Genomic DNA, 41,627 nt, shown 5'->3' on the forward strand with positions numbered 1-41,627 from the left:
GGGTGGGGGGTGGGGGGGGGGGGGGTGGGGTGGGGGGGGGGGGGGGGGGGGGGGGGTGGGGGGGGGGGGGGGGGGGGGGGCGGGGGGGGGGGGGGGGGGGGGGGGGGGGGGGGGGGGGGGGGGGTGGGGGGGGGGGGGGGGGGGGCGCCCCCCCCCCCCCAACCCCGTTTCCGGTGGGGCCCGGTGGGAGGAATGACAGGGGTGTCGGCGGGGCGAGAGGCGTACTAGGGTGGCCGGAGCGTCGCGTGCCGGTGGCAGACCGTGTCAGGCATGGAGGCGCCGGACCGAAGGAGGCCGACGATGCACTCGTCGCACCCTTCGCTCTCGCGTGACTGAGCGCGAGACGACCAGGCTTGTGGCCTGGAGCCAAGAACTCCGCCGGGTACACGGCCAACTGCGGGAAGCGCTGAACGTGACCCGCGCCTCCCTCGCCGTCGGCACCCCCGGGGAATCGGCCACCCGTGACCTGCTGCTGTACTGCCACGGCTTCTGCGCGGCCCTCGACGGCCACCACCAGGGCGAGGACCGCACCCTGTTCCCGGCCATCGCACAGGCACACCCGGAACTGCGCCCCGTACTGCGTGCCTTGGAGCAGGACCACTCGATGATCGCCCACCTGCTCGGCGGCCTTCGCGCCGCGGTCGAGCGGGCCGCGCCTCCCGAGGAGCTGGACCAGCACCTCGAAGGCGTCGCGGCGATCATGGAGAACCACTTCCGCTACGAAGAGCGGCAACTGCTCACGGTCCTCGAAACCCTGGAACTCGAAGCCGAGCCGGGGGAGGTGCTGGGTCCGCTGTGACCTGGGCGTCCGCCAGCGGTTTCCAGCAGGGGCCGTGCGGGCCGTGCGGACTGTGCGGGCCTGGTGGGTCGTCGCCGGTGAAGACGTGCTGCGTGTCGGGGGTGATGTGCAGCCCGAAGTCGTACATACCGGGTGACCCGCGCTCTTCCCATACGGTCCAGGCCCGGGTGGCTTCGTCGGCCAGGTCTCGTTCCCCGCCACGGCGTGCGTTCACGGAGGTGCCCGCCTGCTGGAGGACGGCCCACGAGGAGCGCCCGTCGCTGAGCCAGGCCGCCGCCCGCCCGTCGGCCCCGGCGGCCCGGGTGTCGACCTGGACGTCCGGCAGCAGGACGCGCAGCGCGAACAGCACATCGGGATGGGACAGGGCCTGTACGGACCGGGGGAACGCGGCCGGTACGCCGCTGCCCCCGTCCCGTACGCGCTCGAAGGACGAGAACGGACGTTCCGTGCGACGGCTGGGCATGAAGCGGGCCGGGGCCTGCACCCAGCCGGTCGCCGACGCACCGTCCTGCGCCACGGTGAGCGCGACGCACCCCGTGTGTCCCCAGGGGGTGACGATCCGGCCGCCCGGTCGTGTGCGCTGCACCCACGTCCACGGCACGCGCTCGACGGCGTACGTGGAGATCACCCGGTCGAACGCCGCATCCTCCGGCAACTCGCCGTCGCTGTGGCCGTCACCGTCGCCGTCTCCGGTGATGACGCGAACCCGGTGGCCGGCCGCCTCGATGCGCCGGCGGGCGTGGGCGGCGAGTCCGGCGTCGATCTCGATGCTGGTCACCTGGCCCTGGCCGGCGCGCTCGGCGAGCAGGGCGGCGTTCCAGCCGGAACCGGTGCCCAGTTCGAGCACCCGGTGTCCGGGCTCCAGGACGAGCGAGTCCAGCATGGTGGCGACGACGGCCGCGCACGAAATGCTGGACGTCGGCATGCCGTCGGTGACCTGGGTGACGGTCGAGCCGTACGGATCGGGATGGACCTCGGCCGCCCACGCCCCCGGTGTGTCGGCCCGGTGCACCGCCTCGTACCGCTCCCCGGTCCAGACCCAGACGCTGTCAGGGGCGAAACGGTCCCGGGGAAGCGCCTCCATGGCCTCGCGGACCCACGGAGAGTCCGCAGGCCACAGAGCCCCGTCGGTCATCGCGGAGAGCAGGCGCCGACGGCGTTCCTCCAGCACGCGGGCTACTTCCGTCGGGTGCCGGTGGGCGGAGGCGAGGGCGGGACCTGCCCGTCGGAGTTGCCGGGCGGCGGCTTGCCCTGCGACGGGTCCGGTGCCGGCTTGCCGTGCGTGCCCATGATGACCTCCCGTACGGATACGTGGATGGATGTCTCAATCGTCCCGTGCGGCTCGCCCCCGGCAGGCGTACTCGGGGAATTTGGCCAATACCGCACTATGGCGGCCAAATCACTTCGGCGCGGTGATCCGGGCGATGGCCTCGGCCGTCAGGGCGCGGTCGTGCGGCTCGGTCTCCAGGGCGCGGTGGATGGACAGGCCCTCGATGAGCGCGTCGAGCTGGCGGGCGGTGGCGGCGTCGAAGTGCCATTCCAGGGCGCGTCGGCTGCGGCTCATCCATGTGCGGGTGAGCTCGCGGTAGGCGGGCTTGCGGGCGGCGAGGGTGTAGAGCTCGTGGGTGAGGATCAGCTCGCGCTGGTTGCCGCTGGAGAGGTGGTGGACGAGGTCGGCGACGGCCTCGCGGGCCTCGTCGGGGGTGGCGGCGGCGCCGAGGCGGTCCTCGAAGACGGCGACGATCGTGCCGGAGAAGCGGGTGAACGCCTCGTGGAGCAGCTCGTCCATGCTCGCGAAGTGGTACGTCATCGACCCGAGCGGAACCCCGGCGCGGGCGGCCACCTTCCGGTGCGACATGCCCGCGACGCCCTCGTCGGCGATGAGGTCGAGGGCCGCGTCGATGATGCGGTCCCGCCGGTCGGGGTCGGTGCGCCCTGTCGCCACCCGGCGCCTCCTCGTTCGGCGTGGTCTCTCCTCGCATCCCGCAGCATAGAGCGCGGCGCGCCCGCCGGGGTTCTCGCATGGACGGCCCGGCCGCCCCGCCCGTACCGTCGTCACAACCGGTCCGCAGGGGGCCGCCCGAGGAGGACGCGTGGTTCGGGCCGGTGCTTCCGGCGCCTTCGAGGCGTCCGGCGGGGAAAAGCTCGTGGAGCATCAGGAGGAGACGTCGATGGAGGCCGTTCGTGTTCTTGGCCGGTGAGGAATGGGCTGCTCGCTTCGAAGGTTTTCAGCGGGAAGCCTGGCGTCTTGAGACCCTTCCGCAGTACCTCATGCCCCAAGAGGCGGAGGAGTTCGCGGCGTTCAGGGGCGGTGCCCGCATCGACCCGGCGACCGTGTCGAACGAGTACACCGACCGGCTGCGCCGACAAGTCGTACAGGGGCGAAGCCAAGGGCGGGTCCATGTGCTGACCCGCCCGCTCTCCGACTACCTGCGGTTCGAGTTCCACCACTACTACAGGGCTCACTCGCTGGCCGGCGAGGAGATCCGCATTCTCGACGTGACGGACCGGCCCAACCCCCTTGAGGGGGTTCAGGATTTCTGGCTGTTCGACCGTTCCGAAGTGGTGCTCATGAACTACCACTCCGACGGTCGGCAGATCAGCCGAGAGGTGTTCGACGGTGACGTTGGTCCGTTCCTTGAGTACCAGCGGATCGCGGTCGAGGAGTCGGTTGCCTTCGAGGAGTACGTGAAGACCATTGACCAGCACTGAGGGAGCGGCGCAGGCGGGCCGGATTCCTCGCGCTGGTAGTCAGTCCGTCCACTGCCAGTCGACGCCGTACACGCCCGGTACGCACTTCGTGGGCAGCAGGTGCGTCGTGCAGAAGTCGTCGAGGGGTGCGAGTTGCCGGTTCTGCGGTTGGGCGTCGACCTGCTCGCGGTAGTAGTGCCAGCACTTCGACGGTATCGCCCGGGGGTGGAACCGTACGTGGAGCAGGTAGGCCTGTAGGGGCGTGGTGAAGCGACGCTCGTGCTCGTGGGAGACGCCTGTGGTGGAGGCGGAGTGGAGCGTGTACTCGACGACCGCGGTCTCGTTCCGGGCCAGTCGGCGGCCGAGGGGGATCTCGGCGGTCACGCAGTTCAGCTCCGGCAGGAACCGGGTGTCCGGGGGCGGCCCGTGGGGGGTGGCGAACGCGACCATGTCGGCGTTCGGCGAGTCCAGGCTGTGGACGACGGTCAGGTGGTGGGCGTTGTTGCGGACGGCTTTGACGGCGACGGTGACGCTGATCTCGTCGACGATGCGGTGCTCGTTCACGTTCACCGTCTCGTGGACGACCAGGCGCCGGAGGTGGGCGTTGAAGTGGGGGAAACGATCGCCCAGGACCTTTTCGACGTCGGAGTTCTCGCCGTAGACGCCGCGGAGGGCGGCCGGGTCGTGCGGTGGGAACCCGCCGCGCGGCCGGCGTCTCAGCAGTGAGCTGAGGGTGCCGCTCGGAAGGCCGAGGAACGGTTCCAGGATGGCGACGGCGCGGAGGGACTGGGGCTTCTCCGGCTGGCTGCGTCCGCGCTGCCAGTGGCTGAGGGTGGCGAGGCTGAGGCTGATCCCGTACGACAGGAGGTGGTCGCGTACGGAGTCCAGGCGCAGGCCCCGCCGTTGCAGCGCCTCTTTGAACGCGGCCGCGAACATCGCGTCCGGATCGTCGGTGTGGGAGGTGTTCGGCATGACGACGTCTTCCAGCGGGCGGGATCCGTGGGGGAGGGGCGGGAGCGGCGGGCTTCGTGGGGAGCAAAGGCGGTCAGGGGCCGCTCGTCCTGCCTGGTGAGCGACCCCTGACCGGTCCTGCTACGGATGCTGTGCTCAGTTGGTGTTGAGCGTCAGCCCGTAGTAGCTGAGGGCGTCGTTGAGCGGCTGGAAGTAGGAGGTGCCGCGCGAGTTGACCCCGCTGGTGCACTTCTGGTTGATCGGGCCGCCGGAGGTCATGCCCTGGCCCTGGTTGCCGGAGATGTACGCACCGCCGCTGTCGCCGCCCTCGACGCAGACGGTGGAGGTGGCCAGACCGCTGACGACCGTGTCGGGGCCGCCGTTGAGGTCGACGTAGGTGACGGAGTTGTTGTACGAGCCGATCGTGCCGCAGGTCCAGCCGGTGGTGGCGCCGGACTTGCAGACCGCGGCGCCGGACGAGGCGCGGCTGCTGCCCTTGACGGCGATCGGGTTGCTGTTGCCCCAGGTGCCGACGCTGGTGGTGATCGAGTGGCCGGAGTTGATGGACAGCGTGCCCATGTCGACGCTGCGCGTGCCGACCTTGTAGCGGGTGTGGTAACCCTGGGCGAAGGCCGCACCGTCGTAGCGCAGGGTGTTCGTGACGCAGTGCCCCGCGGTCACCAGGTACTGCTTGCCCGACCGGTCACGGGCCCCGTAGCCGACGGAGCACCACTGGCTGGTGTTGTTGAACGTCATCTTGCTGCCGGGGTAGATCGCGGCCTTGGCCTCGAGCTTCTCCTCGCCGCGCACGATCTCGACGGCGGAGCCGTGCTTGGCGGCCTGGGCGAGGAACGCCTTGGCGGCGGCGCCCCGGTCGTTGTTGACCTTGACGGTCACCTTGTCGGAGGCCACGTCCACGGACCAGGCGACCACCCCGGAGGGGACCTTCTTCGCGGCGACGGCGTCCAGCTCGGCCTTGACCTTGTCGAGCGCGGCCTGGCCACGGGCCGGCACCCGGGCGGCGAGGCCGGCCTTCTGGATCTTGGCCGCCTCGGCGGTGTCGTCGGCGTTGACGGTCAGCTTGCCGGAGGCGTCGAAGAAGGCCCCGTCGTCGGCTATCCCTCTCTTCGTCAGCTCGGCGAGCTTGGTCTGCTGGGCGTCCTGCCGGTCCAGCCGGTCGATCGCGGCCTTCTCGCTCACGCCGAGCGACGCGGCCAACGCCTGGACCATCTCGGGCTGGTAGCGGGGAGTGGGCGCCACGTCCTGCGCCTGCGCCATGGTCTGGGTCCCCAGGACCGCGGAGGCCGTGAGCATGGCGCCCGCCGCAGCAAGACAGTATTTACGAGAGTTGCGCACGTTGATTCCTTCCGGATGACAGCCAGAAACCCGAGGAGGGGGGTTGTGCGCCGGTAAACGCCAACAGCGCTCCGACGCGGGGTGGTTCCTGGCTGGCGGGGAGTTCGGGAACTCGCCGCGCCCCGAACTATTGCCTAGCCTTCGGATGGACTTCAAGACACGTGCGGGAGAAAGTTTTTTTTACAGAAATGGCGAGGCTTCTGTTAATGGGTCGGCCCTTATGGGGCGTCAACTTGCCTGGTCGCAGGCGTTGTCGGTGGTGGGGAGCGCCCGGCCGGGAGGATTTCGGCGGCACTCGGTTCGGGTCGCCCGAAACACGTCGATGACCGGAGCGACCCAAAGGCCGGGAGCTATTGCTCATCCGTCGTGGAGGCGGCGGAGGCGCCTGCTCCTGGTTCTCTGCCTTTCCGGCCTTCCGGCCTTCCGGCTCTTCCGGCCGGCCTTCCGGCTCTTCCGCCGGTCTTCCGGCTCTTTCGGGCTTTTGGGCTTCCGGTTTTCCGGATTTCCGCTTTTCGGTGCATGCGTCAGGCTTCGGCGGCCCGTCCGGTGTTCGCGCCGTCCGTCCGGCCGGCCGGGATGCTCGGGCACGGCGTGCTCCGGCGTGGAGTGGGTCGTACGGCCGGAGCCATGACCGGGCCGTGCCGAGGATCTTCCGCTTGGGCGGAACCATAGGTGTGCCGCGTCCGCCGTTGCATCGGGCGGGCCAATCTACGGATACCTAGAAAACTCGACGGGCGCCGGGACGCCGCGCATGCGGGGGCGGCAGGCGGCGAGATGGTGCGTGTGCGGACGTACGCAGGCGGCGGGGTGGTCTGTGTGCGGGCTTACGCAGGCGGCGGGGCGGTGCGTGTGCGGGCTTACGCAGGCGGCGAGGTTGGCCTGTGTGCGGGGGAGCGCAGGCTCGGTGGCCTGTGTGCGGGCGTACGCTCCAGGCGTACGATCGTACGCTCCACCTTCCGCCCCCTCCCGTCTGCTGAGGCGTTGCTCTGATGGCTGCCCCGACGAAGCCCTTGCCGGTCATGGACGCCCGCACCCGCCGCTGGCGCGCCGCGCTCTTCCTCTTCATGCTCGCCACCGGAGTGAGCATGGCGTCCTGGGTGGCCAGGACCCCCGCCGTACGGGACGCGCTGGACGTGTCCACGGGGTCGATGGGCCTGGTGCTGTTCGGGCTCTCCATCGGGTCCATGGCGGGTGTGCTGGTCTCCGGCGGGCTCGTACGCAAGCACGGCGGGCGGCCGGTGATCGCGGTCGGGGCGGGACTGATCGTCGCCGGACTGCTGGGGGTCGCCGGGGGCGCGGCGCTGGAGGTGTCCGGCGGGGTCTTCGGCGGGCTGGCGCTGTTCGGGGCCGGGATGGGGCTCGCGGAGGTGGCGTTCAACATCGAGGGCGCGGCGGTGGAGCGGACCGTGGGGCGCCCGGTCCTGCCGGTGCTGCACGGCTGCTTCAGCCTCGGGACCGTGGTCGGTGCGCTGCTGGGGATGGGGATGACGGCGGTGCGGTTCCCGGTCGGCTGGCACCTGGCGGCGGTGGCCGTGGCGGTCGCGACGGCCGGCGTGTGGACCGTACGGGCGGTTCCGGCGGGTACGGGCCGGGAGGAGCCGGAGTCCCGTGACGGCGGGCGGGCCGGGGCCGGTGGGTGGCGGGCGCAGGTGGAGGTGTGGCGGGACCGGCGGCTGGTGCTGATCGGGCTGATCGTGCTGGCCATGGCGTTCGCGGAGGGCTCCGCCAACGACTGGCTGCCGCTGCTGATGGTGGACGGTCACGGGACGAGCGCGACGGCCGGTTCGCTGACGTTCCTGATGTTCGCCGTGGCGATGACGACGGGCCGGTTCGCGGGCGGGCCGCTGCTGGTGCGGTACGGCCCGGCGGCCGTGGTGCGGGCGAGCGCGGTCGTGGCGGCGGTGGGCGTGGCCCTGGTGGTGTTCTCGTCCAGCGCGCTGCTCGCCGGGGCGGCGGTCGTGCTGTGGGGGCTCGGCGCCTCGCTGGGGTTCCCGGTCACGGTCTCGGCGGCGGGGGAGGGGGAAGGAGGGCCGGACGCCTCGGCCCGGGTCGCGGCGGTCTCGACGGCGGGCTACGCGGCGTTCCTGGTCGGCCCGCCCTCGCTGGGCTTCCTCGCCGACCACGTGGGCCTGCGCGCGGCGATGATCGTGGTGCTGGTGCTGCTGGCGGGCGCGGCGCTGATCACGGGGGCGCTGCGGCGGACGGCGCCGCCGGCTGGCTCGGAGGCCGAGGGTTCCTCGGAGTCCCAGGGTTCCTCGGCTGGCTCGGCTGGCTCGGCTGCCTCGGCTTCCTCGGAGTCCCAGGGTCCCCCGGCTGCCCCGGCTGGCTCGGAGCCCCAGGTTCCCTCGGCTTCCTCGGCGCCCCAGGCTGCCCCGGCTTCCTCGGAGCCCCCGGTTTCCTAGGCGGCTCCGGCTTCCTTGGCCTCCGGCTTCCGGCCTCCTCGGCCTCCTCGGCCGAAGTGCCGTCGGCTCACTCCGACCTGGTGTAGATCAGGCTCTCGCCCGACTCGATCGTGGCCCGGCGCAGGGTGCCGTCCGGGAGGAGGGTCAGCTCGGTGGCCTTCCCGGGGGAGCAGGAGGCGGACGGCCGGCCCACGGAGACGGTGGAGGGGCCGATGCGGACGGGTTCGCCGGCGGCGGGGCGGGCGGCCAGGGGTGCGATGAACTCGCAGTGGTACGTGGCGCCCAGCGCCAGGGGGCCTTCGGCGGTGAGGGAGAGGACCTGGTCGCCGACGTCGCCCTGGCGGATGGTCAGCGTCCGGGTGGACGCGCCCCGGTCGCCGGGGATGGAGCCCGCCCAGGTGCCGAGGTAGTCGCCCGGGATGACGCCCCCGTCGTCGGTGCCCGCCGTGTTGCCGGAGGCGGATGCGGAGGGGGAGGCCGAGGTGGACGGCCCGGGGGCGGCGGTGTCGCCGCCCTTGCCGTTCATGAACGCGTACACGGACCCGCCCGCGCCTATCGCCACGACCACCGCGACGGCCACGAGCGCGACGGTCGCCCCGGCCGACCGGCGCGCGGGGGTGGGCGCCGGCGCCGGAGCCTGGGTGAAGTAGGCGTGCGGGAGCGGTGTGTTGTACGCCGGTACGGGGGTGGGCCCGGGGCTGTAGCTCTGGTGGTGGGGCCCGCCGTACGGGGAGTGGGGCTGCGGCTGGGGGTGGGGCTGGGGCTGTTGGGCGTACGGGGGTGGGGCCGGGGCCACAAGGGGGGCGGCGGGAGTGGCGGGGATGGCCGGGCCGGCGGGGGCGACCTGGGTGGGCAGGGCGTGGACGGAGGCGGGGGGTGTGTCGGGGCGCTGCGGGTGCTCCGGGCGCCGGGAGTCCGCCGAGCTGCGCGGGCCCGCCGAGCTGCGGGAATCCGCCGGGTGCCGGGGGCCCGCCGGGCGCTGCGGATGCTCCGCACCCTGTGAGTTCTCCGCGCTCCGAGGGTGCTCCGGGCGCTCCGGGTGGCCCGTACCCTCCGGGTGGCCCGTACCCTGCGGGTTCCCCGAGCGCCCCGGGCCCACTGCCCCCGGGCCCGCCGCCTCCGGCCCCTGCGGGTCCTCCGCGTCCAGCAACCCCACCGCGTGGCGCCCCAGTTGGGCGATGAGGGTGGCGGGGAGCCAGGGCTCCTCGGCCTCCGCCTCACCCAGCCGGGCCAGCAGCTCGTCCGTGGAGGGCCGGGCGGCCGGGTCCTTGGCCAGGCAGTCCCCTACGACCCCGGCCAGCTCCGCCGGTACGCCGGTCAGGTCCGCGTCCCCCTGGGTGATCCGGAACATCAGCGCGTGCGCCCCACCGCTCTCGGCCGCGCCGAAGGGGAGCCGGCCGGACGCCGCGTACGCGAGCACCGAACCCAGGCAGAACACGTCGCACGCGGGGGTCACGCGCTCACCGCGCACCTGCTCCGGGGCCATGAACCCGGGCGAGCCGATCATCGCGCCCGTCCGGGTCAGGTCGCCCTCGGCCAGGGTCTCCAGGGCGCGGGCGATGCCGAAGTCGATGACCCGGGGGCCGTCGATGGTGAGCAGGACGTTGGACGGCTTGAGGTCGCGGTGGATGAGCCCGGCGCGGTGGATGTGCTGGAGGGCGTGGGCGAGGCCGGAGCCCAGGAGCTGGACGGAACGTACCGGCAGCGGCCCGTACGCCCCCGAGTCGGTGAGGGGGGCGCCGGGGCGGCCCGAGACGATGCGGTGGAGCGAGGGCCCGGCGACGTACCCGGTGGCGACCCAGGGGATCGGGGCCTCGGTGTCGGAGTCCAGGACCGGGGCGGTCCAGGCGCCGCCGACCTGGTGCGCGGCGCGGACCTCCTGGCGGAAGCGGGCGCGGAACTCCGGCTGCTCGGCCAGCTCGCGGCGGACGAGCTTGAGGGCGACGGTGCGGCCCCGGTCGGAGCGGGCGAGGAAGACCTGGCCCATGCCGCCCTCTCCCAGGCGGCCGAGGAGGCGGTACGCACCTATGCGGTGCGGGTCGTCGGGCCCGAGCTCGTCCATGTGCGCTTCCTCCCCTGCGGCCGGCACGAGGATAGCCCCGCCGGTACGGGGGTGCCGCCGCCATGGTCCCTCACCCCGTCTACGACACGCTTCCGGTGCGCCTGGTTCCGCCTGCCGCCGGCCCGTCCGGCGTTCGAGGACGGAACCTTGGGGGCGGGGAGCCCGGAGCCAACGTTCCGGCTCCTGCGGGCACCGCCCCCTGCGGGCACCGGCTCCTGCGGGCACCGCCCCCTGCGGGCACCGGCTCCTGCGGGCACCGCCCCCGCGGGCACCGCCCCCGCGGGCACCGCCCCCGCGGGCACCACCCCCGCGGGCACCACCCCCGGGAGCACCACCTCCGCGAGCACCGCCCCTGCGAGCACCACCTCCGCGAGCACCGCCCCCGCAGGCACCGCCCCCGCCCACTCCCCGAACGGGTTCGATCCACGGCTCCGTCCTCGAACGCCGGACGAGCCGGGTGGACCGTCGCCCGCCTCCCGGAGCCCGGCCCCGGGGAGGAGGAGCAGCGCACGGTCCTCGGGCCGCACCTCCGCGAGGGCCCGGACGCGAGGTGCCCCGGACCCGACACCCTGCCGACCCCCGCGCCCCACGCCGTACAACATGGCCATGGAGACCGCCTCCCACCAGCGCCTACGCTCGCCGCATGACCCCTCATGCCCCTCATGCCCCGTACGCCGACCCCGCGGCCGGTGCGGCCGTGAAGGCCGCGGACCGCGCGCACGTGTTCCACTCCTGGTCCGCCCAGGGCCTCATCGACCCGCTCGCCGTCGCCGGCGCCGAGGGGGCCTATTTCTGGGACTACGACGGCAACCGCTACCTCGACTTCACCAGCGGCCTCGTCTACACGAACATCGGCTACCAGCACCCCACCGTGGTCGCCGCGATCCAGGAGCAGGCCGGGAAACTCGCCACGTTCGCGCCCGCGTTCGCCATCGAGGCACGCTCGGAGGCCGCACGCCTCATCGCCGAGCGCACCCCCGGCGACCTGGACAAGATTTTCTTCACCAACGGCGGGGCCGAGGCCGTCGAGAACGCCGTCCGCATGGCCCGCCTCCACACCGGCCGTACGAAGGTGCTCTCCGCCTACCGCTCGTACCACGGCGCCACCTCCACCGCGATCAACCTCACCGGCGACCCCCGCCGCTGGCCCTCCGACAACGGCTCGGCCGGCGTCGTACGCTTCTGGGCGCCGTTCCTCTACCGCTCGCCGTTCTACGCGGAGACCGAGGCCGAGGAGTGCGCCCGCGCGCTCCAGCACTTGGAGGACACGCTCGCCTTCGAGGGCCCGTCGACCGTCGCCGCGATCATCCTGGAGACCGTCCCGGGCACGGCCGGCATCATGACCCCGCCGCCGGGCTATCTGGCGGGCGTCCGCGAGATCTGCGACCGGTACGGGATCGTCTTCGTGCTCGACGAGGTGATGGCCGGCTTCGGCCGCACCGGCGCCTGGTTCGCCGCCGACCACTTCGACGTCGTGCCGGACCTGCTGACCTTCGCGAAGGGCGTCAACTCCGGTTACGTACCGCTCGGCGGCGTCGCCATCAGCGCGGAGATCGCCGCGACCTTCGAGACCCGCCCCTACCCCGGCGGCCTCACCTACTCCGGCCACCCGCTGGCCTGCGCCGCCGCCGTCGCCACCATCGGCGTGATGGAGGACGAGAAGGTCGTCGAGAACGCGGCCCGGATCGGCGAGCGGGTCCTCGGCCCCGGCCTGCGCGAACTCGCCGAACGCCACCCCTCGGTGGGCGAGGTGCGCGGCCTCGGCGCGTTCTGGGCGCTGGAGCTGGTACGCGACCGGGAGACCCGCGAGCCGCTCGTCCCGTACAACGCCTCCGGCGAGGCGAACGCGCCGATGGCGGCCTTCGGGGCGGCGGCGAAGAAGCAGGGCCTGTGGCCCTTCATCAACATGAACCGCACCCACGCCGTCCCCGCGTGCAACGTCACCGAGGCCGAGGCCAAGGAGGGCCTGGCGGCGCTGGACATCGCGCTGGCGGTGGCCGACGAGCACACGGTGTGAAGCCCTGACGGGCACACCGTGCAAACACCCGGCAGACACGCGCTGTGACCGTCCGGACACTCTCGCGCACTCAATCATCCCCCGCCGTGCCCGAAATCGGGCACGGCGGCCCCCTGGCTTAAGGTGACCCGAGCCGAAGGACGGCTGAATACAGCCGAACACGGCTGACGAACGGGAAGGGTCGCCCATGGGTCCGAGCGGAGGGGTGACCCGCAGTACGTTGCGCCAGCAGATCGCCGACGCGCTGCGCGACGAAGTGCTGGCCGGGCGGCTTCGTCCGGGCCGGGAGTTCACCGTCAAGCAGATCGCGGAACAGTACGGCGTCTCCGCGACCCCCGTCCGCGAGGCGCTCTTCGACCTCTCCGCGCAGGGGCTGCTCGCCTCTGACCAGCACCGGGGCTTCCAGGTCCACGAGTTCACGATCGCGGACTACCGGGCGATGGTCGAGGCCCGCTCCCTCGTCGTCGAGGGCATCTTCCGCAGCCCCGCCGACCAGGTGGCCGTCCGGGCCGAGGGGCTCGCCCCGATCCGGCGCCGGGCCTCGGAGGCCGTCCGCGCGGCCAAGGGCGGCGATCTCGACGTGCTGATCGGGTACGACCTCCGCTTCTGGCGCGAGCTCGGGGCCTTCGTCGTCAACCCGTACATCACCGCCTTTCTCGCCAAACTCCGCGTCCAGGCCTGGGCGTTCGCCGTCCACCGGCTGCGCGGTGAGCACGCGGACGAGCGCGTGCTGTGGTTCGGCCACGAGGAGCTGGTCGAGGCCATCGCCGACGGCGACCGGGACGGGGTGCTCGCGGTGATGCAGTCGTACTACGCCCACGCGCTGGCCTGGGCGGACCACTTGGAGGCCCAGGAGGCCCGCCAGGCCCAGGAGGCTCGGCAGGCCCGCCAGGCCCAGGAGTCCCAGGAGCCGTAGGAAGCCCCGGGGCGCCGGGGCACTGTGCGCGGGGTTCACCTCGCATTACGCTGTTCCGACGATCGCCGAACCCGTTGGAGAGCGAGACTTCGTGGCCTGTGACCTGTGGCTGGTCCCCCTCGTCGATGTGCTGTGCCACAGCCCCGACAATCCGTTCGCCGAAGAGATCGCCGTCTACGACAGGGCGCTGAACGACGCGGGGCTGCCGCCCGTCCCCGTCTTCGCCTACATGCCGGGCCTCAACGGAGACGTGGCCCCGGTGGCGGGCTTCGACTACGACGCCCTGCACTTCCTGCGCCGGGCCTACCTGCTCCAGCTGAGCGGTCTGGCCGTCACCCCGGTGGAGGGCCTCGGCGGCGACTACGAGCAGTTGCTGGAGATGTTCGAGCAGAACGCGCAGCAGTCGCACCTGGTCTGGCACTACGACCACGCCGGGGCGTACGTCCCGGTCGACTTCCCGGTCCCGCTCTCGAACGACGCGCTGCTGGCGGGCGGCGGCCCCCTGGGCTCCGCGCACGGCCTGCTGCGGGAGCTGGAGTACGTGGCCCCGTCCATCGGCATCGACCCGGCCAACCCCCCGGCCGCCCCGCAGCCGCCCCCGGGCCCCACGACCCTGGAGGAACCGGCGACCCCGGTCCCGTACGACGACAGCCCGTTCGCGAGGGAGCGCCACGTCTGGCTGGGCCTGCACGCGGCGGCAACGCGCTCCTTGGCGCAAGGCTCAATGATCATCTTCAGCTGACGACACCACATACCCGGACCGCACCCGCCCCACTTCGAGCGGGCCCGGCAATTCCAGCCCGTCCGGATCTCCCCGCCGGTCCGGCACTTCCCGCCGGTCCGGCACCTTCAGCCCGTCCGGCGTTTGAGGACGGAACCTTCGCGATGTGATTCCTGAGCCCGCCGGACCGCACCGCTTCGAGCGGGCCCGGCAATTCCAGCCCGTCCGGCGTTTGAGGACGGAACCCTCACGACGTGGCTCCCGAGCCCGCCGGACCGGCCGATCCCCACCCAGCCCGTCCGGCGCTTGAGGACCGGGGAACGGCGTCGGGGGCACCGCCCCCGACCCACCCCACACCCCCCGCCCCTACCGCGGCGCCTCCGGAGGCCGCTGCCGAGGCATGTTCGGCCGAGCGGCGACGGACGGCATGGAGAACCGCCCCGGCATCCCCCCGGGCTCGGCCCGCCCCCCCGCGCTCCCCGACACCAACGCCTGCGTCCCCATCGGCGCGGGCCCCGCCCGGAACTCCACCATCCAGTCCGCCGTCTCCGACCGCACCAGCTCCGTGATGTCCTCGGAGAACCGCCGCAGCACCCCCAGGCACCGCTCGGCCGCCTCGCTGGCGGTCCCCTCGGTCGGCCCGAGCATCTCCCGTACGCACTCCGACGCCCAGTCGAACTGGAGCACCTGGAGCCGCCGCTGCACGGCCTGCGCGGTGGCGAGATTCCTTATCCAGCCGGAGGTCAGCCCGAAGTACCGGTCACAGGCCATGCAGGCGGCGCCCAGCAGCAGCGACAGGTACCCCCACCCCGCCGACCCGCTCAGCGTCCCGGTCAGGTCGAGCAGCGGCAGCGCGGCCCCCGCCACGACCCCGGTGGCCGTGCCCCACCGCAGGGCTCGGGCCCCCCGGCGCTTCCACACGCGGTCGTGGAGATACCAGTCCGCCGTCGCGAGGGCGCCGGACTCGACCCAGCGGTAGAGCTCGTCGAGCCGTTCGGAGGGCTCGCCCCAGTCCCCGAGGGGAAAGGGCCGCCCGGTCAGATCGCGCCCGCCGGCCCCGGACCCGCCGGCCCAGGCCCCACCGGCACGGGCACCGCCACCGCTCCCGGCCCCGCCGCCCCCCGATCCGCCCCGCCCCTCGGCTCCACCGCTGCCCACTCCACGACCCCCGCTGCTCCCCCCGGCATCACCGCTTCCCACCCCGCGACCGCCACCACTGCCTCCGGCCCCACCGGCCCCACCGGCTCCTCCGATCCCACCGGCCCCGCCGATTCCACCAGTCCCACCGGTCCCGCCGGTCCCACCGGCTCCTCCGGCTCGGGAGCCAGAAGCGGAACATTCCACTCCGCTCTCACCGGAACCCGCATCGGACTCGTTGCGGGGCGGCCCCTCGGGCTGCATCTCCGGCTGACTCACCGGGGTACTCCTCTGCACTCTGACGGACGGAACGGACGCGCGGGGCTTCCTCGCGGGTAACGCGGGTAACTCTGCGTCACCGTGCATGCGCGCATGCGTATCGATGTGCATGCTCTTCCTACCGCCGAATGGTGGGCCGCGGAGTCGGAATCGCGGGAATCCCGCCTGCGCGGGGCCGCTGGTCAGGTATAGGAGCCTTCACGGCGGTTGACGAAACTCACCCGAAAGAGTTGGTCCCCGGCGGGTGGAGCGAGGTGACCGGGGAGGACGTAGGCTCGGCTTACCGAAACATTTGTCGTCGAAATGCCAGGAGTGACCGTGATTCCCGGTGGTGGCCAGCCCGATATGCAGCAGTTGCTCCAGCAGGCCCAGAAGATGCAGCAGGACCTCGCCGCGGCTCAGGAGGAGCTGGCGAGGGCCGAGGTCGACGGACAGGCGGGCGGAGGTCTCGTGAAGGCCACCGTCACCGGCTCCGGCGAGCTGCGGGCCCTGGTGATCGACCCGAGGGCGGTGGACCCGGAGGACACCGAGACACTCGCCGACCTCGTGGTGGCGGCCGTCCAGGCGGCCAACGAGAACGCGCGGGCGCTCCAGCAGCAGAAGCTCGGCCCGCTGGCCCAGGGGCTGGGCGGCGGCGGCTCCATCCCGGGCCTGCCGTTCTGATCCGGCCGCAGGCCCCCCGGAGCTGACGCCGGGGGCCTACTGGTACCGACCCGTACCCACTACGGTACGGAGCAGGAAGCAAAGAAAGGCGTTCCGTTGTACGAAGGCGTTGTTCAGGACCTCATCGACGAACTGGGCAGGCTGCCCGGCGTCGGTCCCAAGAGCGCGCAGCGGATCGCCTTCCACATCCTTCAGGCCGAGCCCACCGACGTACGCCGCCTGGCCCATGCCCTCCTGGAGGTCAAGGACAAGGTCCGGTTCTGCGCCGTGTGCGGCAACGTCGCCCAGCAGGAGCAGTGCGGGATCTGCCGCGATCCGCGCCGCGACCAGAGCGTCATCTGCGTGGTCGAGGAGCCCAAGGACGTCGTGGCGATCGAGCGGACGCGCGAGTTCCGTGGCCGCTACCACGTCCTGGGCGGGGCGATCAGCCCCATCGAGGGCGTCGGCCCCGACGACCTGCGCATCCGTGAGCTGCTGGCCCGGCTCGCGGACGGCTCCATCACGGAGCTGATCCTGGCGACCGACCCCAACCTGGAGGGCGAGGCCACCGCGACGTACCTGGCGCGGATGGTCAAGCCGATGGGCCTGAGGGTGACCCGGCTGGCCAGTGGCCTGCCGGTCGGCGGCGACCTGGAGTACGCCGACGAGGTCACGCTGGGCCGCGCGTTCGAGGGGAGGCGGCTCCTGGATGTCTGACCCCACGGCCGTACGTTCCCGGCTTTCCGCCGTACGTTCCCAGCCTCGCGCAGTACGTTCCCGGCCTCGCGCCGTAGGTTCCCGGCCCTCCGCCGTACGACGCAGGCCTTCGGCCGTACGTTCCCAGCCTCGCGCCGTACGTTCCCGGCCCTCCGCCGTACGACGCAGGCTCCGGCCCTTTCCCGCACTGCCGTCCGCTTCACCGTCTGTGACCGCGCCCACGGGAGGTCCCCTCGATGTCTGACGCCACGCTGAACTCCGTCACGCAGGACCCGGGCGACTTCGCCGTCCAGATCGCGGACCAGATCAAGACGTTCATCGTCGCGGTCACCGAGGTGTCCAAGGTCGACGAGCCGGAAGAGGCCGTCCCGGTCCTGCTCCTCCAGGTCTCGCAGCTCCTGCTCGCGGGTGGCCGCCTCGGCGCGTACGAGGACGTCCTCCCCGACGAGCGGTACGAGCCGGACCTCGGCGCGGAGCCGGACGCGGACGGCCTGCGCGAGCGGTTCGCGGCCCTGCTGGAGCCGATCGACGTCTACTCCGAGGTCTTCGACCCGTACGAGCCCCGCAAGGCCCCGGTCCCGCACCGCATCTCCGACGACCTCGCCGACCTGGTCACCGACCTCGGCCACGGCCTCGCGCACTACGAGGCGGAGCGCACGGCCGAGGCGCTGTGGTGGTGGCAGTTCTCGTACTTCTCCAACTGGGGCTCCACCGCCTCCGCCACCCTGCGCGCCCTCCAGTCCCTGATCGCCCACATTCGCCTCGGCCAGCCCCTGGAGGAGCTGGACGGCCTGGACACCGACCAGGACCCGGGCGAGGACGACCTGGCCGAGGAGGCGGGCCGCGTCATGCTCCAGGAGATCGCGGGACCGCTGGGGCTGCGCCCGGTGAAGTAGCCGGTCCGTCAGAACACCGAGACACCCTTTCACTCGTTTGAGCTGAGGTTATAAGGAAACGCTTTTACTCAGTCGCGGCGTACGACTGGGGTACGAAGCGTGAACTGGGAGATCAATCTTCACTCATCGGTGGAGCTGTGGCTGCTCGAGTTGGCGGAGGAGGATCCGGTGACGGCGGACCTTGTCGAAGCGGCGGTCGACATGCTGGCGGACAGCGGTCCCGCGTTGGGCCGACCGCTTGTGGACCGACTCCAGGGGTGCCGTATCCACAACCTCAAGGAGTTGCGGCCGGCCAGCTCCGGCAGGAGTGAGGTCCGCATTCTCTTCGCCTTCGACCCGGGGCGGCGGGCCATCCTCCTGGTGGCTGGTGACAAGGCGGGCCGGTGGAGCAACTGGTACCGCGAGTCGATTCCGGTGGCCGAACGCCGCTACGACGAATATCGGGCTGATGCCGGTACGCCCGGGAACTCTGGAGGTGTCCGATGAGTGAGCACAGTAGTTGGGCGGACGTCAAACGGCGGATGCACGAGGCCGCCTCGGTGGCGACCGACGCCGAACGGGAAGGCCGCAAGCAGGCGGCGCGTACCGTGACCGAGGCGTACGTGCTGGGACACCACCTGAGGGTGATCCGTGAGGAGCAGGGTCTGACCCAGGGGCAGGTGGCCGAGTCGGTCGGTATCTCACAGGCGCGGGTATCCCAGATCGAAGCGGGCGAGATCCACAACCTGGAGAGCATGCGGACCTACGCCGCAGCGCTCGGAGCCCGGATCAAGGTGTCCATCGAGTACGGGGGCCGGACGGTCGGGGCAGCCTGAGGAGTACGTTCTCGCGCGCCGAGACCCTTGGCCTCAACGGCACTTGAGGCGTGAGGCTCGGCCTCCCCGGACCGACCGGCGCCCCGACCTACGGCCTGGCGAAGGACGACGGGGTCCGGCGCGTCGCGGCCGCGCAGAACACCTCGGTCATCGACGCGGAGACACCGGCGGCGGGCTGAGCACCGCACCCGGGCGCCCCCGCCCCGGGGCGGCTGCCCGGGGCGGCGGTGGCGCACAGTGGTCCGTATGACGACACCCGCAGAGACTCCCGCCGAGCCGACCCCCGCAGAGACAACCCCCGTGGAGGCCCCCGCCGAGCCGCCCCCTGCGGAGGCCCCCGCCGAGCCGACCCCCGCGGAGCTGCTCCGTTCCTTCGCCCGCACCCGCGCCTCGCTGGACGGCGAGGAGGTCACGTACTGGTGGTCGGGAGACGTGTACTCCTGGGCCCCCGACGAGCCCTACCAGCGCGTCTTCGGCTTCGAGGGGCTCAACGTCGCCCGTCTCGTCCAGGACGCCGAGGCCGGCCCGGACGCGTACCAACTGCTCACCCGGGAAGCCGCCTTCTACCTGGACCCCGCCACCCGCGAGATCCTGGAGACCTGGCAGGAACAGCCGGTGGTGCACGTCTGGAACGACCCGGCCAACCAGAAATGGCGCCCCTTCCCCATCCCGACGACCGCGCTGGGCGGACAGGTCTGCTTCAGCCTGGAGATCCCGCTCGCCTACCCCTCGCCGCTGCCGGTGGCCCAGTACCCCGTCCACTCGGCCGGTGACACCTACAAGGCGCTGGAGCTCTTCCAGTTCTTCGCCGACCGCGCCGACCTGGACGGCCCGGCGCCCAGCGTCCCGGCCACCATGTCGTGGTCGCGGATGTCGCCGTGGCTCCCGTGGATGGCCCAGGGGCAGCGGCCCGGTGGCCTGACCTTCCACTGCCGGGGCCGCAAGCTCGGTTCGTACGGGGAGGTCCCCGAGCGCACCCGCGCCTACATCGCGGACCACCACCCGGAGTTCGCCCACGCCCCGGAGGAGTGGAGCGAGCCGAACGAGACGAGCTGGACATATTTCCGAAAGCTCAACCCGCCGCGGTAACTGCCAGGTTGACGTGCGCTTCCGTGCAGGTGGGCCCGAGGCTCAAGCCCCGAGCCGCGAGCCTCGGGCCCCGAGCTCTCTTCTGTAGGAATGGGTGGTCAGGTTCAACCCACCCACCCTCCCTACCTGCACGGGAAGGGCAGTTGATGACTTTTCGTGATCAGGTTGCGCCGGAGCGTGTGCACGCTCTAGGTTCACGATCAGCAACCCACAATCCGTAAAACGGACAACCCCGGTGGTGCTCGCAACACCGACCGGGGTCTGACCGCAAGAGATCGAAAGAGAGTCGATCCCACATGGCTACGGCCAACATTAGTGCTGCCCTGCGCGCGCCCGCGCACCCCATGGCGAAGGCCGGGTATGGGAAGCGTCACGCCCCCGACCAAGTCCCGCCCCGCGCCACCGACTTCGCCGGCCTGGAGCCGCGCGAGGCGGCCATCGCCGCGTACATCGACCGGCTCCCCGAAGGTGCGGCGATCGGCTACAAGGTGCTCGCCGAGGAGCTGCCGGACTACGGGCAACAGGCCTGCCGCAGCGCCCTGGACCGGCTGACCCGGGCCGGGCACCTGCGCCGGATCAAGGTGCACGTGAGGGTGGCGGACGGCCAGATGCGCTGGGTGACGCGTACGTACTTCTCCCGGACGGCGCGGGACGCCGAGTGGTGGGCGGCGTACGTGCGGTTCGTACGGGGCGTGGACGCGCCGGGCCAGCCGCAGGCGCCCGCGTCGACCACCACTCCCGTACGGGAAGCGGGACCGCGACCGGAAGCAGAACCGCGACCGGGGGCGGAAGCGCAGCCGGGGGCAGAAGCACGACCTCGGGCAGAAGTGGAAGCGGAACCGCAGGCGGGCGCGGAACCGCAGGCGGGCGCCGAACCGGAGGCGTACGCGGAACCGGAGGCGTACGCCGGACCGGGGACGTCGACCGGACCGCAACGGCCGCACCTCGAACCGTCGCCCGAGCCCGGCGTACGCGCCCCGCGCTCGGAGGCGTACGACGTCCTCGCCGGGCTCGGTGGCCGCGAGCCCCGCCTCCAGCTCTCCGACGGTGAGTGCGTGGAGCTGGAACACCTGGTCGGCGAGTGGCTGGCGCGCGGCGTCGGCCGTGAGCAGATCACCCAGGCCCTGACCTCGGGCCTGCCGACGCCCGTGCACTCCGCCGGGCGCTTCCTTCGTAAACGACTGGAGACCAAGATGCCGCCGACCCCCGCCCCTCAGCCGGAGAAGGACCAGCCGGGCGAGCAGGTTCTGTCCGCCGTGATGATGTGCCTCTTCTGCGACGAGGACGAGACCACGACCACCCTGGACCACGGCGTCTGCCCCGACTGTCGCGCCGCCATCGCCCGCGACGAGGCGGCCGGCCTGACCGGCGACGTACCGGACACCTTCCTGGCCCGCCCGCGCTCCGAGGTCGACGTCGCCGCCCGCATGGCCGAACTCCGCTCGGCCACGGTCCGGCCGGTCCTCCCGGCGCCGAGGCCGCGCAGGTGAGCGTGCGGGAGGTCCCGGTCGGGGCGCCACGGGGGCAAGGGGACGACGCCATGCCCCCAGGACCACCGCGCAGCCGCGGATGAGGGTCGAGGAGTCCGAGGAACTCGCCCGTCGCGCCCGACCAGGGCCTCGCGATGGCCCTTCGGCACCACCGTCGAGCTGCCCGAACCGGTCGGCTTCGCGCTCGGCACCGAGAAGCTGAAGGAGTACACGGAGCTGACGCCCCCGGGGCCGTCAGGGCGTACGCCGACCGGCGCCCCCCGCTCGCACATTCCGCCCCGAAGGTGTGGGCTGGGACACAAAAGGAGTGCGCTCCTCCCGGATGGGCAGCAGCCTCGTACGAGCAGTTCGGGTCGACACGCCGTACCGGGTTGTGAGCGGGACATCTCACCATCTGATAAAGACGGGTCGATTCCGGGCTGCTCGTTAAACTGAGCCGACCGCAGTAATGACTGAGCGAGGAGCGCACGTGGGCCTTGTCGTGCAGAAGTACGGAGGCTCCTCCGTAGCCGATGCCGAGGGCATCAAGCGGGTTGCCAAGCGAATCGTCGACGCCAAGAGGAACGGCAACCAGGTGGTTGTCGTGGTGTCCGCGATGGGCGACACGACGGACGAGTTGATAGACCTCGCCGAGCAGGTGTCTCCGATGCCTACCGGCCGTGAATTCGACATGCTGCTGACCGCGGGTGAGCGGATCTCCATGGCCCTGCTGGCGATGGCGATCAAGAACCTGGGCCACGAGGCCCAGTCGTTCACGGGCAGCCAGGCCGGTGTCATCACCGACTCGGTCCACAACAAAGCGCGCATCATCGATGTCACGCCCGGCCGCATCCGGACCTCGATCGACGAGGGCAACATCGCCATCGTCGCCGGGTTCCAGGGCGTGAGCCAGGAGGGCAAGAACATCACCACCCTCGGCCGCGGCGGGTCGGACACGACCGCCGTCGCGCTGGCCGCCGCGCTGGACGCCGAGGTGTGTGAGATCTACACCGACGTCGACGGTGTCTTCACCGCGGACCCCCGGGTCGTGACGAAGGCGAAGAAGATCGACTGGATCTCCTTCGAGGACATGCTGGAGCTGGCCGCGTCCGGCTCCAAGGTGCTGCTGCACCGCTGCGTCGAGTACGCACGCCGTTACAACATCCCGATCCACGTCCGCTCGTCCTTCTCCGGACTGCGCGGAACCTGGGTCAGCAACGAGCCGCAAGGGGACCAGAAGGTGGAGCACGCGATCATCTCCGGAGTCGCCCACGACGTCTCGGAGGCCAAGGTCACCGTCGTCGGAGTCCCGGACAAGCCGGGCGAGGCGGCCTCGATCTTCCGCGCCATCGCCAACGCCGAGGTCAACATCGACATGGTGGTGCAGAACGTCTCCGCCGCGTCGACCGGTCTGACGGACATCTCCTTCACCCTCCCCAAGGCCGAGGGCCGCAAGGCCATCGACGCCCTGGAGCGGGCCAAGGGCTCCATCGGCTTCGACTCGCTCCGCTACGACGACCAGATCGCCAAGATCTCCCTGGTCGGCGCGGGGATGAAGACCAACCCGGGCGTCACCGCCGGCTTCTTCGAGGCGCTCTCCGACGCGGGCGTGAACATCGAGCTGATCTCGACATCCGAGATCCGCATCTCGGTGGTCACGCGCGCCGACGACGTCAACGAGGCCGTGCGCGCCGTGCACACCGCCTTCGGCCTCGACAGCGACTCCGACGAGGCCGTCGTCTACGGAGGCACCGGCCGATGACCGCACGCCGCCCATCGCTCGCGGTCGTCGGTGCGACCGGGGCGATCGGCGGCGTCATGCTCCGGATCCTCTCGCAGCACGCGGACGTCTGGGGCGAGGTCAGACTCATCGCCTCACCACGCTCGGCCGGCCGCAAACTGGCCGTGCGCGGTGAGGAGACCGAGGTACTCGCGCTCGCCGAGGACGTGTTCGACGGCGTGGACGTGGCCCTCTTCCTGGTGCCGGACGAGGTGTCCGCCCACTGGGCCCCGATCGCCGCGTCCAAGGGCGTCGTCGTGATCGACGACTCGGCGGCCTTCCGGCTCGACGACGACGTACCGCTGGTCGTTCCGGAGATCAACCCGCACGCCGCCCGGCTCAGACCGCGCGGGATCGTCGCCTCCCCGAACTGCACCACGCTGTCGTTGATCGTCGCGGTCGGCGCACTGCACGCGGAGTTCGGGCTGCGCGAACTGATCGTCTCCTCCTACCAGGCGGTCAGCGCCGCGGGCCGCGACGGCGTCAGGGCCCTGCGCGAACAGCTGTCGCTGGTGGCCGGTACGGAGCTGGGCACCCACCCCGGTGACGTACGCCGGGCCCTGGGCGACGACGCCGCCACGGCCGACAGCCCCTTCGCCGCGCCCGTCGCCCTGAACGTCGTGCCGTGGGCCGGTACGGACGCGGGGGACGGCTGGTCCTCCGAGGAGCTCGCGATCCGCGAGGAGTGCCGCAAGGTGCTGGGCCTGCCGGACCTGCGGACCACCGCGACCTGCGTGTACGTCCCCGTCGTCGCGACGCACTCCATGTCCGTCCACGCGCGCTTCGAGAACGAGGTCGCCGTCGACCGGGCCCACGAGATCCTGGCGACCGCGCCCGGCGTCGTCCTCTTCGACAGCCCCGCCTCCGGGGACTTCCCGACCCCGTCCGACGTCGTGGGCACCGATCCCACCTGGGTCGGCCGGGTCCGGCGCTCGATGGACGATCCGCGCGCCCTGGAAATGTTCATTTGCGGCGATAATCTCCGCAAAGGTGCGGCTCTGAACGTGGCGCAGATCGCGGAATCGGTGGCCGCCGAAATTGCCCTCGCCTGAGCGAGCCCTCTCTGACCGGCCTGATGGCTGAATCCGATGGCTGAATCCAGCGGTCGAATCCGGTAGTCGAACCTGCTTTGTAGGATCTGTGAACGCCCTATGAGCAATTACCTGGTCTGAACCTCTTGAGCTGGGGCGTTGTCATATCCGACGATGATCTACCGGCCCCCTGCAACCGCACGTCGGCCGGGCAGCGTCCATGCCGTCACTTCTTGTGCGGCGGAGGCGCTTTTACGGGGCATTTGGGGAAGAGCAGGTACGTATGAGGGCATGTCGCACAGCGCTGAACGTGGCGCCGTACGCGTACAACCCTGACGGGGGGCAGCGTGTCCAACAGGCGTGGCAGAGGTTCTCGACATCACAGTGGTGGGCCCGTTGCGAGGCGCGACCGTGCGTCCGCCCCGGCGGCCCCGCGCGCCCGGCGGCATGCCGGTGATCGCGCCCATGCCCGCTGCACGCCCGGCCCAGCTGCCCTCGCAGCGCGGGGGCGCTGACGAGACGGTGGCAGCAGGAACCACGGTCGACCACCTCACCGAGACCTACCGCGCCCACTACCGTTCGCTGCTCGGCCTCGCGGCTCTGCTGCTGGACGACACCGCGTCCTGCGAGGACGTGGTGCAGGAGGCGTTCATCCGCGTGCACTCCGCGCGCAACCGCGTGCGGGAACCCGAGAAGACCCTGGCCTACCTGCGCCAGACCGTCGTCAACCTCTCGCGCTCCGCGCTGCGCCGCCGCATCCTCGGGCTCAAGCTGCTCTCCAAGCCCATGCCGGACATGGCGAGCGCGGAGGAGGGCGCCTACGACCAGCTGGAGCGGGACGCGCTGATCAAGGCCATGAAGGGGCTCCAGCGCCGCCAGCGCGAGGTGCTGGTGCTGCGGTACTTCGCGGACATGACGGAGGCCCAGGTCGCGGAGGTGCTGGGGATTTCGCTGGGCTCCGTCAAGGCGTACGGTTCCCGCGGTATCGCGGCGCTGCGCGTCGTGATGGAGGCCCAGGCATGAGCGGGCCCCGGCACCGGCACGAGCACAGGCACGAGAATGACCCGACGGGAAACGGAATTGTGAACCACGGGCCGGAGAAGACTCCGCACACCGATCCGCACCGCCCGGACCGACCGGGCGGTCCGGGCCACGCGCAGGACGGTACGGGCGCTGCGCAGGGTGGTGCGCGCGAGGCGCAGGGCGGTGCGGGCGAGGCGCGGGAAGGACAGGACGCGCGGGACGGGCAGGACGGGCGCGGCGAGAGCGCCCAACGCGAGCCGGACGAGAGCCCGGAACCCGCCGTCCTGCCGCTTGGGACGCCTGGGCCGCCTGCTCCGCCTGCGCCTCCGCGGGCGGATGGCGGCGACGGCAGCAGCGGCGACGGGTGCGACGGGCGTGACGGCGGCCTCGGAGCGCCGGCCGACGAGGGCGGCGCCGACCCAGCCGGTACGCTCACCGACCTCACCGCTCTCTTCGGCATCGGCCGGGGCGGTCGACTCAGCAGGGACGGCCGGGACGGCCAGGGCGGCGAGGACGACCACGGAACCGCCGACAGCTCCGGCCCTGGTGGCTCTGGCCCTGACGGGTTGGGCCCCGACGGCTTGGGCACTGGCGGCTACGGCGCTGCCGGTTCCCGTGCTGACGGTTTCCGCGCCCACGGCTTCGGCGCTGACGACATCCGGGCCGACGGTGTTGGCACTGACGCCTTCCGCGCCGACGGCTTCGGCGCTGACGGCTTCGGCGCTGACGGCGAGCTGGACGAGGTCGTCCTACGCCGGATGCTGCACGGCGCCGTGGGAGACCTGGAACCCTCCGACCGGACCCTGGAACATCTACAGCGCGCGGTGCCCGCCCGGCGCGCCCGCCGACGACAGGCCGTCGTCGGGGCGGCCGCGGCGGCCCTGCTGATCGGCACGGCGGTCCCTGCCTTCGTGCACGTGGCGAACTCGGACGGCCCGGCCACCGCGCTCCCCGCCATCGTCGGACACGGCGAGCAGGCCCAGGGGGGCAACGGGGAGGAGCCCGCGCCCCAAGCGCCGGGCGACCGGACCGTGGAGCCCACCGACCACGAGAGCCGGGGAGGCGTCGGCGAACCGGACCCTTCCGAGAGCCCCTCGTCGGACAGCGCGGAGGACCCGGAAGGCGGTGCGGCGACGGGCGGGGCCTCCGCGCCCCCTCCGGAGGATCTGGCCGCCCTGCCGGTCTGCGACCCGGGACAGCTCGGCGTCGCCGCCGCGGGAGCGGGCGCCCCGGGCGCCGACGGCACGGTGTACGGCAGCTTCAAGATCGCGAACGTGTCCGGCGCGGACTGCACGGTCAGCAGCAACGGCACCGTAGGCGTCACCGCCCTCGGCGCCGCCGACCGACTCAAGATCAACGTGGTCCAGCACACGGCGGGTGACGCGGCCCCCGGCCTGCCCGACCCCTCGCAGGAGCCGGGCACGGTGCTGCTGAAGCCCTCCATGGCCTACGAGGTCCAGTTCGCCTGGGTGCCGACCGACACCTGCCCGACCGCGCCCCCCTCACCCAGCCCCACCCCGTCGTCGGACGGCACCGGGGGATCGACGGGCGAGGGCGCCGGCCAGTCGGGCACCGACACGCAGTCGCTGAACCGGGACGGCGGGGGCACGTTGGACGGCAGCATCGCGGTGACGCACACGCCGGAGTCGGGCGCGCCCACGGCCGAGACGAAGATCGAGAATGCCTGCTCGGGCACGCTCTACCGGACGGGCGTCCTGGCCGCCTCGTAGCCCGACAGCGGCCGAGCCCGGGGCAGCGACAGCCCCAGGCGGCCGACCGAGACAGACACAGACGGCCGACCGCAACGGACCAAGGCAGCCGCCGTGCCGAGACGGCCGTGGCCGTAGCGATGCGGCAGTGGTCGCACAGAGGCGGCCGTCATCGGACTGAGGTGTCAGCCGTCGTGCCGAGGTGTCAGCCGTCGTGCCGAGGCGGCAGACGTCGCGCCGGGGCGGCAGCAGTGTCGCGCCGACGTGGTCATGCTCGCGTTCGAGGTGGCCGTGGTCGTGCGGAGGCGGCCGCCATCGAGCTGAGGCGGCAGAGGCGGCAGCTGTTCGTGCCGAGGCGACCGTCGCCCCGGCTACGCCCCCTGCGCGGTCTCCGGAGCCTTCGGCACCTGTACGGCCCCGGCTTCTTCCGAGCGATCGGCAGCCTCCACGGCCCCACCGGTACGGTCGGCCCCCTCGGCCCCACCGGTACGGGTGGTTCCCTCAGGCCCACCAGTACGGGCGGCCTCCACGGCCCCACCAGTACGGGCGGCCTCCACGGCCCCACCGCTACGGGCGGCCTCATCGCCCTCCGGGACCAGCCCGAGGGCGACATCGCGGGCGGCCTCGGCCTCGCGGCGCACCAACCGGAACCACATGAAGAGCACGAAGCCCGCGAAGACGAACCACTCGCCCGTGTACCCCAGGTTCTGGAACGCCTTCAGGTCCAGCCCGCTGCCCGCAGGCGCCGCGGCGGGCACCGGCTTCATCGCGCCGCCCGTACCCCCCGACTCGGCCTCGGGAAGCGTCACCCAGGCGTCGTACACGTCGTAGTCGACCAGGTTCACCAGGGCCGCGGCGCTGATCATGCCGAGCTGGCCCTCGGGGAGCCCGCCCCGGGCGTTGACGCCGTCGCTGTGGATGTTCTCGGAGGCCTGGAGGTCCCCGGTCACGGTGACCTCACCCTGGGGCGCGGCGGGCACGGGGACGCTGCCCGCGTTGCCGGGCAGCCACCCGCGTACCACCGGCAGGGCCTTGCCCCCATCGGTCCGCAGCAGATTCAGGACGTAGAAGCCCTGGCGCTCGTCCAGTTCACGGCCGGGGATCAGGAACTGATCGGCGTACGTCCCGGTCGCGACGGCCGGGCGGCCGGACGTCACCTTGTCGACGGGCAGCAGCTCGTCCAGCGGTTTCGCGGCCCGGGTGCTCGGATCGGGCTGCTTCTCCGCCTGCTCGTGCGACTGCACGCGGTCCTCGAAGCGGCCGAGCTGCCAGGTGCCCATGAACACGCAGAACGGGATGGCCAGCACGACGAAGAGGTTGATCCCCCACCATCGCGGGGTCAGCAGGAACCGGTACACCCCTCAAAGGTACGGTTCCCCGCTCCGGCCTCCCGGAGCGGGGTCGCCCCTTTATCCGCCCCCTACACCCCCACGGGCCACCGCCCGCCCCTCACGCCTTGAGGACCTCACCACCCCCCAGATGCTTCAGAGCGAACTCCAGCTCCAGCCGCACCTGCTTGATGCGCTCCTCCACCACGAGGGAGCCGTGCCCGGCGTCGTACCGGTACACCTCGTGCACCGCGCCGCGCGCCGCCAGGCGGTCCACGTAGTTCTCCACCTGACGGATGGGGCAGCGCGGATCGTTGACGCCCGCCGAGATGTAGACGGGGGCGCGCACCGCGTCGACGTACGTCAGCGGGGACGAGGCCTCGAAACGCTCGGGCACCTCCTCCGGCGTGCCGCCGAGCAGCGTGCGGTCCATCGCCTTCAGGGCCTCCATCTCGTCGTGGTAGGCCGTGACGTAGTCCGCGACCGGCACCGCCGCCAGGCCCAGCGCCCACGCGTCGGGCTGGGTGCCGAGACCGAGCAGGGTGAGATAGCCGCCCCAGGACCCGCCGGCCAGGACCAGACGCCGGGGGTCCGCGAGCCCGGAGGCGACCGACCACTCCCGCACGGCCGCGATGTCCTCCAGCTCGATCAGGCCGACCCGGTGCTTGAGCGCGTCCGTCCAGGCGCGGCCGTACCCGGTCGAGCCCCGGTAGTTGACCCGTACGACGGCGAAGCCGTGGTCCACCCAGGCCGCCGGGCCGGAGGCGAAGGCGTCGCTGTCGTGCCAGGTCGGGCCACCGTGGATCTCGAAGACGGTGGGGAAGGGCCCGTCCCCGGCGGGCTTCTGCACGAGGGCGTGGATGAGGCCGCCGAGTCCTTCGACCCAGGCATCCGCCACCGGCACCGACACCGGGGCCTTGGCACCGGGCGGGTCCAGGACCACCGCACCGCTCGTCGACCGCACCGCCGGCGGCTGCGCGGCCGAGGACCAGAGGTACTCCACCGTGCCGTCCGGACGGGCCGTGGCGCCCGACACCGTCCCGGCGGGGGTCTCCACGCGCACGGGCTCCGCGGCCCCCGGCTCGTACCGCCACAGCTCGCTGCGGGCCTCGAAGCTGTGCTCGATGAGCAGCGCGGAGCCGTCCGGATACCATTCGGCGCCCACATCACCGGGCAGGTCGACGGAGAGGGCGGTCTCCGTGCCCGCGACCGGATCCCAGATCATCGGCTCCCAGCGGCCCCGGCGCTGGTGCCCCACGAGGAGCCGGGTGTCACCGGCCACCGGTGCGAAGCCCAGCACGGCGAGACCGAGCTCCTTCGTGCCGCCCTCGGTGTCGTCCAGCTCGGCCACCGTGGAGCCGTCCGGGCGCACCACGCGCAGGGCGGAGTGCATGGCGTCGCCGTGCTCGGTGTGCTCCAGCGCGATGAGCGTCCCGTCGTACGACAGGTCCCCGACACCGGCGGACTCCCGATGCCGATAGATCTCGACGATCTCGCCGCCGCCATCACCGCCATGGCCGCCGTCACCGCTGCCCGTGGGCCGTACGAGATGGACGGTCGTCCCGTCCTCATCGGTGGAACGCCCGATCACCGCGGACCCGTCGCGCCCGATGGCGAGGCCCGCCGGATACGAGGGCGCGAGGCCCGGGGCGGCGGGCTCGTCCTCCCCACCGCCGAAGGGCTGGCGCATCCACACACCGAACTCGTCGCCGTCGGTGTCGCTGAACCACCAGATGGCCTCACCGTCAGGAGTCAGCACGCCGTCGGTGGTCCCGTTGGGCCGGTCCGTCACCTGGCGCTGCCGCCCGCTCGCCCGGTCCCAGGCGTACAGCTCGTAGGTGCCGGTGGCGTTGGAGACGAAGAGCGAGCGGTCAGGCGCGTCCTCGGCCCAGTCGGGCAGGGACACCCTGGGCGCGCGGAACCGCTGCTCCCACTCCGGCATGGTCGAGACGTTCTCTGATTCGCTCATGCCCTCCATCCAACCCGATCCCCCGCCGAACCGGGCAAGCCTGTGGATAACCCACGTACGAAGGTATGACCGGACCCCTCCGCCTGTGGATAACCATTCGCGCCTCTCCCGCCCTGTGGGTAACTTTTCGGGTATGTACTCCCCGACTCCGGACGACTGGCAGGACGCCAACCGCGCACGTTGGGACGAGCGCGTGCCGATACACGCGGCCAGCGGCTTCTACGACCTGGAGGCGTTCAGGGCGGGCAAGGACGCGCTGCGCCCGTTCGAGCTGGCGGAGGTCGGCGACGTCACGGGAAGGACCTTGCTGCATCTCCAGTGCCACATCGGCCTGGACACCCTTTCCTGGGCGCGGCACGGCGCCGCGCAGGTGGTGGGCCTGGACTTCTCCGAGCCCGCCGTGGAGACCGCCCGCGGCCTCGCGGAATCGCTGGGCCTGGGCCCGGACCGCGCGGCGTTCGTGGCGGCCGATGTGTACGACGCCCCGACGGCCGTCCCCGACTCCTCGTACGACATCGTCTACACCGGCATCGGCGCGCTGAACTGGCTGCCCGACATCGAGCGCTGGGCCGAGACGGCGGCCTCGCTGGTCGCGCCCGGCGGATTCCTCTACGTGGCGGAGTTCCACCCCCTGACCGACACGCTGGACGACGGGACCGGCTCGGTCGTCACCCACGACTACTTCAGCCGTGAGGCCTGGGTGGACGAGACCCCGGGGACGTACGCCGACTTCGACGCGCCGACCGTGCACAACCGCAGTGTCGAGTGGCAGCACCCGCTGGGCGAGGTGGTGACGGCGCTGGCGGCGGCCGGCCTGCGCATCGAGTTCCTGCACGAGCACGACGCCTCGCTCTTCCCGCGCTTCGGCACGCTGGAACGCGGCGCGGACGGCCACTACCGCTTCCCGTCGGACCGCCCGCGCATCCCGCTGATGTACTCGATCAAGGCGACGCGCCCCAAGCCGCCCCAGGCATAACAGCAGCTCAGCAGCGGCTCAACAGCGGCTCAGCAGCGGTTCAACAGTCGCTCAGTGACGGCTCACCGGTCCATTGTCAGTGCTGGGGGCCACACTCACTCCCATGACGGACGAGACAAGCAGGAGCATCACCACGGCCGGCCTGCGCGCGGCGGTGGAGACGTACTGGACGACGGCCGACGCCCGGGACTGGGACGCGTTCGCGGCGACCTTGGCCGAGGGCGTGGTGTACGAGCTGCCGCAGACCCGCGAACGCATCCACGGCAAGGACCGCTACCTCCGGTTCAACCAGGAGTACCCGGGCGACTGGCACATGCGGATCGAGCGGATCGTCGCGGACGCGGAGGGCCGGCAGGCGGCGGCACGGACCGAGTTCACGGTCGGCGAGGAGGAGATGCACGCGATCCACTTCTTCACCTTCGACGAACGGGGGCTGATCACCGGGGTGACGGACTTCTGGCCGGAGTCGTACGAACCCCCGGCGGGCCGGGAGCACTTGGTGGAGAGGTACTGACCTCACCGATCCCGGAAGCGCACGAACGCGGCCCACCGGCACCCCGGTGAACCGCCTTCGTGCTTCTCACGCACGGGCAGCGTGTCTGCTACACGGCCGACCGGAAGGCAGGCAGGTAGCCGCCCGACTGCCCGGCGACGGTGGGGTGGTACGAGTTGTGGATGGGCACGGTCACGCTGTGGATCCAGGCGTCGCCGGAGCACAGCTCATGCCCGGTGAACTCGTCGACGACGCTGGAGAAGGTGAACCCGGCATCGGCGGCCCGCTTGGCGAGGACCCCGTTCAGCACGTCCGACGCGTCGTTGATCGCAGCGCGCTCGGCCTCGGTCAGCCCCGCGACGCAGCTGCCCGACAGCTGGTAGAAGCGCGGGTAGCCGAGCACTACGACGTGGGCGGCGGGGGCCCCGGCACGGATACCGGCATATAGCGAATCGAGGCTGCCGGGCAGGGAGTTGTTCATCTGGGCGACTGCGGCGTTCACGCTGCTGAGGCAGGTGGCCTCGCTGCCCAGGACGCAGTCCTGCATGACACCGGCGAACCCGACGTCGTTGCCTCCGGCCGTAACGCTGACCAGCGCGGTGGACGCGTCCAGCGCACCGAGCTGGCCACTGGCGACGGTTGCGGTGGTAGCGCCCGAGCAGGCGACGAAGGCGAACGAGGTGGGGGAGTTCGCCGCCGCCCACAGCTGCGGGTAGGCGTTGGCGCTGCGCAGGCAGTCGCCACTGTCGGGGAGATAGTTCCCGGCACCGACACCGGAGGAGTAGGAGTCACCGAGCGCGACGTAACCGCCGGCCGCGGCCGAGTCCGCCGCGACGGCGGTCCCGGAAACACCGAGAGCGGCGACGGCGGCGAGTGCGAGAGTGGATAGGGATGCCCAGAACCTACGTGCGGACATGGCTGCCGACCTTCGAAGTGTGGGGGGTGAGTGGGGCGTTGAAGGAGCGAAGCCGTGTCTAGCAGCTCGCGGTACCCACCGGTAATGCCCACGCAAGAAGTCGTCTGATATGCCCGGATGATCGCTCCGGGCCCGATGCTCCGCGCGTAGATAAACCTCAACTGGGTGTCGTTGCAGTTGAGTTCAGGAAAATGTTGTGCACCCGCGCACCCCTGGCTCGGCCCCCGCTCCACCCGCACGGGGGACGGCGGGCCCCCCTCCCCGAAGGCAGGTTCAACCGAACGGCTCAACGGCTCAACGGCCCGCGCACGCGTCGGCTCGCACCGATCGGCCGACCGCGACACGGGCCCGACGGCCTTCATCCTTGAAAGTTTCTGCCATTTTCGCGCGTAGATGCAGCTCATCGGCGCAGTCAGAGGTCTAGTCCAAGGGGTGTTCCCGAAACCTCTTTACGGTTCACGGTTACTCGTGGGTTACTCATGACGTGTCCATGTCGGCCTCGCCGGGAAGCAGGACACGCTCCCCCACCATCAACGTGTTCCGGAGGCAGCTATGCCCACGTTCAGCTCTCCGACCCACCGCCTCATCAGATCGAAGGGCGCCCGCTTATCGGGTGTTCTCGCGACCAGCGCCGCACTGCTCGCCACCGGCGTCGGGCCGGCGGCCGCCGCACCCCCCAGCCCTGACCAGCCGATTCGGTCCGGACAGGCCTGGATGGGCTCGGGGACGCGCGTAGAGCAGGGCGCCGCCGCCTCGGGCGGCGATCTGTCCGTGCTGGACACCAGTGGTGTCCAGGGCATCGACGTGTCGCACTGGCAGGGCGGGATCAACTGGACCTCCGTGAAGAGCGCCGGTATCGATTTCGCCTACATGAAGGCCACCGAGGGCACGAGCTTCAAGGACGCCAGCTTCAACGCCAACTACACCGGCTCCTACAACGCGGGCCTGATCCGGGGTGCGTACCACTTCGCCCGCCCGGACGTCTCCAACGGCGCGACACAGGCGAACTACTTCGCAGGCAACGGCGGCGGATGGTCCCAGGACGGCAAGACGCTCCCCGGCGTCCTGGACATCGAGCACAACCCGTACGGCTCCGCTTGCTACGGCCTCTCCACGACCCAGATGCGTACGTGGATCAACGACTTCTACAACACCTACAAGGCGCGTACGACGCGAGACGTCGTCATCTACACGACGGCCAGCTGGTGGAACACCTGCACCGGCAACTGGACCGGCATGGGCGCCAAGTCGCCCCTGTGGGTGGCACATTGGGGCACCGCCAACCCCAGCATCCCCAGCGGGTTCCCCACCTGGACGGTGTGGCAGTACTCGGCCACCGGCCGGGTCAGCGGTATCGCCGGTGACGTGGACCGCAACAAGTTCAATGGCAGCGCGGACCGGCTCCTGGCTCTCGCCAACAACACGGCGTAGTCCGATCTCCCGCAACACGGCCGGGTGAACGCGCACGGCGACACGGCCGGGTGAATACGTACGGCGACTTCACCCGGCCGTGCGCGCGGACACGCCGGCCAGGTCGCTGTCGCGGCACCGCCGGACCCATCGCGGATCAGGAGTTCACTGTGCACATCCCGAAGCTGAGCCGACGCAAGATCCTTCTGGCCGGCGCCGGCGGACTGGCTGCCGCCGCCCTGCCGACGACCGCCCGCGCCGCAGGCGTTGTCGAACCGGACATAGACAGCACCCAGACGTGGCAGGCCCGTCCGCCCCGGACCCCGGTGAGCCTCGTGACGACCCGCCCGACCAAGATCATCGTTCACCACACGGTGAGCGCGAACACGTCCGACTTCTCCCGCGCCCAGTCCCACGCGCACGCCCACTGGGTCCAGGACCTCCACATGGACCAGAACGGGTGGCTGGACGGCGGCTACCACTTCATCACCAGCAGGGGAGGCTGGCTCACGGAAGGCCGTCATCGCAGCCTCAGTACCCTGCAAGGCGGCAGCAGTTTCGTCCTGGGCGCGCATACGTCAGGGCAGAACGAACAAGCCATCGGCATCGCCAACGAGGGCTCCTACCACGACGGAGCCCAGCCCCCGCAGGCGCAGTGGGAGGTCCTCGTCACCCTCTGCGCGTACGTCTGCCAGCAGTACGGCATAGCGCCGAGCCACATATACGGTCACAAGGACTTCGGCGACACTCTCTGCCCCGGCGTCCTCCACGACAGCCTCCCCCGCCTGCGAAGCGAGGTGGCGGCGAGCATGGGCTGACTGCCGGCCTCGGCTGACCCCGACCAGCCCGACGGCACCGGGCGACGGGACCGTCACACGGCCGAGCCGGCGGTGGCGCCACACGACCCGGGTGAGGCCACCGCTCCGGTTCTCGCCCCACCGGTCGCGGACACTGAGCGCCCTGAGCGCCGTGGCCGACAACGCAAGGAGGAGGCTGAGCACCACGAAAGTGAGCCGTACGCCGCCGAAACGACCGGACGTGCTGCGCAGCTTCCAGGAGGGGCCCGCAGCAGACCGGCATGACCGCGAGACGCACCAGCCACCCGGTCACGCCCAGGCAGGCCTACGCGTCCAGGCATCGGCGCGTCTCGTGGGTGCTGACGGCCCGTGAGGGTCCGCGTTCATCCGCCGTTGTGCGTTGGCGTTGTTACGCAGTTAGCCACTCACCTTCCGCATGGACTGTGGCTGACCCCTGTATCTGGCATGGTTGGGCACAGGCTTCGCTTATCAGCCGGTGGTCGTGCCGTGGCGGGAATCGGCCGACCGGATGCAATCACCTAGGGCAGCAAAGGGCACTGGTGGGCCAGTCGCCGCGCGAACCGTGCTCAGGCTGGCGCTATCCGTGTTCAGGGCGGCGACCACTGCGCGGGGGAGAACGTAGAACTCCCACTGGGCTGTGTCGAGCGGGTTGTAGTTAGCGTGTTCCCGGGCAGTCTGGACGGCGAAAACGTAGACGTCGGCTTTGCACGACTTCGCCTCCGAGTAACCACTATCAGGAGACCATGCGCGAGCGCGGAGCCCACTGAAGCGGAGCGGGGAGGGTGCTCGTTGATCCCAGGCCTGCAGGTATGCGCTGGCCTTGACTTCGATGCGCAGTCCGCCGTCGGTCTCGACATCGTGGCTTGCCCACTCCACACGAGGCTTGCGGGAGCCGACCGCTAGGTGGACCAGGAACTCAGCGAACAGACCGCGTGTGTTGTTCATGCGGAGGTCCGGCATGGCGAACTGCCAGAAGTTGACCACGGTCGAGTCCGGGACGCCGACGATTGACTCGTCGCCGCTTAGCGGGGGCAAAGTACGCGGGGTCAAAGGCAGATGAGCAGACAGCTTCATGAGTCGCAGTCTGCCAGGACGGCGAAGCGTGGACTCCAATGCGTCGGCTGTCGACAGCCTTTGCCGGAAGGCTGGTTGGATGTCCGCAAGGGGCGGAGTCGAGCCCATGCTCTCAGCTTGGAATCACTGCACCCCAGGTTAAGACGAGATGCTTGAGCTGCGGAAACGCTGCTCCGGTCGCTCCGAGGAAATCCCTCGTAGTGACCGGCACAGGTTGCCGGTCACCAACTGTTTCGGCACGCGTCTGGCATGGCAGCTCATCGTTCCAGACGCGTAGGGGACCAGGCTCAGCCGACCGGATTCGAACCGGGGTCCTCGCGATTTTGGAGACCGCGCGCGACTACCCCTGCGCTACGGCTTCGCCCGCTGCTACCTTACGAGTTGGTGCGTGATAGCGGATGAAGCGTCCTCGCTGGTGGATGGCCTGATCCGCTTGTGGCGATCATGGTCAATCGGGCAGTTCTCGCGCATCGGCTGTTCACCGGGATCTCCCCGGTATCATCTGGTCCTCCTGATCGAGGAGTTGGCCCAGCCGTGGCAGGCCGGGATCGAAGGGCGCCGCCACGCGGCGCGACGCGGGGTACGAAAGCGAGCCGCAGGAGCCGGTGCCCGCCATCGGCTGGTCTTCGCCGACCGGCTGGTGGCCACGCTCATCCATCTGCGGCACGACCTGCCGCACTCGGTGCTGGGGCTGCTGTTCGGTGTCGACCGCTCCACCAATACCCGCGCGATCGGGGAGATACGCACCCTCCTGGCCCAGCGGGGTTGCGCGGCCCCCGACCGGCCCGGCCTGCGTCTGAAGACACTGGCCGACGTGTTCGCCTACGCCCAGGCCGAGGGGGTTGAGCTGTGCCTGGACGCCACCGAGATCCAGGTTCGCCGACCCGTGGCCGGCCGTGGGGGACGCCGGGCGTTCGTCTCCGGCAAGCAGAAGCAGAACACCATGAAGGCCACCGTCGTCGCCGACCACCGGGGCCGCACCCTGTGGACCGATGCCCTGCGACCGGGCCGGATGCATGACGCCACCGCCGCACGCAACGAAGGCATCGGCCTCTGCTTCCGGCACTTCCCCGACGTCGAGGTCCTCCTGGACGACGGCTACCTCGGCCTGCGACGCGATCACCCGGGCCAGGCGATCACACCACCCAGGATGCCGAACAAGAGCGCACTTCCCGACGTCCACGCACGCTGGAAACGCGACCGCCACTGGCACTCATCCGACCGCATCACCGTCGAACAGGCCCTGGCTGACCACAAACGCTGGAAGCAACTGACCCGCTGGACCCACCGCCGATACCGGCTGCCCGACACCTACCGCGCCATCGCCGGCCTCGTCTCCGACCGCACCGCCACCACCTGAACAATCGCCCGCGAGCACCCCACCATGCTTCATCTGCTATCACGCACCAACTCGTAAGTGTCGCGGTTAGGCGGTGCGCGGAAGGCTGAGCCGGCGGAGGAAGGGGCCACAGATGCGCCGTGTTCTGCCAGCGGCCTTGCCGTCCAAGGCCGCTGACTTCGTGGCATTCACCCCCGATCAGCCAAGGAGCGGCACCCCCGCGAGGGTGGGCGGCTTGACCGCACAGATGGTGGCCGCGTGACGAAGTGCCGAAACTCCGGCGGGGCGGAACGACTTGGGAGAGTCTTCCCGCCGGAGACTCTCTGCTTCCGGGGCGCAGCCTCCGTGCCACCCGCAGCCCTATGACTGCAGGCTCACGTGACCATCAGGGCTATGAACACCCGTGGACGTCAGTTGGCGACGATCACACTCTTGAGGAAGGTCGAGTCGCACTTCGAGCACTTCAGGCGATTGGTGCTGGTCGGATGTAGCGTCTGGGTACCGCAAACCGGACACTTGTGACCCTTGGGCATCTCGCTACTCCTGATATCAGATGGGTGCGCTTCACGCGATAACCGCGAGAGTACGCGTGTCCTGCACTATTAGCCGCGTTTTGGTCTAATCATTGAGGATCTGCTGGGAGCTGATATGTAGCCGCATCGACGCAGGTCAACGTCCTGATGCTGGGCCTACGGGCGAACGGTTCTGATGTGGCGTCAGTTTTTGGGGGGAGAGAGAACACGTGCTGACCTGGCCGTACAGCTCCTGGCTCAGATGCGGTAATAGCTGGGCTTGGGCTCGGCAATGCCCATGCATCGCCGAGCCGTGGGCCCACGCGGGCCCTGCTGCCACGGCCTTGGGTCAAGGTCCCCCACCCGTCCGGACTAGCTTGGCCGCCCTCTTCGATTGTGCTGTGTGTATTCCATCGGGGCGAGAGCTGGGCGGGGCCGGCTACGCGGAGGGAGTGTGGCCGTCCGGCCGTCGATGGTGAAGAGATGATCCATGGTGCCCCCTCGTGCCCCGGACGCCAAGAGCGTACGTGGCGGGGTCACCCCTCCAGACACTCGGCTCAGCTGCGCGTACCGCTCACAGAAGGAGGCCCACGCGAGCTTCGAAACTGTCATGCTCCGCTGAGTCGAATGAATGTTCCGCCCTCTGGAGGAGTCACGTGGCAATCCGTAAGAGCATGGAGGAGGTCCTCGTGGTCGCCGGGCAGCGCGAGGGGTGGCTTACCCGTTGCGAACAGGGCCTCATTACCGCAGGGTTCAAGGACGTGCGGACACTCGCAGACCTGGGGCAGGTGACGGGCACGTACAGAAAGTTCCCCACCTGGGGCGAGCTCACGATCACGGTCGTCCCGGGCGCTCAGTCGGGACGCACGCGACTGACGCTTCGCTCGACCGCTGCGGTCGACAACATCTACGCCATTTTCTCCAGCCCGAACAAGAAGGTTCTCGAGGCTGCGAAGGCCGGTTTCGCGTGAGCACGGCACCGTCTGAAACTTGGAGGATGCGGCGCGGTCGGAACAGCCGTTGCGGGTCAGCCCGTGGGCCAGAATTTGGGTGCGTCCACCTGAGGATCGACGGTGCGGACACGGGTGGCGCGAGTTGGGTCGACAGAGGTGAGGGAGACCAGACGTTGGCCGTCTGAGACCGATAGCTCGGCCAGAGCGTGGGGGAGACCCGCGCAAACCGTGGCGATGGCCGAGCCGAGGCCGACCAGCCCGCCGTGCTTGTTGTTCTGGCGGTACTCGATCCGATGGAGCCCGGATGCGGCGATCGCCGCGACTTCAAGGTGCCGGCTCATCTGTTTGGTGTCGTTGGTGAGGACTGCGTCGAAGCCTTCAGCCCGGGCCTTCTCGAACAGCTCGATGTCTTTGGTGCCAGCCCATCCGGGCAGGTCATGCACGTGCACGACGTCATGAGCCTTGAGGAGGATGCGGACGATATCGGCCATAGGACGCGGCACGTTCTCGTCGAGCAGCAGCTTCAAGCGGCGCCTCGGCTCGCACCCGCGCCTGCACCGGTGGGCGTTCCGGTGTAGCTGTCGACGTAATCGGTGAAGTCGGTTGCTTCAAGTGCTGCTCCGGCACTGACCCCGGGGAAGAAGTCGGCGATCTGCTCCGGAGGAATTCCATCTCGGATTAGGGCCGCGACCTCGGCTGCGGGGACGCGAGTGCCACGGATTACCGGCTCACCGCCGCGTACGGATGGATCCACGGCGACATCTGGGCGGGGGGACAGCAGGTCGGGAATGTGTCGGCCGTTCCGGTAGAACGGGGCTAGGACATCGACGAGCTGGTGGATGACGAGGTTGCTTTTGCCACCCTTGCGGCCGATCAGGTCGACGGCATGGTCAGGATCGGCCAGATACACCGTGCCCCCGTCGGTGACGAGCTGGTAGGCCGAGAGGTGCTCTCGCTCGCCCAGATCGTCCCTGAGGGAGTCCACTGCGCGACGGATCCGCTGCAGCGAGGTCTCCTGCCGGAGGCGCACGCAGGTTCGCAGTGCAACGACATCTCGGAAGGAGTACAGGATGGGCCGTATAGCCGAGATCTCTGGGACGAGGACTGCGCCTCCTGCGCCTGAGGCGTGACGCCAGTGAGAGAGCTGGGCCATCGTCGCGCCGGACAGCGCCGCTGCGAGCTTCGGTTCGTACGACATGAACCCTCCTCTCTGTGCCTACCCGTATGAGCGCGACCGTACTGCATTCTCTGTCGAGGGCCCGCTCAGTGCGACCCCTTCGAGACAGGGGAGTCTGAACGTCTTGCTGCGCGGTGGCTGCCACCTCCAGCGCCGAGGCCTGGGGAGCCGCCTCCCCGCTCTTGGCTCCCAAACGGCTCCCAAGACGGCACCACAAAACCACTCAGGGGCCTGATCCACTAAGTGGATCAGGCCCCTGACCTGGTCTTACAGCTGTCGGGGTGGCGGGATTTGAACCCACGACCTCTTCGTCCCGAACGAAGCGCGCTGCCAAGCTGCGCTACACCCCGATGTCCACCGGTCTCCCGGCGACATCGATTACTTTAGCCCACCTGCGGCCGGAGGCGAAATCCGCTTTCTCCGCCCCTCGCCCCGGCCCCGTCCCTCAGTCCCGCCCCACCAGCGTCAGCAGCGTGGCCTCCGGGGGGCAGGCGAAGCGGACCGGGGTGTAGCGGTTGGTGCCGCAGCCTGCGGAGACGTGGAGGTAGGCGCGGTGGCCGCCCGCCGTGTGGGTGGACAGGCCCTTGACCCGGTCGGTGTCCAGGTCGCAGTTGGTGACCAGGGCCCCGTAGAACGGGATGCACAGCTGGCCGCCGTGGGTGTGGCCCGCCAGGATCAGGGGGTAGCCGTCGGCCGTGAAGGCGTCCAGGGAGCGCAGGTACGGGGCGTGGACCACGCCGATGGAGAGGTCGGCGTCGGTCTCCGGGCCGCCCTGGACCTCGGCGTAGCGGTCCCGCTTGATGTGCGGGTCGTCCAGGCCCGTGAACGCGATCTCCGTACCGTCCACCTCGAGCCGGCCGCGGGTGTTCGTCAGGTTCAGCCAGCCCGCCTCGTCGAAGGCGTCGCGCATCGGCTCCCACGGGTTGTGCACGGCACCGACCGCGGGCGCGTTGCCGTTGAGGCCGTGCTTGCCCTGGACCTTCTCCAGGAGGTAGCGGCCCGGGTTGCGCAGCTTGGGCCCGTAGTAGTCGTTGGAGCCGAAGACGTACACCCCCGGGAACTCCATCAGCGGGCCCAGCGCGTCCAGCACCTCGGGCACGGCCTCCGGGTCGGAGAGGTTGTCGCCCGTGTTCACCACGAAGTCGGGGCGCAGTCCCGCCAGCGACTGGAGCCAGGCCCGCTTCTTGCGCTGGCCGCTCACCATGTGGATGTCGGACACCTGGAGGACGCGCAACGGACGTGCGCCGTGCGGGAGTACGGGAACGGTGACCCGCCGCAGGCGGAACGAGCGGGCCTCGAATCCGGCGGCGTAGGCCAGGCCGGCAGCACCGACCACTGCGCCGACTGCCGTGACTTTCAGGGGTACTCCGTAGCGTGCGCGCATGGGGCCATCGTCGCAGACACGGTGGTAGGAGCGGAAAACCGGCGGGCGGCGGGTGCCCCGTACCTGTCACAATCACGGCATGACCACGCTCAAGTCCAAGCTCAAGGAAGACCTCCACACGGCCATGAAGGCGCGCGACGAGCTGACCTCGTCCACCCTTCGGCTCACCCTCACCGCGATCACCAAGGAAGAGGTCAGCGGCAAGTCGGCGCGCGAGCTCTCCGACGACGAGGTGCAGAAGGTGATCGCCAAGGAGGCGAAGAAGCGCCGCGAGGCGGCCGAGGCGTTCGCCCAGGGCGGTCGGACCGAGCAGGCGGAGCGGGAGAAGGCGGAGGGCGAGCTGCTCGACGGCTACCTGCCCAAGCAGCTCAGCGACGACGAGCTGAACGCGATCGTGGCGTCCGCCGTCGAGGAGGCGAAGGCCGCCGGCGCCGAGGGGCCGCGGGCCATGGGCGCCGTCATGAAGATCGTCAACCCGAAGGTGGCCGGCCTTGCCGAGGGCGGCCGCGTCGCCGCCGCGGTGAAGAAGCTCCTCGCGGGCTGAGCCCCGTACAGCAGGGCGGAGGAACGGGCTCAGCCCCGTACAAGCCCTACAGCCGAGCTGTACAGCCTTACAGTCGTATAGCAGGGCAGCCGTACAGCCGTACAGCCGTACAGCAGAGCAGCCCTACAGCAGGGCAGAGAAAGCAGAGAAAAGGGTGGGGCGCCAAGAGCATCACCATCCGCGAACAGCGCTACGCACAGGCGTGCCGCTCGGTCGACTTCATCCAGCGCTA

General features: G+C 70.8%; 37 protein-coding genes, 1 tRNA gene and 1 pseudogene. 25 read left to right on the forward strand and 14 right to left on the reverse strand.

What is annotated here, in order from left to right:
* Positions 1-328: 328 nt before the first annotated feature.
* Entirely contained in the window at positions 329-799 is a 471-nt protein-coding gene (locus AB0917_RS17420; protein WP_366820413.1) for a hemerythrin domain-containing protein, read from the forward strand.
* Here the strand turns inward: AB0917_RS17420 and AB0917_RS17425 are convergent.
* Together AB0917_RS17425 and AB0917_RS17430 are read right to left on the reverse strand one after the other, a co-directional pair.
* A complete protein-coding gene (locus tag AB0917_RS17425; RefSeq protein ID WP_366820414.1) occupies positions 738-1,970 on the reverse strand; it encodes a methyltransferase domain-containing protein in 1,233 nt (410 codons plus the stop codon). The two genes, AB0917_RS17420 and AB0917_RS17425, sit on opposite strands and share 62 nt — an antisense overlap.
* 228 nt (positions 1,971-2,198) lie before the next feature.
* Positions 2,199-2,744 (reverse strand): TetR family transcriptional regulator, encoded by a 546-nt coding sequence (locus tag AB0917_RS17430; protein ID WP_366820415.1) that lies wholly within the window; start codon positions 2,742-2,744, stop codon positions 2,199-2,201.
* Positions 2,745-2,983: 239 nt separating this feature from the next.
* Here AB0917_RS17430 and AB0917_RS17435 point away from each other — a divergent pair, with 239 nt between their 5' ends.
* Entirely contained in the window at positions 2,984-3,511 is a 528-nt protein-coding gene (locus AB0917_RS17435) for a DUF6879 family protein (protein WP_366820416.1), read from the forward strand.
* Positions 3,512-3,550: 39 nt separating this feature from the next.
* Here the strand turns inward: AB0917_RS17435 and AB0917_RS17440 are convergent, their stop codons facing one another.
* Together AB0917_RS17440 and AB0917_RS17445 are read right to left on the reverse strand one after the other, a co-directional pair.
* On the reverse strand, positions 3,551-4,462 hold the full coding sequence (locus tag AB0917_RS17440) for a hypothetical protein (protein ID WP_366820417.1): 912 nt from the start codon (positions 4,460-4,462) through the stop codon (positions 3,551-3,553).
* A gap of 135 nt (positions 4,463-4,597) precedes the next feature.
* Complete coding sequence (locus AB0917_RS17445) at positions 4,598-5,797, reverse strand: S1 family peptidase (protein WP_366820418.1); 1,200 nt, start codon at positions 5,795-5,797, stop codon at positions 4,598-4,600.
* Positions 5,798-6,816: 1,019 nt separating this feature from the next.
* Between AB0917_RS17445 and AB0917_RS17450 the strand changes: the two genes are divergently transcribed.
* Positions 6,817-8,199: an MFS transporter gene (locus AB0917_RS17450; protein ID WP_366820446.1), complete on the forward strand. Its 1,383-nt coding sequence runs from the start codon at positions 6,817-6,819 to the stop codon at positions 8,197-8,199.
* Between the two features lie 67 nt (positions 8,200-8,266).
* Here the strand turns inward: AB0917_RS17450 and AB0917_RS17455 are convergent, their stop codons facing one another.
* On the reverse strand, positions 8,267-10,261 hold the full coding sequence (locus AB0917_RS17455; RefSeq protein WP_366820419.1) for a protein kinase: 1,995 nt from the start codon (positions 10,259-10,261) through the stop codon (positions 8,267-8,269).
* A 643-nt stretch (positions 10,262-10,904) separates the two neighbouring features.
* Here AB0917_RS17455 and AB0917_RS17460 point away from each other — a divergent pair.
* The 3 genes from AB0917_RS17460 to AB0917_RS17470 all read left to right on the forward strand — a co-directional run bounded on the left by AB0917_RS17460 (position 10,905) and on the right by AB0917_RS17470 (position 13,936).
* Entirely contained in the window at positions 10,905-12,278 is a 1,374-nt protein-coding gene (locus AB0917_RS17460) for an aspartate aminotransferase family protein (RefSeq protein ID WP_366820420.1), read from the forward strand.
* 187 nt (positions 12,279-12,465) lie between these two features.
* Positions 12,466-13,194: a GntR family transcriptional regulator gene (locus AB0917_RS17465; protein WP_366820421.1), complete on the forward strand. Its 729-nt coding sequence runs from the start codon at positions 12,466-12,468 to the stop codon at positions 13,192-13,194.
* Between the two features lie 91 nt (positions 13,195-13,285).
* The gene (locus tag AB0917_RS17470; RefSeq protein ID WP_366820422.1) at positions 13,286-13,936 is read left to right on the forward strand and encodes a hypothetical protein; all 651 of its coding nucleotides are present in this window, start codon (positions 13,286-13,288) and stop codon (positions 13,934-13,936) included.
* Between the two features lie 345 nt (positions 13,937-14,281).
* On the opposite strand, the gene AB0917_RS17475 is transcribed toward AB0917_RS17470, so the two are convergent.
* Positions 14,282-15,073 (reverse strand): SLATT domain-containing protein, encoded by a 792-nt coding sequence (locus AB0917_RS17475; protein WP_366820423.1) that lies wholly within the window; start codon positions 15,071-15,073, stop codon positions 14,282-14,284.
* 576 nt (positions 15,074-15,649) lie between these two features.
* Between AB0917_RS17475 and AB0917_RS17480 the strand changes: the two genes are divergently transcribed.
* The 12 genes from AB0917_RS17480 (at position 15,650) to AB0917_RS17535 (ending at position 26,523) form a co-directional block, all read left to right on the forward strand.
* A complete protein-coding gene (locus AB0917_RS17480) occupies positions 15,650-15,994 on the forward strand; it encodes a YbaB/EbfC family nucleoid-associated protein (protein WP_366820447.1) in 345 nt (114 codons plus the stop codon).
* 96 nt (positions 15,995-16,090) lie between these two features.
* Positions 16,091-16,690: a recombination mediator RecR gene (gene recR / locus AB0917_RS17485; RefSeq protein WP_356755652.1), complete on the forward strand. Its 600-nt coding sequence runs from the start codon at positions 16,091-16,093 to the stop codon at positions 16,688-16,690.
* 236 nt (positions 16,691-16,926) lie between these two features.
* Positions 16,927-17,586: a DUF5063 domain-containing protein gene (locus tag AB0917_RS17490; RefSeq protein WP_366820424.1), complete on the forward strand. Its 660-nt coding sequence runs from the start codon at positions 16,927-16,929 to the stop codon at positions 17,584-17,586.
* A 99-nt stretch (positions 17,587-17,685) separates the two neighbouring features.
* Positions 17,686-18,072: a type II toxin-antitoxin system RelE/ParE family toxin gene (locus tag AB0917_RS17495; RefSeq protein ID WP_366820425.1), complete on the forward strand. Its 387-nt coding sequence runs from the start codon at positions 17,686-17,688 to the stop codon at positions 18,070-18,072.
* Positions 18,069-18,401 (forward strand): helix-turn-helix transcriptional regulator, encoded by a 333-nt coding sequence (locus AB0917_RS17500; protein ID WP_366820426.1) that lies wholly within the window; start codon positions 18,069-18,071, stop codon positions 18,399-18,401. Before AB0917_RS17495 ends, AB0917_RS17500 begins: the two co-directional genes overlap by 4 nt.
* A 50-nt stretch (positions 18,402-18,451) precedes the next feature.
* Positions 18,452-18,580, forward strand: coding sequence for a hypothetical protein (locus AB0917_RS17505; RefSeq protein WP_366820427.1), 129 nt, complete (start codon positions 18,452-18,454; stop codon positions 18,578-18,580).
* 67 nt (positions 18,581-18,647) lie between these two features.
* Positions 18,648-19,490 carry a DUF1838 family protein gene (locus AB0917_RS17510; RefSeq protein ID WP_366820428.1) on the forward strand — a complete coding sequence of 281 codons (843 nt, stop codon included), beginning with the start codon at positions 18,648-18,650 and terminating at the stop codon, positions 19,488-19,490.
* 344 nt (positions 19,491-19,834) lie between these two features.
* Positions 19,835-20,980 (forward strand): hypothetical protein, encoded by a 1,146-nt coding sequence (locus AB0917_RS17515; protein ID WP_366820429.1) that lies wholly within the window; start codon positions 19,835-19,837, stop codon positions 20,978-20,980.
* A 469-nt stretch (positions 20,981-21,449) separates the two neighbouring features.
* Entirely contained in the window at positions 21,450-22,721 is a 1,272-nt protein-coding gene (locus AB0917_RS17520) for an aspartate kinase (RefSeq protein WP_366820430.1), read from the forward strand.
* Complete coding sequence (locus AB0917_RS17525) at positions 22,718-23,791, forward strand: aspartate-semialdehyde dehydrogenase (RefSeq protein WP_366820431.1); 1,074 nt, start codon at positions 22,718-22,720, stop codon at positions 23,789-23,791. The genes AB0917_RS17520 and AB0917_RS17525 overlap by 4 nt, the downstream gene beginning before the upstream one ends.
* 339 nt (positions 23,792-24,130) lie before the next feature.
* Entirely contained in the window at positions 24,131-24,793 is a 663-nt protein-coding gene (locus tag AB0917_RS17530) for a SigE family RNA polymerase sigma factor (protein ID WP_366820432.1), read from the forward strand.
* Entirely contained in the window at positions 24,790-26,523 is a 1,734-nt protein-coding gene (locus AB0917_RS17535; RefSeq protein WP_366820433.1) for a hypothetical protein, read from the forward strand. The genes AB0917_RS17530 and AB0917_RS17535 overlap by 4 nt, the downstream gene beginning before the upstream one ends.
* Before the next feature lie 350 nt (positions 26,524-26,873).
* Here AB0917_RS17535 and AB0917_RS17540 read toward each other — a convergent pair whose 3' ends face one another.
* Positions 26,874-27,860, reverse strand: coding sequence for an SURF1 family protein (locus AB0917_RS17540; protein WP_366820434.1), 987 nt, complete (start codon positions 27,858-27,860; stop codon positions 26,874-26,876).
* 91 nt (positions 27,861-27,951) lie between these two features.
* Entirely contained in the window at positions 27,952-29,808 is a 1,857-nt protein-coding gene (locus AB0917_RS17545; protein ID WP_366820435.1) for a prolyl oligopeptidase family serine peptidase, read from the reverse strand.
* Between the two features lie 124 nt (positions 29,809-29,932).
* Here AB0917_RS17545 and AB0917_RS17550 point away from each other — a divergent pair, with 124 nt between their 5' ends.
* Positions 29,933-30,775 carry a class I SAM-dependent methyltransferase gene (locus tag AB0917_RS17550; protein ID WP_366820436.1) on the forward strand — a complete coding sequence of 281 codons (843 nt, stop codon included), beginning with the start codon at positions 29,933-29,935 and terminating at the stop codon, positions 30,773-30,775.
* Positions 30,776-30,878: 103 nt separating this feature from the next.
* Positions 30,879-31,289 carry a nuclear transport factor 2 family protein gene (locus AB0917_RS17555; protein WP_366820437.1) on the forward strand — a complete coding sequence of 137 codons (411 nt, stop codon included), beginning with the start codon at positions 30,879-30,881 and terminating at the stop codon, positions 31,287-31,289.
* An 88-nt stretch (positions 31,290-31,377) separates the two neighbouring features.
* Here the strand turns inward: AB0917_RS17555 and AB0917_RS17560 are convergent, their stop codons facing one another.
* Entirely contained in the window at positions 31,378-32,184 is an 807-nt protein-coding gene (locus AB0917_RS17560) for an SGNH/GDSL hydrolase family protein (protein ID WP_366820438.1), read from the reverse strand.
* A gap of 552 nt (positions 32,185-32,736) precedes the next feature.
* Between AB0917_RS17560 and AB0917_RS17565 the strand changes: the two genes are divergently transcribed.
* Positions 32,737-33,615, forward strand: coding sequence for a lysozyme (locus AB0917_RS17565; RefSeq protein ID WP_366820439.1), 879 nt, complete (start codon positions 32,737-32,739; stop codon positions 33,613-33,615).
* 149 nt (positions 33,616-33,764) lie between these two features.
* Positions 33,765-34,412: a peptidoglycan recognition family protein gene (locus tag AB0917_RS17570; protein WP_366820440.1), complete on the forward strand. Its 648-nt coding sequence runs from the start codon at positions 33,765-33,767 to the stop codon at positions 34,410-34,412.
* A 468-nt stretch (positions 34,413-34,880) separates the two neighbouring features.
* Here the strand turns inward: AB0917_RS17570 and AB0917_RS17575 are convergent, their stop codons facing one another.
* A complete protein-coding gene (locus tag AB0917_RS17575) occupies positions 34,881-35,486 on the reverse strand; it encodes a hypothetical protein (protein WP_366820441.1) in 606 nt (201 codons plus the stop codon).
* Between the two features lie 444 nt (positions 35,487-35,930).
* Between AB0917_RS17575 and AB0917_RS17580 the strand changes: the two are divergent.
* Positions 35,931-36,846, forward strand: a pseudogene (locus tag AB0917_RS17580) (transposase family protein).
* Positions 36,847-37,993: 1,147 nt separating this feature from the next.
* The gene (locus AB0917_RS17585) at positions 37,994-38,308 is read left to right on the forward strand and encodes a hypothetical protein (RefSeq protein ID WP_366820442.1); all 315 of its coding nucleotides are present in this window, start codon (positions 37,994-37,996) and stop codon (positions 38,306-38,308) included.
* 56 nt (positions 38,309-38,364) lie between these two features.
* Here the strand turns inward: AB0917_RS17585 and AB0917_RS17590 are convergent, their stop codons facing one another.
* From AB0917_RS17590 to AB0917_RS17605, 4 genes are all read right to left on the reverse strand, one after another.
* On the reverse strand, positions 38,365-38,817 hold the full coding sequence (locus AB0917_RS17590; RefSeq protein ID WP_366820443.1) for a DUF5615 family PIN-like protein: 453 nt from the start codon (positions 38,815-38,817) through the stop codon (positions 38,365-38,367).
* The gene (locus AB0917_RS17595) at positions 38,814-39,488 is read right to left on the reverse strand and encodes a DUF433 domain-containing protein (protein WP_366820444.1); all 675 of its coding nucleotides are present in this window, start codon (positions 39,486-39,488) and stop codon (positions 38,814-38,816) included. Before AB0917_RS17595 ends, AB0917_RS17590 begins: the two co-directional genes overlap by 4 nt.
* Before the next feature lie 255 nt (positions 39,489-39,743).
* A tRNA-Pro gene (locus AB0917_RS17600) sits at positions 39,744-39,817 on the reverse strand.
* A gap of 95 nt (positions 39,818-39,912) precedes the next feature.
* On the reverse strand, positions 39,913-40,851 hold the full coding sequence (locus AB0917_RS17605) for a metallophosphoesterase (protein WP_366820445.1): 939 nt from the start codon (positions 40,849-40,851) through the stop codon (positions 39,913-39,915).
* 79 nt (positions 40,852-40,930) lie between these two features.
* On the opposite strand from AB0917_RS17605, the gene AB0917_RS17610 reads away from it, so the two are divergent.
* Positions 40,931-41,395 (forward strand): GatB/YqeY domain-containing protein, encoded by a 465-nt coding sequence (locus tag AB0917_RS17610; protein WP_018514200.1) that lies wholly within the window; start codon positions 40,931-40,933, stop codon positions 41,393-41,395.
* The last annotated feature ends 232 nt before the right edge of the window (positions 41,396-41,627 follow it).

Source organism: Streptomyces sp. NPDC007346 (genome assembly GCF_040703535.1).
Taxonomy (GTDB): Bacteria; Actinomycetota; Actinomycetes; order Streptomycetales; family Streptomycetaceae; genus Streptomyces.

Coding starts and splice junctions, on each gene's coding strand:
- AB0917_RS17440 (WP_366820417.1), bottom strand. CDS start 4,462: ATGCCGAACACCTCCCACACCGACGATCCGGACGCGATGTTCGCGGCC.
- AB0917_RS17450 (WP_366820446.1), top strand. CDS start 6,817: ATGGACGCCCGCACCCGCCGCTGGCGCGCCGCGCTCTTCCTCTTCATG.
- AB0917_RS17455 (WP_366820419.1), bottom strand. CDS start 10,261: ATGGACGAGCTCGGGCCCGACGACCCGCACCGCATAGGTGCGTACCGC.
- AB0917_RS17460 (WP_366820420.1), top strand. CDS start 10,905: ATGACCCCTCATGCCCCTCATGCCCCGTACGCCGACCCCGCGGCCGGT.
- AB0917_RS17465 (WP_366820421.1), top strand. CDS start 12,466: ATGGGTCCGAGCGGAGGGGTGACCCGCAGTACGTTGCGCCAGCAGATC.
- AB0917_RS17490 (WP_366820424.1), top strand. CDS start 16,927: ATGTCTGACGCCACGCTGAACTCCGTCACGCAGGACCCGGGCGACTTC.
- AB0917_RS17500 (WP_366820426.1), top strand. CDS start 18,069: ATGAGTGAGCACAGTAGTTGGGCGGACGTCAAACGGCGGATGCACGAG.
- AB0917_RS17510 (WP_366820428.1), top strand. CDS start 18,648: ATGACGACACCCGCAGAGACTCCCGCCGAGCCGACCCCCGCAGAGACA.
- AB0917_RS17515 (WP_366820429.1), top strand. CDS start 19,835: ATGGCGAAGGCCGGGTATGGGAAGCGTCACGCCCCCGACCAAGTCCCG.
- AB0917_RS17525 (WP_366820431.1), top strand. CDS start 22,718: ATGACCGCACGCCGCCCATCGCTCGCGGTCGTCGGTGCGACCGGGGCG.
- AB0917_RS17535 (WP_366820433.1), top strand. CDS start 24,790: ATGAGCGGGCCCCGGCACCGGCACGAGCACAGGCACGAGAATGACCCG.
- AB0917_RS17545 (WP_366820435.1), bottom strand. CDS start 29,808: ATGGAGGGCATGAGCGAATCAGAGAACGTCTCGACCATGCCGGAGTGG.
- AB0917_RS17550 (WP_366820436.1), top strand. CDS start 29,933: ATGTACTCCCCGACTCCGGACGACTGGCAGGACGCCAACCGCGCACGT.
- AB0917_RS17555 (WP_366820437.1), top strand. CDS start 30,879: ATGACGGACGAGACAAGCAGGAGCATCACCACGGCCGGCCTGCGCGCG.
- AB0917_RS17560 (WP_366820438.1), bottom strand. CDS start 32,184: ATGTCCGCACGTAGGTTCTGGGCATCCCTATCCACTCTCGCACTCGCC.
- AB0917_RS17565 (WP_366820439.1), top strand. CDS start 32,737: ATGCCCACGTTCAGCTCTCCGACCCACCGCCTCATCAGATCGAAGGGC.
- AB0917_RS17575 (WP_366820441.1), bottom strand. CDS start 35,486: ATGAAGCTGTCTGCTCATCTGCCTTTGACCCCGCGTACTTTGCCCCCG.
- AB0917_RS17595 (WP_366820444.1), bottom strand. CDS start 39,488: ATGTCGTACGAACCGAAGCTCGCAGCGGCGCTGTCCGGCGCGACGATG.
- AB0917_RS17605 (WP_366820445.1), bottom strand. CDS start 40,851: ATGCGCGCACGCTACGGAGTACCCCTGAAAGTCACGGCAGTCGGCGCA.
- AB0917_RS17610 (WP_018514200.1), top strand. CDS start 40,931: ATGACCACGCTCAAGTCCAAGCTCAAGGAAGACCTCCACACGGCCATG.